A 57671-nucleotide genomic window follows, 5' to 3' on the forward strand; every position below is an offset into this window, starting at 1 on the left:
GTCTCTGAAAAGGAAGTTACGCTCGTAGGACTTTGGGTGGTCACATCATTCACTTTGATCACCAAATTCGAAGCTACCTGAGTCGTACCGGAAAAAGTATAGGTCGATGCGGCCGTGGCCAGGTCCACAGCCACTAACGTGTCCAATGGATCTGAATCCGCTAACAGTCCGATGCCCGGAGTAATATCCTGGTAGATGTCATTGCCGTCACTGGCACCATTGTCTTTGACCACCAGATCACCACTGGTGCTTCGGAAAACAAAGCCCAGTCGAAAAATGCTGTGACGTAACTGATCAAACGCCAAAACGGTGGACGCTTCCTCGGGATTGGCATTGCCATCATCGATGCTTTCGATATCTGTAAAATACGGATAGGGATTAAATGTCAATTCCCAAATATTGGACCCATTGGAGGTTTCGGTGAACTGACCTACCCCATCGCCAATGCCCCAATTTCCTTTGGTGACGTCCCAGGTCGTAGAAGCAGCTCCCTGCAGGACAGCTCCTATATGTGCATATACTTCTTCATCCGAAGGCAAAGTAGCCAGATCCGTCCCTTCTTCTGCAAATCGCAAAGTAATCTGATCTGAGGCTGTGGGTGAAACAGGTGTAAAACGATAAAAGCCCGGCGTATAGGAATAATTAGATCCTCCATTATTGTTGAGGTTGATGGTGTAGAGGTCTGCATCACCATGGGCAATGGTCAGGCCACTACCGGAGGTAAAGAGATAGTAACTCACTGCAGTCCCATAGGTATTGGAGGCCGCTGGAATGGTAGCCGTGTATGCTGTACCGGAACCAGTCATTTCCACAATGGTGCTGGTCGCATAGCTATCGGTCGTGTACCGGAGATATACTGATTGACCGGTAGACAGTGCCCCATCTAAATTGGCAGTGACCACTACATTGTCATCGGTGATCGGATTGACTATATCCTGTGTAACACTGGACACAGATCGCACATCTCCTTCTATCTTGAAAAAGACAAAATCACCAGTAGGATTGGAACTGGCATTTAATGTTTTGAAGACATAATTATGAGCTGTAGAAGTAACGTTCGTAAATAAAGCCCCACTGGTAGTACACGTACTACTTAAGGTGTATTTCGTTCCAGGTGTGACTTCTGTGTCTACACCTGGTGTAATTGTCCTTTGCGCAATCGTTCCACCCCAATCAATCGCGAACCGCCAATATTGGTTACCTGTCCCCCCGGCATTAAGGGGATTGGAGCCATAGGTTCCACCGGCATTAGCCGAGAAAAATGTAAAACTTGAGTTATCAGACCCGCATCCGCCATTCCATCCCGTTGAAAATCCCGCACCAACAAGAGCATTCTGAGCATGAATAGAAAAAAAATTAAAAAAAATACATGCTCCTACTGCGAAAAACCTAAAAACTACTCTTCCTGAATTCTTCCTCATTTTACCGCAAACGTTTTAACCAACTCTAATCGATCATTCTAATTTTTGAAAAGGCAATACCTTCTAAAATACAAAAAGTCAGCAAATAATTACGGCGCTTACACGGATGGTTTTGTATCAGTAAAATTCATATTGAATAGATTAAATGACCTCTTTTCAAGAAAAGAGGTCACCATCTTATATTTTATTACAAGGACGCTGAACCTTGAATTATGCAAGTACCGGATGACTCAATTTTTTTCGCATTACAAAACCTGAATATTGCAATCCTCCACCTGAATTCCTAAATTATTGGCTCAACGAGCTTGTCAGGAATTTGTGAAGTAGGCACATGAGAGTAAGACCAATAGATATCGTCCCTTCGTGGAGGGTTTGGATTTGTATATCCATGATTGGGCTGTTTTTGTCAGCTCCATGGAAATTGTGTGCTCAAAACGCTAAAATTGATAGCCTCAAATCGACATTAAATCAGGAACTTACCGATCAGGACCGTGTCGACACTTACAATGCATTGGCCTTCCAAACTTTTCGGATTTTGCCGGATACGGCCAAAAGCTATGCCGGTCGCGCAATGCAGCTTGCAAAAGTGGCTAGTTATACAAAGGGAACCGCAAATAGTCATAATAGCTTCGGGTTCATCGCTTTCTCACAAGGTGAATATGATAGTGCCCTATGGCATTATGAACAGTTCAGGCACATTAGTCAAATGATAGGCGACTCGGTAAGCATGTCGAGGGCTTTGAACAATCTTGGTGTCTTGTTCAGCAATCAAGGACAGCTTGAGGAAGCATTGCAATCCTACGAACAATCGTTAGCCATTCGAGCATCTCTAGGTTCTGAGACCGGCCTGGGAACCATTTATAATAACCTGGGTCTAATGCAAATGAAGTTGGGTAACTACCGCGAAGCACTGGATTATTATCTGAAAGCCATCGAAGCCAAGAGAAGACCAGACCGGGTAACCGGAAGGGCCATGGCCTATCTCAATCTGGCCAATCTAAAAGAATTACTGGAGGACTATGAAGGCTCAGAAGAGGCTTTTCAAAAAGCTTATGCGATCTATCAGGCAAACAATGATCAAAAAGGGATGGCCGTTTCATTTCACAATATGGCAGAAACGCACACCAAACAAGGAGACTTCCAAAAAGCCCTGGCTTTGTATCAACAATCTGTACGAATCAACCGCCAGCTAAAGAACCGGAAACAACTCGCCGAAAATTTAAATGCCATCGCTTCTTTGCATTACGACATGGCAGCATGGGATTCGAGTGCTTATTATTTGTCAGAAGCGCAGGCCATTGCTCAACAACTTCAAATTCCTTTTGTACATGCCAAAATTGCTCTGGGGTTTGGGCATTTGTATCATACCCGAAATCAACCAAATCTTGCTTTAAGTCATGCTGAAAAATCCTATGAGGAATTTTTGACCCTGGGTGTCAAGAAGGAAATCGCTGCAAGCGCGTACCTGATTAGCCAGGTTTATAAAACACTGGGAAATTCTTCCAAAGCATATGATTTCTTAACTACTTATTTGACTTATCAGGACAGCCTGATGAACGAAAACAAGGCGACCGAAATTGCGAAAATTGAATTCAACTATGACCTCTCAAAAGTCGAAAGTGAAAAACAACGTTTATTGGAAGCTCAAGAAGTCATGGGCACCACGTTGAGTGAGAATCAACGACGAATCGACGGTCAGCGTCAGACCATCATATGGGGTGGGGTCATTCTGTTTCTTGTGGTTATTTCCAGCATATTCATCGTACACTTCTATCAACAAGTAAGGAAAACGCGGAATTCACTCAGAGAAGCCAACAAGGAAATTTCTGAGTTCAATCAATCACTGGAACAAAAGATTCAAGACCGTACCCAAAAGATCGAAAAACAGAACAAACAATTGATGGATTATGCGTTTGCGATTTCTCATGAGATCCGTTCACCTCTGACCAACCTGATCGGATTTCTTGATCTCGATGACCAGCATGAAATCAACGAGTTCTCTGATGAGGAGAAACGTCAAATAAAAAGTTCAATGGCCAATTCTATCCAAAAGATTGACGAAGCGACACGTAAAGCGGCCCAAATTGGACATCCTAAAGACAAAAGGACTAAGGAAAACTAAACCAAAACCTAAATCGTCTGTTATTCTGGCAGATGGTGGCACAATTTTTCCTACTCATATCTCTGATCTTCATCAATCAACAATCGCCTTTCACTGACTATCGATGGGAACAACGCATCATAGTGATTGACGTGCAAATGGAACATGCTACCCAACAGCTTACGGCGTTACTTGAACAAGAAGAAGCTCTAAAGGAAAGGGATTTACTGGTTTTCTTGAAAAAAGGAAATGAATTGATCTGTAAGAATGCGAATAAGCCAACCGAAGTAGATATACGAGATCGCTATTCCGGAGTGGTTTTGATCGGTAAAGATGGTGGAATAAAGCTGAAAAGAGATCGAGTGGTAGCAACTCAGATCATTTTTGATTTGATCGATTCTATGCCGATGAGGCAATCAGAAATGCGAAGGAAATCAAATCCTTAAAAAAAGAAAAGGGAGCCCACCCTTTCCAAACCTAACCTGTACCTAACCTAAAAAATGAAAGGTGAGCCCCCAAGTCAACCAACTCAACTTGTCTTTTCGACAGACCCAGCGTGAACTTAAGTCACGCTCAGACCGCCGAAGTTTATTTCTTTGAACAACTAGGCCGCCTGGGCCTGAGATAAATTGCTCAATATTTTCTTTGCTGTACTCAATTCATGTTGTGTGAATTCGTACAGCTTTTCTATACTTGACTTCCCCGTGGCCCGGTTATTTTCGACCAATTCGTAGTTATGATGTTCGTAAGAGTAAATCAGCGCGTATTTCATGAGTGTAAGTGTAAGCGTGTGTAAATGTGTCTGCCCCTATTACGAACACTCAACGCCAAATGGTTGCCTGATGTGATTTTTTAATGAAAGAATTTCACTTTATTTAGATAACGAGTGGATTTTACCCGATTATTGGTACTTCTCTAGAAAAGCATAAGCCTCTTCCAACGAATCCACAACCTTTAGTGGTTTATCAATGTATGTCTTACGCAAATACTCAATTTGCATCCTGGTAATGGCACTTTCAGGACTAACCAAAACCGTGGCTTTAACAGGACGTTTGAGTACTTCAAGTCCAGCTTGAGCATGAATTCATCTCTTACTTTTTTTGAGGCTGATTTCATCTCAGAAAGGTCACAGATCACGAGAAAATCAGTTTCCAAATCATGGTCCAGCGCATATCGAATGGTAGGTAAGTAATCGGACACATCTAATGCCGAATTCCAAAATCCAATCGGTCGGATCATGATCAGATTTTTGATTTGATCAACTTGAATAAGATAGTTGCTTGTTTGGTATTCTTTCATACCCGCTAAAGATAATCCGAGCAATCGACCTACGCCAATTGCAACAACATAGCTGGGAGCTACACTGGTTTAATCAGTAAATCTCAAGGCAAAATCGACGGCACTTTCCGCATGGATTCTGGTCGTATCAAAAACTGGAATATTTACATCTTCCTGCTGAATGAGCAACGGAATCTCTGTACAACCAAGGATAGCTCCTTCTACCTGATCTACTTTAACGGCGTGATTAATGATGTCCACAAAGGCCGCTTTTGACCTGGCCTGAATGTCACCCAATACGAGTTCTTCATAGATAGTCCGATGAACCAAATCCCGTCCTTCATCATCCGGGATCACTACATTCACACCAAAATCCCGCTCAAGCGTACTCCGATAAAAGTCTTTTTCCATCGTAAAGCGGGTACCCAATAAGAGCACCTTCTTCAACCCTTGTTGTTTGATCTTTTGTCCGGTCGCAGTGGCAATGTGTAGAAAGGGTATATTAACCGCTTGTTGGATCGCATCACTGCACAAGTGCATCGTATTGGTACACAAAATGATCAATTCAGCCTTGGCCTGTTCCAGATTCACCGCTGATTGTGCCATCGCATCATTTAACGCGTCCCAATCATCACGATGCTGCAATACTTCAATATCCGCAAAATCAACGGAATCCATCACGCAAACTGCAGAATGAAGACCCCCAAGCCGCTTTTTGACTGCCCCATTGACGATCTCGTAATATACCTTCGAGGATTCCCAGCTCATTCCGCCAATCATTCCGATTTTTTTCATAGAGGTAATTTTAGAGCAATTAAGTAAAATCAAAAAGGACTAAAAAGTTCACCAAAATGTTGTGGAACGATTTTTCTGGAAATATAATTTTACCCCGACCCTAAAGGGTGTGAAAAGAACAATCTCTTTTGGGAACAAATGGTTACCCGAGTAGCTCTAGTAACCACTGAAAAATCTTTTAAAAAGTTGATAAAGATCACATCAATCCACCGGCAACATTTGCCTGAAGGTCAGATTGACTCTTGGTGTTAATACCTTTTTCGTGGGTGGCAGGCGATGTAGCCAATGACTCTGTGTAGTTCCTTTCATGACCATCAAGCTGCCATGTTCCAGCCACAGATCGATCCGCTCTTTGGTCTGTTTGTGTTTGAATGCAAATTTCCGCTCGGCCCCCAGGCTTACCGACCCGATGGCACCATTTTTCTTCAACTCCACTTCCCCATCACTGTGCCAGGCCATGCCTTCCTCACCTGAGTGATACAAATTGAGTAAACATGAGTTGTAGGTTTCTCCGGAAACTTCTTCAATTCGGCTTTTAATCTTTCTCAAAGTTGCTGACCATGGAAGGGCTGTTTTGGTCGTACCGGAATACCGATAGCTAAAAGGCTGCTCTACATACCAGGCTACTTTTCGTTTGGTCTGGATCGTCTTCCCAAAGATCACCGCCTGATCATGCTGCCAGGCTATTTCATTGAGTAGTGATTCATAATAACCATCCGCAGCCTCCGCCAGAAACACTTTCCCATAGTAAAAGACCTCCCCGTCTTGTGGTAAATGGTTCTTTTCTTGATTTACCGGACGATCAAACAACTCCATCTTTCCAATTTTTATACGCCTCTCTCATACAATGGCCACAGGGACGATACCCTTCCGCGATCGCTTCCTCCTCATTCATAAAGAAGATCCGGTTCATTTTGTTCATCCGTTTTCCAGATTTACAATGCAAGGTACCATAGATCATCAGTCGCTTGTTTCCGGCATAAACCAATTTACCTGTACGAATCATCCGAAAAAGTTGCATGGATGCTAATGCTGCGTGCTCAGTCATTTCAAATCAATGGATGTATCAGCTCTAAATTAGTTTGATTTAGCGATCACCTTATCTAAACTACTCCTGACACATACTGACATCAGTAGTTTACATATATATGTAACAGTTCATTATATACATATGTAACAATCCATTACATAATTATGTAACATACCTTAACATATATATGTAAAGCTTCTTCCTAGCCGCCTGACCAAATCCTATTAGCATAACAGTAGGATCGGCTTATTGTAAGGCATCGTGAAAAATGATACCCAGTGTATATCGATTGCCGGCAATTACTTCACTCACGCCATGACGGAGGTTTGCCCGAAAATAACCTCTTTGGCCTCTTACTGGCCTGAAGTTGGTCGAAAAAATCAAGGCATCTCCTTTGGATGGTTGAACCACCATAGCTTTGGATTGAGTACGTGGCACTTGTTCGGTCATTACGAACTCCCCACCCTGATAGTCCTGCCCATAGTCAGACAAGAAAAGCACGACCTGCAATGGAAAATAAACAGGCCCATACAGGTCCTGATGCAAGGTATTGAATCCTCCTTTTTCGTATTTCAAAATCAAAGGTGTGGCTTCCAATTGACCTTGCTCATGGCAAGTTTTTAGAAATGCCTCATGCTCCATTGGATAAACCTGCTCCATGTTCAAAAATCGCATCCAGCGATTGGCCATGGGCGCCAAAAATGGATAAAGTGCCTGCCTTATTTCGCTGACCGAATCCGGAAGCGGGTAATCAAAATATTTATACTCTCCTCGCCCGAAACGATGACGCTCCATGATCACCGTCTTTCGATATATTTCTTGCTGATTATAATGGCTTATCCATGTCGTACAAGTGTTTTCATCCACCAACCCAGGGATTAACGCATGGCCCTGCAGATCTAGCTGTGATTGCATGTCGGACCAGTTTAAAGATTGAAGTTGAGCTTGAATCATGAGGCAAGACTGGCATTCAATTGCGCGGCTTCCCAACCTAACATGGCCACTTTTCGATTGGTCCCCCAATGGTAACCTCCTATGGCACCCGATGCCTGGATCACCCGATGACAGGGAATTAAATAAGCCACCGGATTGTCACCAATGGCCGTACCGACCGCACGGGAAGCATTGGGATTTCCGATTTCTTTGGCCACTTTTCCGTAGCTGGCCACGGCTCCTTCCGGGATTTTGATCAGCGTTTCCCAAACTTTCAATTGAAAATCCGTGCCTTTGAGGTGTAATTTGATTTGTGGGATCTTGTTCCAGTCGTGCGTAAACAGGAATAACGCATTTTGCTGGATGACATCTACATGTTGCCTAAGGTTGGCATTAGGAAATTCCACTTTTAATTGTTGTAGCGCCTGTGCTTTATCCGATGAAAAAGCCAGGTGACAAATGCCTTTGGAAGTAGAAGCCACAATCACTTCTCCGAATGGGCTATCAGCGAAACTATAATTGATATGGAGGTTTTTTCCACCATGCTTGTATTCCGCAGGGGTCATTCCCTCAATATTTACAAAAAGGTCATGCAAACGGCTGGTCCCTGAAAGTCCGGTTCGATGGGTGGTTTCAGACAATGTAAACTGCTCTTCTTTCAACAATTGCTTGGCATAGGTGGTACTGAGGTATTGCAGGAACTTCTTCGGACTTACTCCTGCCCAGTCCGTGAACATTCGTTGAAAGTGATACGGACTCAGATGTACATGCTCCGCTACCTGCTCCAGATTAGGCTGCTCTCGAAAGTGCTCTTTCAGATATGTAATTGCCCTTGCAATTCGATCAAAATTCTGTGTCTGTTGCGCATCCATCTCTATTGAAAATTAGTAAACATGCAACAAATCTAGATTTAGACCAATCCGATAAACACCCGATTCTTGCTTAGTAATTGCGACTGTTAACGGATGGTACTCTAATTTAGACGCAAACAATATCTTATGGAAGTCCGTGTGACCTGGGACGACAGCAAAGCTGTCGCTATCGTCAACTATATTGATGCTAAAATCCATAGTGAAGTGCATTACAATGAATGGAAACAAAAACTCTTATCCAGATTTGATCAGGTACTGGATCAAGTCGGCCAAAAGTTTCCCTTGATCGTATGTATTGACCAACTCAGCTTCTCGTCGGAGTTTGAATCAAGGTACGGGAAGGAACTGGCGCCAATGGTAGCACAAAAATACGCCAGTGCAATTGCCCGATACGGGAAGAATGTACCGACCAAAATGGTCGTTTCTAATCAGGCAGTACAACGAATTTTGGAGCATGCATCACCAGAATCATTACGTAAAGAATACGGTGCCAACGTATTTCAAACACAGGATGATGCCCTGGTTTTTATTCCGGCGATTACCAATAACAACAGATAAATTAACTTCATCGATCTCCACTCCCGTGATCCAAACTTTCGCAGGGTTTGGCGTAAGCATTTTCAATGATGTAACATGTGGACATCAAGCGACACATGAAAACACCTCTTTAACCACAACCCATTCGCGACAACTGGCCGCCCATTCACGAAATCGGTCTTTTTCATCGGGTCTCAAGTATGAATTGATCGTTTGATTCACCGAAAAACTCGAATGCTTATGAAACGATCTACATTCATCAAGAAAGGATTACTGGCCGGTGGGGCCGTGTTTACCACAAGTCAGTTCCTTGCTCAGGAAGGGCGCCCACTATTCACCAAAGACGACATTTATAATTTCGTGGCAGCAGCCCACAATGACCTGGACAAGGTAATGGAACAGTACGAAAAGCAACCCCTGATCCTGAATTGTGCCAATCAAATAAGACGAGGAGATTTTGAAACGGCCATGGGTGGTGCTGCACACATGGGCAGGAAAGACATTGCTGATTTTCTTCTGTCCAAAGGAGCCCGCATGGATCTCTTCAGCTATGCCTTCTATGGCCACGCAGACTTTATCAAACAGCAAATCGAAGCGTTCCCACAATTATTGCATAGTCCTGGACCACACGGGTTCACATTGCTGCATCACGCCAAGGTAGGTGGACATGAAGACCTTATGGATTGGATCAAAGACAAAGGCCTTACTGAAACCTTTGTGAAAGGGGTATTTGGGTAAAACTTCAGCGAGAAAAATGTCATTCCAGAAAAATGCGCTTTAACTTGTTGAAGAAAGGGCATTTCATCAGGAATCTCAATGACGTATTTTCAGTATCAATTTCCGATAGCATTAATCAAAATATACGTTATCGACGTTTTTCTTTCCGTGATAAAGCTCAGTATTGCATTAATACCCATGGTAAAATAATGTCCGCTATTCCCCTACTCGACAACCAAAACCTGGACCAACGAAAACTATTTCGGTATTCCGTGGTATACCTGTTTCTGACCGCCATCATACTCATGATCCAGAATTACATACGGTATGGCGGACACAGCAGCTACGACCCAGGCATCGGAGGGACTTATTTAATGGTCTCTGTATTGGGATTTATTCCGGTCGTTCTATTGGTTCACAAAAGCCTCGATTGGTTCTCGAATTGGAAAGTCAATCATTACTGGACATTCGCTGCGATTTTGGGATTGCTCATCATAGTGGTCTTTTTCATCCTCTCCAATATCATCCTACATGTCTTCGGATATTTCGAGGGTTGGGTGGATATGAAATACGCCAGCTGGTACTTTGGAAAAGAAGCCCTGATCCATGGGTTGCTGCTTGCCGGGAATTTCTTCTTCCTCCAAGAACGCAAGGACGACCAACAAAAAGTGATCTCCGCCAACCATGGCCGGAAAGAAATCACCATCAAAGCCGACCTGATCGAATGGATCGAAGCTGATGACCATTACCTGAAAATCCACCTGGCCGATCAGTCCCTGATCAAGCGCACCACCCTGGAGAAAATGGCCGATGAACTACAACCCGATTTTGTCCGGATCCACCGCAAATACCTGGTCAACAAGCAGGAGATCATCGGTAAGGAAAAGTCCGGACGCGATGAATATGTGGTCATGAAAACCGGCACTAAGGTCAAAGTAGGCCGGTCATATCAGCCGTTGGAGGTGCTCAAAAACACCTGATTCAAGGTTGTTCTGCCAGGTCCTTGATCTTTTCCATCACCTTTGGTAACATCTCCCTGAATTTCGGACCAAAGGATTTGGCAAATAATCCCCCGGTCAATCCCTTGAACCAGACTTCATGTGTAAAAGTGGTTTTTCCTGTTTCTACAGCTAGTATTCGTTTGACGTACAAACCACCCAGCGGTAAGTTCGTTTTGAATGTATAAGATCTCCCGGGCTCGAAGGCAACTACCTGAAATTTGGACTTTCTTCCTTCCAAAGAAAGGATCATTCCTTTCGCATTCAACTCGAAAGGCCCTTCTATCGAAGCATCCTGAAGGCCGGAATCCCAGCTTTTCCATTGGTCGACATCCGTCCAGATCTCCCAGATGGCTTCACCAGAAGCGGATGTAGTTACCGAGTGCCAGAAGTGTTTATTGGAAGCTTTCTGTGCGTGTATTGTTTGATTCATAAGGAACAGTATTAAACAGATCAGTATTGACTTTTTCATGTTGCATTCATTTTGAAGCAAAAGTCAAACTGACGGAAGCGCTTATACTGAACCTATGTTAACTTCGGTTTTGGAGGTAATAATTCTTTCGAATTCTGCTTAGTGATTGCGGGGCAATACCCAAATAACTGGCCACATGCTTGAGGGGAGATTTTTGGATGATTACGTCTTGCACTTCCAACATATGAAAATACCGTTCTTCCGCGGTGTAGTTTTGAAGGTCCTGTAAGATCTCTTCCGTGAAATACTGCACCTCTTGTACCAGTTTTCTGACAAATTCGTTCCAGAATGGTAATTCTAATAGTTCAAAAGCATCGGACTTTTTCATCTCCCAAACTACTGCATCTTCCAGCATCTCAATATTGTCCCTGGTGATCAGGTTATTGGCAAAGCTTTGCTGAGAAGTAAAACAATAGGGAGCCTTTGTAAAGAATTTGGTTGCATCTTCTCCGTTGGACTTGTAAATAAAGTAACGCAGAAAGCCCTCTTCAAGAAAGTACAATTTTCTACAAACCTGCCCTTGTTCCAGGATCATCTCGCCACGTTTGTATTCAACTTTCTCCAATTTCGACGCTATGACTTGCCAGTCAGCGTTGGAAATAGAAACGTAATTAGAGATAAAGGAATGGAAGGGATGCAAGATTCAAACTATTTCTTTGAATAACTATAGCCAATGACTGATTGTTTAGTGGCGATTGAGGAGTGATGTGAAGTAGAAGACAATGTTTAGGGTAATTCTCGCCTCTGTGCGGGAATCTTCCAGAATGAAGTTGTAGTAAACATATTTCTGTCATTCCGGCGATTACAGTCCAAATCAATGTGTTTTGTAATAACTATATTAATCTGCCGGATTCTCAAGATTACTAGTACGTACTACCACACTTGAGATTCCGCAGGGCCGCCTGGCGGTATTGATCCACTTCGCTCCTCAAACCGGAATGACGGTAATGAAGGACTGACGGGGGAAATTTAGGGATGAGGGCAAAAATTCAGAATGACGATCGGTTTGTATGCATCTCTTTACATCACTCCTGCCGTAACTGCTTCGCGGGGTTGACCAAACTGGCTCGAATCGCTTCGAAGCTTACAGTAAGGATGGCAATCGCACTGGCGATGATTGCACCGGTAGCAAATAGGGTCCATTCTAAGGTGATTCGATTGGCCATCCACTCGATCATGAATTCGGTAAAGTACCAGGCTACAGGGATCGCAATGAAGATCGCCAACAAGACCAACTTGAAGAAGTCACCTACCAGAATGAGCAGTAATCTCGACAGACTGGCTCCCAATACTTTTCGGACACTGATCTCCTTGGTCTTCTTCCCAATCAGGTAGAGGGATAAGGCAAACAAGCCAGAACAGGCAATGACCAATGAAAGGACGGTGAATACCAGGAACAGGCTTTTGGCACGTTCAATGTCTTTGTACCACAAGGCAAACTGCTGGTCCATGAAACGGTGGCGCATGGTCTGATTCGGATTGAACTGGTCCCAAACCGCTGCAATGTCCATTAACGTGGCGTCCATGTTTTGAGGCGCTACTTTAACCGAAAGCGTGGCAGATGGAGCACCTGTAGACAAGGCCAGTGGGCGAATGATCCCGGTAATGGGTTCAAAGTAGAAATCACTGACCACCCCAATGATGTCGTAGCGGTTCTCAAACATGTCAGTCAGTCGCTGCCCAACGGGTTCATCCAGGTTCAAGATAGTGGCCATTCGTTCATTGATGATGATGGACTGTCCTGGTTCGTTTTTGCGAAAATCACGTCCGACTTTTATTTCCATTGCCAATGTCGAAATATAATCTTCGTCCACAAACCACATGGCCGCCTCATAGCGGTCTTTGTTCCCGCCTTTTGATGTCATCCAGAAGTCACGATTATGAATAGAACTCCCTTCCACAGGCAAGAAATCACTCAAAGACGCATTTTTCACGGCTGGCAAACGTAGCAGTTCCGACTTCAGTGTTTGCTTCTTTTCCTCCTCCATCGTGTCCAGGCCAAGCAGGTTGATCACCTGCTCTTTTTCGTATCCGAGGGATTTGTTCATCATGAAGTCAAACTGCTTGTGTAACGCCAGGGCCGTGATGATCAGAAACACCGTCACAGCAAATTGAAAGACAACCATGCCACTTTGAAGGAACGACTTCCCTCCTGTACTGGCTTTCCCTTTTAATGCCTCGACGGTACTGAATCCTGACAGGATCAGCGCTGGATAAATCCCTGAAAGCACTCCTAAGGTCAAAGAAACCACGAAAAGTCCCGGAACAAACCACCAGGCATTCCATGGCAAGCTAAGTTGCAGATCTGTTAATTCATTGAAGACAGGCATGGCGAGCGTCGCCAAACCCATACCAGCCGCCACCGCAAACAAACTGTACAAACAAGACTCTGAAAGGTATTGCACCATTAATCCGGACCGAAACGATCCTACTGCTTTTCTCAGACCTACTTCACGGGCCCGACTCATGGAACTTGCCGTAGACAGATTGATGAAGTTGATGCACGCCAACAACAGGATGACCACTGCGATGATCCCAAAGATCCATACCAGGTCCTCTGAACCATGACTCAGGAAATCGCCCACTTCTTCAGGATTCAAATAGATGTTGGTGACTGGTTGGAAATAATAGGATTGATACATGGCCTGTTCTTCCAGATGAATCTGACCATCTTCTTTCAACAGATCAATGACCAGACTCTTGCGGACTTCTCCGGTCTTTTGCTCGACCAGCTCTTTGTTTGCACCTTCCGAAAGCCTGGTGTACATCGTATAGTTCGTACAGCACCAGCCGCTGGTTCCCGGACCGTCTTTTCGCTCAAACATCGTGAGGATGAAATCGCCTTTCAGGTGCATGTTTTCAGGTAGGTCCTCCATTACACCGGCTATGGTGAACGTGCTCTCATGGTTATTATTTAGCACAATCCGCTTGCCCACAGGGTTCTCATTGGGGAAATAGATCGATGCTTTGCGTTGGGAAAGGACCATTGTATTGGGAGCAAAAAGGGCTGTATGATCTCCGTAAACCATCTCCATTTCAAGGATTTCCAGCAATTCAGGATCTGCATAGAAAAAACCTTCTTCGTAATGACTTTGGATACCGCCATCTACCTGTATGTGATTGTCTCCGGCATCTCCCCAGGACCAATCTACAGTTCTCGCGATCAATTCCATCTCAGGAATGTTCTCTTCAAGGATACCTTTTAGCGGACCGTGTACATTGGTCCAGTAACCTACTTCTCCGGATTGGGACCATTGATTCACGACACGAAAAATACGGTCTCCGTACTTGTAATGCTGATCATAGCTGATCTGATGACGGACGTACAGTGAAATGAGCAGGCAGGCTGCAATGCCCAGGGCAAATCCTCCAATTTTGACTGTACTGAATACTTTTTGTTTGTTCATTTGCCGGATGGCAACTTTTAAATGATTGGTGATCATACCGAAATGATTTAATTGATGATCCCCGCCCAGTCCTTTCAGTAGTTTAGGCCTGAGCAGTTTTAATGTGTCGAAATAGTATAGCCTTTTGGCTTTGTTATACCCCAAAAAGTCGCAATTATCATGGAATCGCTCCTCCATGTCGCCCTCTATCTCTTCCATAAAGCGCGACTTGATCACCGCCTTCAGTATCTTCAAAGGCCAACGAGGTGGTAACTGCTGACTGGACAAGTCGGACATCAGGAAGGGTTGGTACCGAAGTTGGGCATGGCAGACCACAATTGCGATCGGATGTCCTTCATTTCCTGAAGGGTTTGATAAGCCTCTGGAGTGGCTGCATAAATGCGTTTCCGTTTCCCTCCTCTTCGTTGACTGGCTTCCCCCCAACTAGAAGTCAGAAATCCTTTTTCCTCCATTCTTTTCAAAGCCGTTTGTATCGCTCCCATGCTCAGGCGTTCATTGAGACGTTCCTCCAGGTCTCGCTGGATCTCATTACCATAGGCCTGGTCCTGTAATACAATTACGGTCATCAGGATCAACTCCTGAAATTCACCGAGTCGCGTCTTCTTCATCGTATTTTATACTAATTGAAGTAAATATAAATACGATATTATTCTAAATGAAGTTTTATTGATTTAAAATTAATTTCAACTGCCTTAAATACTACAGCTATTTCAATGATTTGCAATCACATTCATCGTTTCATGATTGGCCTGGTGTATATCTGGCTATTGACCTGGATCTGTAAGATCAATAATCCCCTGGGCAAAGTACTTGTGTCTAACAAGATGCTCTTACCCTTTTCAAAAGATTGGTGATAGATGCGACCTGATGCATCTCTTAGCGTAATCCGGGACCGAACATTGCTGTACTGTTCTGGCAAATCAATGTTCAATTGATCAACAGGTGGATTCGGATAAACCTGAACGTCTTCCAAAACAACTGGGGTGCTCAAAGCCACATCAATCGTCAGGACACCATTGATCAATTCGATGGCATAATTACGGTCTTCACCTCCATTCAAGGTGATGTTATATTCACCCACTTCACTGGCTGCAGTAGCATCCGTTGAAATGGTTGGCAGCACTTCAATATGTTCCACGGATTCTTCATTGACCAAACCCTCGAACTCCATGGTCAATGTCGGTAGTTGTTGTCTCAGGTGTATGAATTGATCACTGGCTTTGATGACCAGGGGAGCCTTTTCCACCGTTAATTCCCTCGATAGTGCTGTGTATTTAAAATTTTGGTCACCTTGCTGGATTGCGGTGATCGTAGAGGCCCCTGCCCCTACAATTTCAACCTTGCCGTCGTTGATCACCGCTACCTGCTCATCGGAACTTTGGAAAGTCACCGATAAACCCGAGTTCGCCTCCGCCAACAGGCTGAACTCAACATCACCATATGTCCGATTGTTTAATGTCTCAAATTGAATTTGCTGGTCAGACTGTTCAATCAATAATGTGGCCTCCTCATATTCAAATGCATATTTATCAGAAACTCCACCTGAAGCTGAAATCACGTAAGACCCGACATCACTTGTTGTTGTGGCCATGGTTGATGCAACCGGAATACTTTCTAAAACACTTTCATCATCATCATGTAAGAACCCTTCATAGGTAAAGATGAATTCCGGATTCTCTGTCCCATAAACCTTTTTGCCATCGTCCAGCCGAACGGTTAGCGTGGCTTTATTGACGACCAATTCCATGGTCACCTCCTCCGCAGATCTGTATTGTTCGTTTCCGGCCTGACTGGCGGTAATGCTTGCTTCACCTGCGGCAAGTATTTTAAGTGATCCTCCGACTAAAGACGCAACTTCCGGATTGGAAGAACTGTATGCCACTTCAAGACCGGAACTGGCAATGGCGTCGAGTTGAATGTCCGATGTTCCATAGGTCAAGTCAGCTATTTCCTCAAAGGTGATGGACTGAGATTTAGGCTCCAAAATGGTCAGGTCAAGTTGTGCGAGGCTATCACATCCAAACGCATTGATCCCTTGGTATTCATAAAGTCCGGATTCGAAGTAGGTTTCACCATTCCATTCATAAGCATCATATACTTCAGCATAAGTAAGACTGGAAGTGGATTCCCGGATCGTCAGGTTAAGTACCGATGTGCTATCACAACCGGCATTATTTTCTAAAAGTACCTGGTAGATTCCTGATGAGGTATAGGTCAATCCATTCCAATCATAGCTATCGCAGGATTCAATCACCATCTCACTAGATGTAGCTTCCAATATGGTGAGATCAAGTACTGCTGTGCTATCATGACCCGCCTCATTTTTCAAGCGCACTTCGTAAACCCCAGTTGAGGTATAGGTTGCACCATTCCATTCGTAGTTTTCACACGCTTCCACTACAGTTTCACTTGAAGGTGTTTCAAAAATGGTAAGATCGACTATTGCGGTACTATCACAGCCCGCTACATTCTCCAGTAATGTTTCGTAGATGCCTGTGGACGTGTAAATCACACCATTCCACTCATAGCTCTCACATGCTTCCACGATGGTTTCACTTGAAGTCGATTCAAGGATCGTGAGGTCTAATACGGCGGTACTGTCACAACCGGCAGCATTCTCCAAAAGCACTTCGTAAATACCTGTCGTTGTATAGGTAACTTCATTCCAGTCGTAGCTTTCACAAGTCGCTACCACCGTTTTGCTGGAACTGGATTCCAGAATGGCCAGATCCAATACAGCTGTACTGTCACAACCGGCAACATTCTCCAAGAGCACCTCGTAAATTCCTGTTGTTGTATAGGTAACCTCATTCCAGTCGTAGCTTTCACAAGCCGCTACCACCGTTTCACTGGCCCTGGATTCCAGGATGGTCAGGTCCAATACGGCGGTACTGTCACAACCGACAGTATTCTCTAAAAGCACTTCGTAAATTCCAGTCGTTGTATACGTGACATCATTCCAGTCATAGATTTCACAAGCGGCTACCACTGTTTCGCTGAAACTGGATTCCAGGATGGTCAGGTCCAATACGGCGGTACTGTCACAACCGGCAGTATTCTCCAAAAGAACTTCGTAAATTCCAGTCGTCATATATGTGACATCATTCCAGTCGTAGCTTTCACAAGCCGCTACCACTGTTTCGCTGAAACTGGATTCCAGGATCGTGAGGTCTAATACAGCTGTGCTGTCACAACCGGCAGTATTCTCCAAAAGCACCTCATAAATTCCAGTCGTTGAATACGTGACATCATTCCAGTCGTAGCTTTCACAAGCGGCTACCACCGTTTCGCTGGCGCTGGATTCAAGGATGGTCAAACTCAAGTTGACCAAGCTATCACATCCTGCCTGATTCGTAAACGTGGCTCCATACAAACCGGAAACTGTCAGCAATTCTTCATTGAACTCATACGCATGACAAGATTCCACATGAGCAGTAACTACGTCACCACAGGGCTCCTCCCGACGTATTTTGAAATTTCCGGCACCGCCATATTCATCTAAGAATACCAAATAGACCTCTTCACCTGCTTCCATTTCTTTCTCATAATAAAAGTCATTGTATTTCGTATAGATGGGATCGCTAAAACACTGATCGTAAAGACTGATCAACGTAGAGGGATTATCGTCCACAGAGAAAATATAGTTACCCGCTTCCGATGCCGTGAACTTATACTTTTGATCGCCATCCGTAGCATTGATCTCCTGTATACCTTCAGTGAGTTCCGCTTCAAAGTGACATAGGTCATCATAATCGGCACCATCAAAAAAGGCCAGTTCAAAATCGCGGTTCCCAATACTGTAGAAGTAAATTCCTGCAACTTCTTTTACACGCAATAGCACTTCTTCACCTGCCACTCCTGCATACATAAAATTGGTTTCGGTAGGCTCATCATCCGACCAATTCCTGATGACAAACTCCGATTGATTAGGCAATTCCAGGTTCAAACCATTGTCCCCATATAACATCTGATAGGATGGAATCACTCTTTCTTCTTGTTCATTTAAGTTAACCGCTACCAGCACACCATTTGAAGGAAACGTGTACTTGAACCAATGCTGACTCTTGTAATTGAGATAAGCCCGATGAACACCAACATCGATGGATTCCGGATCTGCTTCCGTGGCATGAGCAAAAAAGTCATTCACAGGGAATATTTCGAATTGGTATTGGTGCGCATTGACAAACTGATCCTCCCATTGGATCAGGTATTCCGAACCGGCGATCACCTCCAGTGCGGCATAGGACTGACCAAAACTGAGAAGACCAGAATCATCATTCTGAACCATTAATGTTCCTCCGCAAGCATCGTAAACTTTGAATTTGGTATCCTGACCATTAGCAAGTTTTACATCACCCCAACCATCCGCATTAGAGCCAGTTGTGATTGCAATTTCTGTGGTTTCAGGAGCTGTAAATCGGAACCACTGATCTCCATTGACATTGTCCACCTCATAAACGCCATGACCTGCAATTGAAAAAGCTGTTTCACAAGAAAGACCGTCTTCCATCACTTCTGGCACAAATTGTACTTCAAAGTCATAATCAAAATCCTGGATGTTCCAATCGGGCGCATTGTGGTCATCCCACTTAACTACGACTTCATCTCCTGCATCAAGCGATATAATCAATTCGGCACCTCCATCGCAATTGCCATCGGCTACTCCTAATAACGTACCTCCACAAACATCGAAGGCTGTTACTTTGGTGATGGCTTCGGTTTGCTCACAATTGGTAATGGTCAACTCTCCTGCCTCGTCGGTCTTAAAGCTGTACCAAAAATCCTCCTGGTATGGCGCTCCGTCAGGAGTATGATCCAGGGCATAAGTATTTCCCGTTTCTACGTCAATGGCATTGCTGCAAGTCGCCCCCGCTACTTCGAGTGTAAGTTCAATGTCGGCATTACCTTCTTTAAAATCCCCTGCATCGTAAACACGGATCAATACCGTTTCTCCTGCCACACCACCGTAATCAAACTCAATTTTTTCCAGGTCATCGTAGTATGTCTCAATCTCCGTTTCCTCCTTATAAGGAAGTTCCAAACCTAAAGTGCCGTTGTTTCTAGCCTTTAAAGTTCCCGTTTGACTGAACGTGTAGGAAAACCAATGATTATCCGCATAATTGACTTGGGCGCGATAGGTGCCTTCCGTGACCGCCTGAGCATCCGCTTCCAGGGCATGTCTCGTCGCATCCTCTGTATAAAACACTTCGGACTGGTAGGATCCGGAAGTAAAACGGTCATCATAATGGATGACATATTCGAATCCCACCATGGCTTCAAACACGACATGAGAACCTCCAAACCATCCGGAAATATCATCGCTTCGAGCTATGAGCGATCCATTACAATTGTCATATACCCGGATATAGGTATCTTGTCCCAATGACATGAGTGTATTTCCTTCCCGGTAAGAAGTATAGCCCGTTGTAATTTCCAATGGACCTGTTTTGGTAGCCGTGAAAGTGAACCATTGATCCCCCTCACTGTTATCTACATGAAAAATCGTCGGTTCTGCAAGGTCGAGCTCAATATCACAGATTACATCAGGAATGAAACTGACTTCCAATTCATATCCTTCATACCAATAAGTTACAGGCGTAGTTTCCAATACTAGCGATTTCGAAAGGTTGGTGACTTGATATTCAATGATGGACTGGGTAAGATCTCCATCAGGATCATTACTACACCACACATTCCCTTGTAACAAATTGTCCAGCAGACCATTTTGATATAACTTCAATTGTGTACCATCCACCTGGCTTCTATCCTGGCAAGTTTTAATTGTCAACAAGCCTGTCTGAGTAGTTTCGTACTTGAAGTATTGTTTCCCTAAGTATCTGGTAACTTGATTGGAACCTTCAACCAAAGAAATCGCATCTTCAGGATGTTCTCCTTCTACTTGTTCCTGAAAATGAATTGTTGCATCGAATATTTCCTTTCCCGCCACATTATTCCTTCGATCACATTCCAGAACAATGGTCTCTCCGTCCTCCAACTCAATGTTGTAAACATCATAGGAATGCCATAATAGTTTTTCATCGATGATCGTACATTGATCATCATAAATGACCAAATATGTAACACCATTATAGCCTTGATCAAATTGCAATGTTCCAGCACTCGGCGCAGTGAAAGAAAGAAACTGATCATTTGTCCTGGTATCTAAGGTAATCCCATAACCAAAGGGATCATTAGGAGTCACCTGATCAGAAACATCTCCAGCATTGGCGCAATCTTCCCCTGGTAGTGCATACGAGTAGTTGACAATGAGGTGAAATAACAGATTTAAAATCAATAATTTGGACGGTGGATACATAGCAAATTGAAATTCGTGACGTCTTGGAAAAATTCAATACTGTCTGGGATTTGCAACAAAAATATCTTCTGAAACAGGTGAATTACGGTGAAAACCGGTTGTCATCTGGTTGGCAGGTGGAGGTGTCATTTGGTTGGCACCTAAAAAAGATAGTCCTTTGAAATCATGAATCATTCGCCAAAAACGCAATTTTTAGTTTAATGAAGGGGTGGACATTAATTTGGATCCTGTGTCTACTTTGTGGTCGTTTTTCGAATGGACAGGGGACAACTACACTTTCCGCGCAATTGCATGAAATCAATCAATTGATCAATGATAAGGACACCATGGCCCTACATCGTCTTGAACAGCTCCGTGAATCAGCCATGGTCGCACCAGATTCCATCACCATACGATACCATCAACTCAAAGGAAATTATTACTTAAGCGCAGATCAATTCCAATTGGCTGTTGAAGGTTATCAACCCTTGTTAAATTTCAACCACTTGGATCAGTCCAGATCTTCTTCCAGCAATTTAGCGAGAGGCATTAACGACATGGGAATTGCGCTGATGCGCATTGGCGCTTTCGACCGGGCAAAAAAAGCCCATCACCAAAGTTTGGATATCTACGATTATTTGAATGATCCTCAAGGGGCCGCTTTTAATTACAACAACCTGGCAGTCCTTTTTCAGAGCCTGAAACAAAAAGATTCCGCACTACATCACTTCTCCAAAAGCCTGGAATATGCGGTAATCGCCAAGGATTCCATGGGAATTGCCTTCAACAACCAAAACCTGGGTATCCTACATGGCAACATGAATGATCCAGTCAATGCGATCAAACACTTTCAGGAGGCGCTACTCGCTTTCGGAAAAATGAACCAAACAGCCAGCGTCATGTATTGCATCAAGGGCATTGGATCTGAATACAATAAAATCGGCGACCTGGATTCGGCAAGGAAATACTTTACCATCAATTATAGGTATCATCAGAAAAATGGCTCTCCCCGACGCAAAGCGGGAGCTAACTCCTCAATGGGTGAGTTGATGGGAAAATTAAGAAAATATGATAGTGCGGGTTACTATTATCGCTCCGCTTTGAAGCAATATGAAGCCATCAATTATGCCTATGGAATGGCTAAGTCACATAGTCTCATTGGTATACTATTGTCAGAAATGCAAGTTTATGATTCAGCCTTATTTCATTTGAATCGGTCTCTAGAATTTTCATCAAATTTCAAAGGCCTATCAGAGGCAAGCTACACCCAATTGGGCAATGTTTACTTTACGAAAAGCAATTACGAGAAGGCCATCGAAAACGCACAACAAGCTTTAGCCGTTTCAAATGGTAATGCAACTACAGGTCATCTGCTTCTCATTTATGAAACCCTACATAAAAGCTATGACCGGATCGGTGATCTTCAAAACGCGCATGAATACCTCAAGCGTTACACTGATGCCAAAGAAGAAATCCTGGGTAAGGAACGGGCACTTGATCTCGCTCGGATTGAAACCAAAATGGCCCATGAAAAGGCGCTCAATCAAGAACGGGAAGAGAATCTGAAACGGGAATTTATACTGGAAAAGCGTGTGTTACTGGAAAGAGGACTGGGCATGTCCGCGGCCTTGTTTCTAAGTTTTCTGCTTTTTTGGGTCATCCGAGATTATCGTGTCAAAGGACGAAGGAACCTCAAACTCCATGAACAAAACCAAATCATCGAAAGTCAGAAACTGCAATTGGAGCGGGCTGCTAACAAAGAGAGAAAATTACTCGGTGAGCAATTACAAGCGAAGGACCGGGAATTGGCAATTCTCGCCATGCAATCCAACGAGAAGAATGAGATCCTGAAAAAGCTGAAGGAAAAACTCGAATTGAAGAGAGGTGAGCAGAATACAAAAGAGATCAAAAAACTGATAGAATCTAATTTGGCACTGGACAATTCCTGGGACAGCTTTCTTACAAAGTTTGAAGATGTGTATCCGCAATTCTTTTCGAAAATGAAAGTCGAATACGAGGCATTGTCCGTGAACCAGCTCAAATTATGTGCTTATATCAAGGTCGGCATGGATAACAATGAAATTTCTAAAGTGACCAATACGGAAATGTCGTCGGTTAAGAAAAACCTGAACCGACTAAAAAAGAAACTGAACCTGGGTCCTCAAGACAGCATCCGAACTTTTGTCATGAACTATGCCTAATTACTAATTCACAAAGTCACAACGAACAGTGGTACCTGAACAACCAACAATAGTATGGCACCAAAACGAATAAACATTGACTTTGTACGTCTCCTTATCGAATTCCATGTCGTGTATGGGTTGCTTTGTTCGTTCAAATGTTCCTCACCACGTGCAACTTAATACACCTCTGGAATAAATTCCTGATAATCCATGGGTGGCCGAACATATGACACGTCTTCTTTAAGTGGCGGCAATTCAATATCATCGTATTGGAGTGGTTCATATGGCACCTTCGACAACAGATGATGAATACAATTCAGGCGTGCTTTCTTTTTATCATCAGCATTCACGACATACCAGGGGGATTGTTTCGTATCAGTGTGTGCAAACATCTCGTCTTTCGCTTTTGAATATTCCACCCACTTCGCACGAGATTGGAGATCCATGGGGCTAAATTTCCATCGCTTCATCGGATCACTGACACGTGCCTGGAAGCGTTTCTCTTGTACTTCATCGCTTACGGAGAACCAATATTTCAGTAAGATGACCCCCGATCGGATCAGCATCCGCTCAAATTCGGGACAAGACCTTAGGAATTCCTGATGCTCTTCTTCAGTGCAGAATCCCATTACTCGCTCAACCCCTGCGCGATTGTACCAACTGCGATCTAACAACACCATTTCACCTTTTGCTGGAAGATGCGTTACATATCGCTGGAAATACCATTGCCCTTTTTCCCGTTCCGTGGGGACACCCAATGCAACTACCTTTACGACTCTGGGATTGAGTTTTTCAGTGATCCGCTTGATCACACCCCCTTTCCCTGAAGCATCTCGTCCTTCGAAAATGACCACTACTTTCAGGCCTTCCTTTTTCACCCATTCCTGTAAAGCAATCAATTTGACCTGAAGAGCAGCAAGTGATTCGTTGTATGTTTTTCGGTCCATATTCAAATCTAATGATTTGAGCAGACGATTTTTCTAATCAAGGATTGGTTTGTTCCTGAGCTTTCTCAGCTACTTCCTTGATCGGCACGCCATCGATCAGCACGTCTTTGAGTACGAACTTTCCGTCTAAAATACTCACAAGGGCGTAGGTGACTGAAGTGGTATCACGCGCAGAGGCATTGTAGGACAGCTCTGCCTGATAAGCTTTGGATTCCTCCATGTAGAAACGCTGAAAAGGAAAACTGATCTGCACTTCGTTTTCACCGTAATCGGGCACGTAATTGATCGTCAGTTTTAGATAGTTTACGCCAGGTTTGGGTTGTTCTTTTAACAATGAACTGACAAAGGTGAAACCCGCCGAATCGACATTCAATAATCCAAAAACTTCTTGGCCATTCTCCCACGCCTTTTTATCCGCAACTGGTACCATATTTTCCAGGATATAGAGGTCGATGTATTTTCCTCGGAACACATCCACCGGATCAACAGGAGCAGTGATAAACCGATGATTGATGCCTTTGACCCATACCCGTTCATTGTCCCAGATCATCTTACCAGGAACATACAATTGTGCCATGATCATCAAGGCAAAGGCTATAAGGAGAATTGTTTTCCTTGTCATGCGTTAGTCCTCCTTTTTAATAACCGATAATTGGCAAGAAAACAGCCTGCACCTACTGCAATGAAGATCAAACCACGCAAGACAAAACTGAGGTCCATATCAAAAAACCGACAAATGATGAGTGCGATAATGATCAACAATCCAAAATTGGTGACCCCCAGGTGATTTCGTAAGTTGCCTTCCCGGATCTTGTAAATGCCCAAGGCAAAAAGGAGGAAGTTGACCAGTATTAGGGGCACTTTAGTAAACAATCCAACCAGAAACAAGACTGCAAAAACCGCATATATCCAGGCCATGTAGTCTCGTTGAGCTTGTTTCACTACGTCCTTATATAGAAGAATACTTGCTGCAGCAGTAAGCACTACTGCTGTCCAAAATTCTGGTGCAAGAATCAATTCACTGATCACCGGAGAGGAGTTCATCATTGCATCCCAGAATGAATCGAAACTGTACATCAGTAACAAAACCATCATACCAATGACTCCCGTCACTTTGAATCCGTTCCTGCCCGTGACCAGGCCTTGAAATGGCTTAGTACTGCCTATCAGATAAAATAACCCAAACATACTCATGTATGCCAGAGACATCCAGACACCATGATTATCTGCCAATGTACCCAGGATCAGAACGAAGGAAAGCGGCACCAACCAATGATGGAAGAAAGTGGCATTGCTGGAAGGCCGGGACCTCAACAAACCGAGATAATGAGGCAATACAAAGCCCATCAAAGCCCAGTATGGATAGGAAGTATTTTGAGGATAATGCCAATAGCTTGTTTCACATGCATACCAGGTGATCCCTACAATACACAATAGCGAAGTAATGGACGCTTGCATCAGGTAGATCAATGGCAGGCTCAACAGCATCCAAACCAGCAGAAACTCACCCAAATTACCCGGAATGTTATAGATCTGACTGACCAGTGAAATACAAGCCGCCACAGTCAGACACAAAAAAGCCGATGCACTTTCCTTCCAAACAGCACTGTCTTTTTTGATGAACTTCGCGTATACGCAAAGCAATTGACCAATGATAAGTGGCACAAAAGCGAAAATGGTTTTCACTGTCCTCGATAGATCATCCCAATTATGAGCGATGATCAAAATGATCCCCAGGCCAACCAAAATAGCGCCCAAGACACCAAAGATCATGAACAGTCGATTGGTTGAAAGCTCCTGCTTATGGTGGTAATAGTCCTTAATATCCCTGGCGGTCTCTTCCGAGATCACACCGGCAGCTTTTAATTCGTCGATATCTTTTGAAAGGCCCATGTTGTTCTGAGTGGGTCGAATTGTTTCTTAACAAAACGAACAACACTCAATCATGTTGCCTTAAAGATAAAGGCTTAAGCCTTAATTCATTGTTTTACATACCATTTGGCCCCGGCTTTTCGAATCCCATGCCCTACAATTTCACCAGTTGAGGTATTACTCATCATCGAGTCGTGATTGCCATTCGTACCTGTAATCTGTACCCACTCCAAATTCTCTTTCAAAGTGATCGTATAGTTTTCAAATTCTGGAGTCTGCCCATAAATAGGACGAATCTGAGCCATAACCACCGAGTCCATCATGATTGTAAGAAATGCTGCGTCTGCCACATGATAGACACGAGAAACCCCTTCCTCGTTTTTACGACTCCACCAGGCCACGCGTACCTCTTTGCCATCATACACCGCCTGAATGAGCTCCTCGATATTACCTTCAAGGGCATTTCCTTCCGCATCATTGTGATAGACCAGTTTCCAATCTTGTGCAGATACAGATGATAAAGCAATAAAGAAAGTCGGGAGAAATAGTAAGTGCTTCATGAATACTTATGATCAGTCCAGAGATGATACGTAGCGAGAAACGCACTGTTCCCATTCCGGCCCGAATTAACAAGCCATTAACATCAATTTACTTCCACTGTTTCCAACCCTCATGATATAGCTTACTGAGGATGGGACGATCGATGGTATTCACTTCGGACTTTGCGTTTTTATGGTCGGTAGAAAAAGTGAACAAGGAGGCAAATTGCCCCTTATCCAAAAACTTCAAATCAGATATGAGGTCTGGGTTGGCAATATCCAACTGACGATCGGAGGCCATGACAAATCCCCAATCTCCAAATGAGGGAACATAGGCATGAAGCGGGTAGGTATGGACAAACTTCGTGGCTCTCAACGTTTGCTCGATGGACCAGAATGCGCTGGAAGAAAACAACGGACTACTGGCCTGTGTCACAAAAATACCTCCTGATTTGAGGGAACTGTGCACCCAATTGTAAAACTCCTTGCTGTACATCCTGGAGAGACTAACATTATTGGGGTCTGGTAAGTCAGCGATAATCAAATCATACATTTCCGGTCTACTTCTCATGAATTGAAATGCATCTTCGTTCATCACATTAACCCTTGAATCCTCCAGACTACCTTCATTAATACTTCTGATGTGAGGATTTTCATTTGCTATTTTCTGCACCTCAGGATCCAGATCCACGATGGTAACGCGCTGCACAGATTTGTATTTTAATAATTCCCGAGCTGCAAGCCCATCACCACCTCCCAGAATAAGTACATTCCCAACAGGGCCCGAAAGTGACATGGGACCATGCACCAATACCTCGTGATATCGGTATTCATCCAGGGACGAAAACTGAAGATTGCCTTCCAGGTACAATCGGACATCATTTTTTCGTTTTGTCAAAACGATCCGTTGATAGGGAGTTTGTCTGACATCAATGATCCTGTCAGTATAAAGGCCTTGCTCCCATTTGGCTAACAGCGCATTGGAGAAGAGTAGGATCAGCGCAATGAATACCCCAGTGAGCCACAACCCCATTCGGAGCAACCTGCGGTACTGACTTTGAATACGATCTTTCAGAAATCGGATATTGATAACCCCAATTCCTAAATTGATCAATCCGAAGATGAGACTGGTCTTAAACAATCCAACAAAAGGCAATATGAGAAAAGGAAAGCACAGGGTGGCGATCAATGCCCCAATGTAATCCAGTGAAAGTACGTTAGATAAATTTTCACGCAAGGCTACCTCATCACTGAGGATGCGAGACAACAAAGGAATTTCGAAACCTGTGAGTACACCAATGATAAAAATGCAGAAGATCATTCCTGCCATGTATCCCACATCCCAGGAAAACAATAAATACAGTACTGGCACACTCACACCACCACAAAAAGCCAATATGATCTCTACCAATATAAAATTGGCGACCAGATGTTGCTTCATGAACCGCGACAGGTAGGAACCAAGCCCCATTGCCGCCATGTAAATACCCACGGTAATGGAGAAGTGTTTGACGCTATCACCCAGAAAATAGGTGGACGTGGTACCGATCAATAACTCATAGATGATCGAACAAAGACCCGCAACGAATATTGAGAGGAGGAGTACTTTCCGCTCGAATTGTGCGCTGCCTGCAGTAAGTCTACTTTCCTTCTTTGGGGCCTCCACCTTCTCTTCTGTATCCTTTCGTATTTTCTGCCGGATAGTAGTCGGCATTGTTGAAGTAGAAGAATGATCTGGACTGGTAATTTCCGTTTGCTCCCGGATATCCATACCCTCCCATACTGGTCCAAAGGGTCACGATATAGATCAATGACAGAACCAAAAGGGTGATCTTCACGATATTTTTCTTATAATCAAACATGGTCTAATCTGAATTTTCTTCTATCCAAGTAATAATTGTTCTCCTGTTTACCTCATTAATAACAATTCCCACTCCTAGCGATATAAAGCATAACCACCAAAAAGCGACCGAACTACCTCTGAGTCGCTTGTATCGTACCACGACCTTTCTTGCAGCCTTAAAATTAGAAGCTTCTGTCACCACCTTGAAGAAGTAGGTTCCTGGTTCGTCAAAAGTGATTTTCATGTCAAATTCCAGGTGAGATTCCGACCAGTTACCGTCACTGTCACGTCCGGTTTCTGACCAAAACTCATCGCCAAAAGCATGCAAGAATTTTTTGTCTTTATCCAGTACCTCAACCGTCACATAGGTCCAATTATTAACCTTCATTCCTTGTGTGACTTCAAATAAGAAAACTGCGTTCTTTTTAGGCACTTCAACTGGTCCAACCATTCCGCCTTTTGCGGGAATTCCAAACCGTTTGGATTCTACAGCGCTACCCATGAATAATGCGGAACCCAGGCACAATGCTGAAAACACGAAGAAAATTAAGGTCAAGTTGTTCAGTACCGCCCTTCTTTGATCATCTAGTTCTTTTGTCATATCGCTCAAAGTAGGAATAGAATTAGTAAAGCAAAACTGATGTAGAAGACCATCTCCAAAAACGCAACACCCATATTTCTATCTTCCTTGATCTCATGTATGATTCTCGATTCAGGGATGATCACCTTATCCAAAAAGAATTGAATCAACGGTTGTACCATCAAAGCAATAAGGATGCATAAGAGAAAAAACTGAATGTGGGCCCACCAACTGGTAAAGACAGTCATGGCCCCTTTCAATAAAATAATTCCTGAACCGATCAGCTTTCCCGCAAAGGAAATCCCTGCTGATAAATTGAGATTCTCCAATTGCTTATGAATGGAATACGGGGTGATTGCATTGAAGCAAAGACTAAGACCTATCAGGCTTATTTGTCCCAACAGAAATAAGATCAAGGTAAACCAAAGGTCTTTACCTTCTCCCACAATACTCCCTGCAATAATCAATGCAGATGCCAGATAAGAGGCGAATTGGACAACCCCCACACCAACATTTTGCTTTTCAACAATTTCATGTGTATTTGAAAACTTGTGCAATAGGAATTTATCGTTCAGTATTACCGAGATATTCAACAGGATCACGCCCATTACAGCAAAACCAAATACGATTCCCAGGTCCGTGAGTAAGTCACTTTCAGGTCCTACAAGTGCTCCAATAAATACGATGGATACTGAAAGCATGTAACCTGCATAGCTGACATTGAAAGCGGGATTATCGTTGATGACCAGTTCTTTCACCGTATCAAATTTGGAAATGAGTTCCTTGACCCATTTTGCAATTAATATAATGATCACAAATACCAGGATGTAACTAATAATTGTGATCACGTCCTGTAGGTAAACAGGCAAATCTTCCATACTCAATAGTTTAGGTGTTCAATGGACAGTTTTAATGAAAGGAATATTTCCAGATCTCCATCTTCCCAGTGCTCCACAGTGATGTGTTCCCGTTCATTTCTGTAATCATAGTATTCAAACAGTTCAGCTATCTTATCTTCACCTTCGAAGAATTTAGCCTTTCCTTTTTCGACCATGGGGAAAGTTTTACCTCCATATGCTAATTGATTTGGGGGTTTAAACCAAAACGACCTAAGTCCTACTTCCCTGGGTTTTATCTGCTTAAGTGAGAAATAAAAACAATCTTCTTCCACCTCCAGAAACAATTCCTTTTCCCCGAAAAGAAATTCATATTCATACCAGATCTCGCCTTCCGAATAGTAGTGATTCCTGGCAATAATTTTAAATTCTCTATCAAATTGGGGATAGTCAGGGTGTTTAACCCGGAAAAATGACCCCACAGGTAATACAGTCATTTCTTCTATTGATCATTCGTTGTTTTCGCAGGTAAGATAATTCAACTTAGGTAATTCGCAGGGCAAAAGGATTGAACTGAAGTTGGCCTGACTTTTGTAATCGCTTTGTTCAGAAACAAAATTTGTATCAAGCAGAGCAACCATTATGATGTTTCTGCATCTATAACCCAAAGGTCAATACTCAAAATGAAAAAAATACTCGTACTGCTCCTGCTTTGGGGGCCATGCTATTCTTACGCGCAAAGCACAGCCGAAGCCAAAAAACTCTACCAGGCCAATAAACTCGAAGAAGCAAAGGAAGTCCTTCTTGCTCTGGATGATTCTGATAAGGACGTACCCTATTTCCTTGGCAGAATTGCGTTCGATCAACGTGAATTCAAAAAATCAGTAAGCTATTTTGAAGACCTGAGTGACGACTATCCGAATGTAGCGGACTATCACTACTGGTACGGCAATGCACTTGGCAGACAGGCGCAGGAGTCCAGTGTTTTTCGTCAAGGCTTGCTCGCTCCAAAAATCAAAAATGCCTATGAGAAGGCGGTAGCGCTGGACCCGAAAAACATTGATGCTCACCTTAGTCTAATCGAATTTTATACCCTGGCCCCAGGTATCATGGGCGGTAGCTGGGAAAAGGCGGAAGAAACCGCAGAAGTCATCAAATCCATCGATCCGGCGCAGGGACATACCGCCATGGCAACTGTTTGGATCAGACAAGAGGAATATGACAAAGCGGAGAAGGAATACCAGCAAGCCATGCAACTTAACAGCCAATACGCTTTTACTTTGGGGTACTTCTATCAGGGCCGAAAGTCATTTGACAAGGCGTTTGACCTGTTCCAAAAAGTTTATGCAGAAGACACTACTAAAATTGGTGCCTTGTATCAAATTGGCAGAACCAGTGCTTTTTCCGGGACCAATAGCGAGCTAGGTATAGCCAGCCTGGAAAATTATCTAAGCAAAGAATTACCTCCTAATTTCCCCTCACCATCTGCTGCCTGGATGCGTATGGCCATGATCTATGAGAAAAAAGGCGACGACCAAAAGGCGGTGGAATTGTACACCAAATCATTGGCGCTGGACGAAAACATGGAGGAATCCAAGAAGGGGTTGGAGCGGTTGAGGTGATTGGCAGGATTTTCACTCTTCTGATTTAGAGATAAATCCCCCGGTCTTCCACCACCCCCTTTGAAAAGGGGGATTTTTCTAATGTCGGATCAACACACACACCTTCAAATACTGTTTCATCTGGCGAAAAGCACTGAGTACCGCCATTGGATCACGGGTCAGTTTTCCGATCATGATGGATCCTTCTAAAACTGAAGCCATGAATAAGGCCACTTCACTCGGTTCAATGTTTTGCTGAAAGGCTCCTGTGCTTTTACCCTGTTCTAGCGTGGAAATAATTACATTGATGATTTTGCTGAAATTGGCCTTAACCAATTCCCGGAATTCCCTATCTGTATCATCCACTTCTATGGACATATTGAGGATCGGACAGCCTCCTTTCACCTTAGGCATCTTGACCATGGATTCGTAAGCCCCAACAATGTGCATAAGCTTTTCTCTTGGGTCCGTAGCCTCTTCAAGAAGATCCAGATTCTGCTGGATCAGTACATCATAACTATATTGAAATACCTCCTTGGCCAGCGCCTTCTTGGTTTCGAAATGCCGGTAGATCCCTCCCATTTGGAAACCTGTCGCCTCCACCAACATTTGCATAGAAGTACCCGCAAGACCATGCACATTGAAAACCGGAGCAGCCTTTTCAATGATCTCTTGTCTGGTACGAGTAGCGTTTCTGGTGGTGCGCTTCATAGAGCAATTCTAAAAATCTTTCATGAAATTAAGAAAGTGTTTGCTCTCTTAATTTTATTCATCTATCTTTTCCCTAAGAAAAATCCATCCAGTGAAGCTAAGACTTACGCACAACAGCATTCGAATCAGGGTTCAACGTTCCGAACTGGCACAATTGCAAACTGAAGGTCGCATCAAAGAAGCGGTTACTTTTCCTACTTCTGCTGCCTTTCAATATGAAATTGCCGTGCATGACGGGACAGAAATTGAAGCCTCTCACAACGAATCGATGATTTCCATCAAACTACCATCCGATGTTGCGCAACCTTGGTTCGACTCTTCTCAAGTCGGTATTGAGACCAATCTATCCCTAGCAGGAAATGGGCAATTGCACGTGCTCATCGAAAAAGATTTTCCTTGCGCCGACCGCCCCAATGAAGATAAGTCTGAGACTTTTTGGGAATTGGTCGATAAACCCGATGCCGCCTGCTAACCTAAAACCAAAAAACATGACCCAGGAAACCACCCACAAAACCGCTTGTATTCTTTGCAACCAGAATTGCGGCATTGAAATACAAAAAGATGAAGCCGGAAATTTCGTTTCGGTCATCGGCGACAAAGATCACCCCGTTTCTGAGGGTTACTTGTGTCAGAAAGCTACCCGACTGAATTATTACCAAAAGCAAGAACGGCTGACCAGTCCTATGCGTAAAAATGCTTCTGGTGATTTTGAAGCGATAAGCTGGGATGTAGCCATCCAGGAGATCGCCGAAAAACTGGTTCAAATTCGTGATACACACGGAGGTAAATCCATTGCATATGCAGGGGGTGGTGGACAGGGCAACCACCTGGGTGGTGTGTATGGCGCGACCTTACGAGCTGCTTGTGACACACCCTATATCTATGCGGCATTGGCACAGGAAAAAACTGGTAATTTCTGGGTAAACGGACATTTGTTCGGGAGACAAAACACCAATTATTGTGAAGCGGTGGGCGAAGCGGATTATGTACTGATCATCGGCGCCAATCCGCTGCAATCGCATGGTATTCCAAAAGCTCGCCCTACCATCAATGAAGTTGCTCGGAATCCAGAGAAAACACTGGTGGTGATTGATCCGCGAAAAACGGAAACTGCCAGGAAAGCAGACTTGTTCTTACAAGTCCTTCCCGGAAAAGATGCTTATCTGATGTCCGCGCTGGTGGGCTACATCATCCAAAATAGATTGGAAGACAAAGCATTTATTGAAAATCATACGGTTGGATTTGAAGCAATCAAGCCTCACTTTGAAGCCATTCCTGTAACCGAATATGCGCAAATAAGCGGTGTAGATGAAGCGCTGATCATACAGGTAGCAAAAGGCATTACGAGTGCAAAAACCTTTGCCATGCGCTCTGACCTGGGCATTGAACAAAGTCACAACAGCACCTTGAATGCTTATTTGGCACGATTGATCTTTCTGGTTACCGGGCATTTTGGTAGAGAAGGCACCAATTGTCTGCACAACTTTCTGTTCCCACTCATCGGGCATTCGAAAGAACCGGAAGCCGGCGGCGTAACCACGCAGGTTACTGGCATGAAAGGCATTGGCAAACTGTTCCCTCCCAATATCCTTCCTCAAGAGATTTTAACAGACGATCCAAAGCGCCTGCGGGCATTGATCGTAGATTCCGCTAACCCGGTGGCCACATACGCCGACACGCATGCGCAACGTAAAGCCATCGAAAGTCTCGAATTATCCGTCGTGATCGACGTAGCGATGACCGAAACGGCACAGGCCGCTCAATATGTGCTTCCTGCTCAAAATCAATTTGAGAAAATGGAAGCCACTTTCTTCAATTTAGAGTTTCCTAATAATTTCTTCCACCTAAGACATCCCATTGAAAAGCCATTAGAAGGCACCCTGGATGAACCCGAAATCTACCGAAGACTGGTAGTGGCGATGGGTGAAGTCCCGAATTCCTTTCCTCTGCTTGGAGCGATTGCCAAACTTGATCGTAAGGTTCCGGCTTTGAAACTTTTCCCAGTTGCATTAGCCATGAGCATGGCCCTGAATCCTAAATGGAGACAGCAACAATTATTGGTATTAACAGAAACGCTAGGCAAGGCCTTGCCTTTCAAATATGCTAAATCCGCAGCCTTCATCTGGTTTGCTTCGCACCTATTCGCTAAGAAATATACGAGACAGGTGCAACGTGCCGGATTTAAAGGAAATGGACCTGCGCTAGGTGAAGCCTTGTTCAATCGCATTTTGAACAGCAAATCAGGAACCATCATCAGTAAACACACCTATGAAGAAAGCTGGGAGTTGGTTCGTCATAAAGACAAGAAAATCCACCTGGAGATCCCGGAAATGCTGAATTGGATGGCTGAGCTACCCAGGCAAGCTGAAATCAAAGATGATTTCACATTCAATCTACTGGCAGGAGAACGACGCGCCTACAACGCCAATGCATTATTTCGTAACCCGGACTGGAGAAAGAAGGATACAGAAGGTGCGTTAAAAATCCATCCGGAAGATGCCGCGGAGCAGGGGATCGAAGATGGTGACTGGGTACGGTGCTACTCGAAAACCGGGGAAGTGGTGATCAAAACATGGGTAACGGATGAAATGCCGAGAAAGATGCTTTCCATGCCACATGGATATGGGTTCTCTTATCCGGGACATGATGTAAAAACTACAGGCGCTTTAGTGAACAATCTCACTTCGATGGAGGATTGTGATCCACTGGCCAAGACACCTTACCACAAGAATGTGCGTGTGAACCTGGAGAAAGTAGCGATTGAAGAATTGGCGGCAATCGCCTGAATTAGTATTGATTGTCCAATTCAATATTCTCCTGATAGATCAGTTCCCTATTGGTGAAATCGAAAGCACATAAATACCCGAGTCCATGTTCTTTTTGTGCCGATAAAAAGGCACCCGAATCAATGTTCATAACCTGAAGTTGGTCAAAGGACTGGAATTGTGTTGCGATCTCAGATTTGGTCCTGGGTGTATGACCATGAACGATCGAACGCCCTGCAAGCCAATCCTTGTTAATCGTGTGATACCAATCCCTGATCCACATCAGATCATGGTCATCCGCTAAAGGGTTTTCATGTCGGAATGACAATCCTGCGTGAACGGCGATCAAATCCTCACTTTGATAGTAAAAGGGCAATGAACAACACCAGTCAATATAGTGGTCATCTATACTTTTGAGGTCCTTGATTTGAAAACTCTCCAATAATTCAGGATCGGCCATGGTGAACCAACCTCTTTGCTTCTCAGCGAAGTAGTTACTGATCAGCATTTGCTCATGATTCCCACGTAAGGCAATTACCTCGTACGGTGCATTTTGCAAGGCCATGACCTCATCTAAGACCTCTTTAGAATACAAACCCCGATCCACATAATCTCCTAATAAGATCAGTTGATCGGACAGCTCCAGGTCTAATCTGCGCAACAACTCGAGAAATGTCCGTACACAACCGTGAATATCTCCGATGAGGATCTTTCGATTCATGAAAAGAATTAAGAAATTTTACAGTGATGGATGTTCGAAATTATTTTTCCGGATCAAAGAGCAAGTTTACAAATAAGCGTAAAACTTCGACAAGCGCACTCTACCCTATTCAAGCGCTTAGGTTAAGGTCACTCCATTGGGAGTCTTTATTCAAAACTTTTACCAACCGTCCAATTATCAAAGATTCCCAAATGGCAATGACTTAAAAGAAATAAATGATAGCCTTAACCTAAGAGATTAACTCCTTCTTCAATTGGGGAATTACTGATGAAGCTATAATAATGTCATGAGCGCGGTAGCTCCTGCAACAAATACCAGAAATACGATCATAATTACAAACCAGAATTGAGGCCAAAACCAAAAGAAATCTACCAACTCGGCCTTTTCCGGATGATTTGCATCATACAGCACTTGCACACGATCTCCAATGGCATACTTTTTATTGGAACTAAAGTCATGCTTCAAGACTACTGCTTCTCCTTGTTCCGTCTTAAAACGGACCTTCGGTTTGTACATCATCGTAGTACTTTCCGTACTCCTGTTTTCAAAATCAGACTTCAACACCCCTGCATTACTTTGGCCAGGCATCGTAGATTTTTCTAATCTAGCGTCTACATTAACTACTTCACCCACAACCTCCCGAAATGATGCGGCTTCCAAAAATCGAACCCGTGCCATGTACTTGATCATACATATGATAAAAGAAAGCAGAAATAACAACCCGGAAATCAAGGATACAACTACCATGGCATCATTTCCGCTCCGCTCATTGATGAATTCTACTGAAAAGTGGTCAACTACCCAATTTTCCAATTCGTCCTTTTCCAAATAAACCCAAACCCTTCGGTGACCATCTGATCCTTGTTCACTAAATACCTTGATCCAGTATTCGGCTCCATTCTCGGTAACATCATGACTGGGCATCCAACCTATACGGCTAATATTCCCAGACACCACGGCGAGTTCTTCCGACAGATCTATGGCCCTGAGCGCCACCTGAAACGCAGGATGCTGCCAGACCTGAAACCAATAAGCGCCAACACCTAAGAGCATGAGGACAGCAATCAAGATCACTAATCTGATATTTCTTTTGATCGACTGATGGGTTTTCTTGGCAGAATTCATGCATTGAAGATAAGGAAATTCTTATACCACGAATTCAAAAATTAGCCACCAAAATATAGTGTTATTCAATTAAATTTATCGCACAACCCTCCTATCATGAATAAACGGCCCCTGATCCTCCTGTTCTTTTTCCTCACCATCGTACTTTTCTATCAATGGCTTGCCAAGCCTTCATTGATGATTGTCACAGGATATGCAGCCAAAAACCTGTGTTCTTGTGTGTTTGTATCCGGCACCCCGGAGGAAATTGCCAAAGAAGTGGACCTGGGATTTTCTTTTGTGGGCATGACCAGTAAAAAACTCTACTGGAAAAATAAATATGCCACTGCAAGCCTCTTCGGCCTGGCCAAGCGCAAAGCCATCTATCGAGGAACAACGCTGGGTTGTGTGCTGGTAAATGACCTGAATGAATACACCCTGAAAAAACAGCAGTATAACTACTCCTCGGAATACGATGATCGAATGGCCACCTGGTTTGAATGGACCGATACGGTAGATATCCTTGGCCCGGAACAGGAAAAACAAGTGCAAGCCAGTATTGACAAGTTCTTTGCAGAAAATGACCCAGAAAAGCCTAAAAACACCAGAGGGATTGTTGTCTTGTACAAAGGCCAGTTGATCGGCGAAAAATACGCGGAACATGTGGATGTCATGACCCCATTACTGGGTTGGAGCATGACCAAAAGCATCACCAGCACCATGGCTGGATTAATGATCCGGGATGGATATTTCGAACTCAATGATCGCGTACCTGTACCGGAGTGGAAGGGTACCAATAAAGAAAAGATCACTTATAAAAACCTACTACAAATGAGCAGTGGCCTGGAGTTCGAGGAAAATTACGGAGGTTATTCCGATGCTAACCGGATGCTCTGGTTGAGTGACACTTTGGGTAGGGTGACAATTTCAGTTCCTGTAGAAGCCGATCCGGGCGAAAAATGGTATTATTCTTCCGGAACCACTAACCTGCTCATGCACCTGATGCGCGGCTATTTTGAAAGTGATCAGGATTACTATGACTACCTCCGCTTACAACTCTTCTCCAAGATCGGTGCTCCCACTTTTATCATTGAGCCCGATGGGGCAGGTACACTTGTAGGTTCATCGTTTGGTTGGGCTAGTGCTAGAGACTGGGCGCGTGTAGGTCAACTTTATTTGAACAATGGCTACTGGGACGGAGAAAGCGTGATCCCTGAGTCCTGGGTGCAGTTCGTACAAGAAGACGCCAAGAATGCTAAAGACGTGTATGGTGGCCAATTCTGGCTCAACAGCCCCCACCCCGAACTACCAGAAGACACCTATTATATGGGTGGCTTCCACGGCCAAAGAGTGATCATCATTCCCTCTGAGGAATTGGTGGTCGTAAGACTAGGAACCACTTATGATGCCTCTATCCTGGATTTCGATGGGTTTGTGAATGAGGTGATTGCTACGATAAAAAACTGAATAATCTTCAGAAATTATTGGCAGCAGCGATGGTGGTAAACGAACTTCCCTTCCAATGAGTCAAAACTCGCTCATGATCTCAAATGGCTGTTCCTCTGGATTCACTGCTGCTCGACTTCTTGCTGATTCATTGATACATACTCCCAAACTGCCTGTCCTGACGTAATCAAGGGCCGCACTGAACAGTTGCTCTGTTCCTCCAAAATCACTTGAAAGATCATCACTACTGTAAAAATCCAGAAATTGATCCTTCCGTTTGTACCGGTATTCATTGTTTCATACAAGTACTGTTGCACATCTGCTGTTTCGGATAATCCAGTCACCTCTCCTTTCAAATAAGCATGAAATAACGACCAATAACATCCATTCTCCACACTTAAAAAAATGAATACCTATAATCAATTTTATCAATGAATAGTTATGGTCAAACCCCTGCTACCGCTCATTACATGCGCCTTAATCACTGATTATGAGTTATTTAAGCAATTCACTTAAGTGTTGCAAAACCGAAAATTATATTTTACATTTAACTTAATTAGTTATTTATATTAATACTAAAAAATCAATCTTATGAAAAAGTTAGTTTATTCTTCACTCCTTGTTGTAGGTGTCACGGTTGTAGGGTTTGCAGCCACTGTCGGCGGAGGAACTTGTTGGAATACCGTATCTGACGGTGACCAGTATGGCGACGTATGCAGAAGCCAGGAATGCACCTACATGAAAACGATCGACACTTCCGTAGGTGAATGGACCAATTGTGGTATTGCCGTAGTTGGAATAGAGTAATTGAAGGCATCCGGTTACAATCAATTGTAATCTGTGCTGAAAGGAGAGTGATTTGCAAAAAAAATGTAAGTCACTTTCTTGTATAAAAACCAGCCTTAATCGCGTAATAAATCAACCTAATAAACATATGCATCTGTTTGCCTCTCCAATTGATTAAAGTCAGGACATACTTTTCTGCTTAGACCCTTTTGAGTGTCTAAACCTACTGAAAACGTGTTGTTTCAGTATTTGGTCACAGGAATACGGATCAGTACATAATCACCCGTGAAATCGCAGTATTGCCCTGACTGAAGTGTCAAAAGATGAAAGACTTTCTTACCTCAGAAGGCTTCTACTTCTGTACGATAAAACCCTAACCATTAGATGAAATCAGCAATTTTATTTACCGTAGCAACGTCACTTCTTTTCTATGGTTGTAGCCTGAAAAAATTTGACAATAGCATTCCTGGTTATAATTCCGTATTCATGAAAGAAAAGCCCAATATCACTTTGGAGGGCATACCTATCGGACCCAGTGATTATTTCAGAGATCCCGATGGAATAGCGGTCATTCAGGATACTATTCTCCTGGTCACGGATGGCAAGACTGAAGATGCCATTCATTTTGTGAATATCCGCACCCAGGAATTGATCAAAACTTACGGTAAAATCGGAGAAGGCCCCGGAGAATTGGCCACCCATGTCGTCCCCATGTATCTGGAGTCGCAAAGCAATGTTATTGAATTGCTGGAACCTGCAAAAAAAAGACTGGCAACCTATTCTATCGATAGCCTATTAAATGGTTCTGATAGTTACTTTCCAAGTTTTGCGGTAGGTCCACCGGAAATAGGATCGCCTTTGGGCATGACCAGGATCGATGAGGAAAATTTTGTCATCAATGCCAATTTTCCATGTTCACGGCTCTTAAAGTGGAATTCGAGTTCCGACCAACTGGATTGTTCCCCTGGTGTTATTCCTCTGGATGACATTGATCTTGGTCAAAAAAGTAATTTGACCTATGAAGTCATGGCCGTTCGACCTGATCAAAAACTGATTGCCACGGCCATGTACAAATACAACCGAATTGACATCTATAACCTGGAACTCCAACATCAATTTGCCATCGTTGGTGACCAAAACTCAAACCCGTTTGACTATTGTAAAATCATCAATGGTAAAACCAACTGTGAGTATCAAAAAATGGAGAAGTTTTCCAGCGCTGCGATATATGCTTCTCAAGACCATATTTATGTATCCAGGCTGGTGCCGCTCAGTAGAAATCCACAAAATATTTATGATCACGAGGTGGTGTTACTTGTCTTCGACTGGGAAGGAAATTCCGTAGGACGTATGTCACTGGGCAGATTCGTTTTCTCATTCACCGTAGACGAAAAAAACAAGAAGTTATACGCCATTGATGATCAATTGACAAAGCAAATGATCATTGAATATAACCTACCAGATTTCAAAGCATGATCAAAAAAAGTTACCTGTTTTTCCTGACCGGGTTATTAACCCTCGCCTATGCTTGCGAGGCACCCAATGCATCTGTGGCCAAGCCAGAGAAGGAAATCAATATTGATGAATACAAGGCCTCTTTAATAGGCAAAAAGATGATTTTGGTAGATAGTCTGACCCAGATCAATCGCCATGAATTCGTCGTACGAGAGAAGCCTCTGACGCTGGTGGCCTTGTATGTCGCGAGCTGTAATCCATGCCTGATCAAGATGAAAAAATGGAAAAAGTTACTGGTACAATCCGAAGACCTGAACAAAGCTAATATCGTTATATACGCGAAAAATTCCCTGAACTGGTATTTCGATCATCAGGTGAATGAGGTAAATGAATTCCCTTTTCCGGTTTATCATGATCCCGCTGATATATTCGCCAGGACCAATGACGCACCCGAACTCACCTACATCAGATCCGTCCTGCTCGACGAGACAGGAACCGTGATATTCGCTGGTAATCCCATGGATGAGCAAGAAGATTTTAATAAGTTATTTGAAATCCTTAAATCCTATTGAAGCGCTTGAAAACGGCTTATCCATTTGGAGTATTTAGTGCATTGATCCTTTTACTTGCATGCCAACCAACAACAGGTAATCTGGATTATTATCCGGAACTAAAAAACCGGTTTATCCAATTTTCATCGAACGACCTGACTCCTATCAACACCGAAAAGGATCCAGATTATTTCAGGGGAAACCAATCGCCAATTGTCCTGATCGTTCTGAAAGGAAAATGCGAAAACTGTCATCTGGAACTCAACCAATGGCAAGCGATAATCACTGAAAACCAATGGGAAGATCAGGCCAATTTCATGGTCATCATCGAAGAGGAAATCAGCTATCTATTAGAACACGAAATCAAATCCGGAGCGAAATTCTCTGTCCCTATTTATCACGATGTTGATGGAAGCTTCATTGCCAACAACTTTCTCAAACCTTTAGTCTATGAGCGTGCAGCAATCCTTAATTCCAATCGTACGGTTCGGTTCGTGGGTTCTCCACTGCTCAAACCTCATTTGAAAGACCAGTTTTTGAAGAGCGCAGGATTGAAACAATCATATTTCTGAACATGCATTTATCCAAATCAATTTCAGTGTTGTTCCTGATCATTTTTCTGGGCTGCAATCAGCAATCACAGCAATATGATGCCACGACCATTGAGGTATCCTCACCTGTTGATATCGGCGATGTTCCACTCGGTATTGCTCACAGATTCACCATCTCTATCGTGAATACGGGGCAAAACCCCATGCAAATCGGAGATGTAATGGTCCCCTGCACGTGCACAGTACCTACCTGGGAAAAAGCAGCCATTGATCCTAATGAAAACACTGAAATATCTATTGAATTTACTCCGGGTGATCTTGGCTTTTTTCAGGAAGAAATCATGGTTACCGGAAACTTTGAATCCACTTATGTGAAATTGACGGGAAATGTGTTGCTTCAAAATTACTAACCTCTTTTCGTGGCTTATGTTATCTCTTTTACTCGCTTGCGATGTGGAGACGAGATATGAAGCTTCATCGACCTCAAGCCCAGCACAATACAATGAACCCTATGATGTGCAAATTGCTCCGGTGAAGTCTGGCAATTTTGAAATCACACTGAGTTTTCGTGGAAAACTTACCTCGTCGCGTTCGACCATCATGCAATTTCCTTCTTCAGGAGTCATCGAACAGTTGAAGGTCAACAATGGAGATTTGGTCCGTAAAGGGCAACTGTTGGCAAAACTCAACGATGAGAAAGAAAGCATCAACCTGAAGAAGGCTCGTAACAACCTTCGAAACGCGAATCTATCCAAAGAATATACCAAGATTGGATATGCGCCATCCGGAGAAAATATATCCGAAAAGGCAATGGAAGCCATCAACTTGCAGTCGGGATATGAAGCGGCACTTCTGGCCATTGAGGAAGCTGAATTAAACCTGAAAAACCGAGAGATTTATGCCCCTTTCGACGGGAAGATTGTTGATTTGAAGGCCCGGCAATTCGAAAATTCGAATGACCATGAATTCTTTTGTCGCATTATTGACCCCAACAAACTTGTTGCCAGCTTTTCCATCGTAGAAGAAGAGATCCGAGCCATTCGGTCCAGTGAAAAAATTTCAGTCAGTTCACACATTGATCCTTCCAACATATATCATACCACTTCATTCTCCATCAACCCAGTCGTGAATGAAAATGGATTCTCAGAAGTAAGTGCGGAGTTTGAAGTTGACCCTGACCAGATCTGGGATGGAATGAGCGTAAATATCAATGCAATCAAGACGTTTAAAAACACGCTGTTTATCCCTAAAAGTGCGGTCGTAAGACGGAATGACCAAAACGTGGTGTTTACCCTGACCAAGGGTCTTGCAAAATGGAATTATGTTGAATTAGATGAACAGAACCAACATTTTTGGTCCATTTCATCTGGGCTGACTCCTGGAGACACTGTCATTATTTCTGGCAATCTCAACCTGGCTGATGGTGTCCCTGTGAATATCACCGATCCAAGACTATAACCATCAAGGTCCCGAGTCATGAGTCAGTCTACACCTTACTTATCCTCATTTCGAGCAAAACTCATTTTCATATTTATTTCTGTAGCAGGGGCATTCAGTATTTTTTTCCTCCCAATCAGTTACCTACCCAGTGACCACAATTCCACAATATCGATCCGTTTTTCATGGTCAAAAAACAATGCGATTGAGTTGGAGCGAGAGATCACCTCCCGAATTGAGGCCAGGTTGTCTTCCGTAAGGGATATCAACAAGATCAGATCTTACTCATTACCCAATTTCGGATTGATCAATGTCACCATCAACAACCATATTGACATCAATCATAAGCACCACGAGATCATCAAGCTCTTACGGTCTTTCCATTCGGAATTACCTGATGACACCAAAATCGAAACACCCGTCATTGTTAAATCCGACCAGAATAACTTCATTCTGGCAATCTCTTCTTCTTTGAGCTCTGAACAGTATTGGGAAGTTCTAGACTCCTTGCTGTATGACTTTAAAACCATAAATGCGCGACTTATCCATCCGATAGTGCAACATACCCCTCACCTTCGTTTAACACCCAATACACCCATCTTTAATCTCAGTTTAGGACCAGAACAAGTTCAAAACGCATTTTCATTCCGAAAAGGAGAAACGCTGCTTGGACATCTGGCTGATTCAAAACCAGTCGTACTTAAGAGTCAAAGGGAATATTCAAGCCTTGATGAAATACAGGTTCACAATGATCTTGGAAAAGAATTTCCTTTATGGCGACTTTTTTCATGGAGCCAGGTCCGACCAAAGGCGCGCACTATCCACAAAATAGACGGATTACCTACGAGATACCTTCAATTTACCTATCCCAAAACCGAAAACCCAATTGTCTTTAACAACATACTGAAGAGGATTCTGAAAAAATATCAGCATGACAGAAAGCGAGCAGGTGTCCATCTCGACCTGGTCAATAATCCTGTTCAAAATTTCGAGGATGAACTCAAATCAATTGCAATCAGGGTGATCATCTCTCTTTTTATGCTGGTACTAGCTACCTATTTCTTCTACAAAAACCTAACCTATGGACTCATTGTCCTGACTTCTTTGCTGATCACTGTACTGAGTTCCACCGGAATTATTTACCTGCTGGGGATAGAAATCAATTTGTATACGTTGGCAGGAATTGCACTGTCTTTCGGATTGATCGTCGATAACATGCTTGTAACCCTGCATCACATCGTCTCTGGTCAAGCCATTAATTACAGGTTCGCAATCACGGCAGCAACCATCAGCTCCATCGGTACCGCATTTACTATATTTCTATTACCCGACGAACAAGCTTTATTGATGGAAGGCTTCGTCTATATAGTGACCATTAGTCTGTCTTTTTCTTTGCTGGTAAGTATCTTACTCATTCCCCATCTGGTTCAACCACCTTCAACTGTACAAAAGAAACCGGAATCAGCTAGAAAAATAGGTTCCATGATAGAAAAGCCCTACTTGTGGGTTTCTACCAAAGTTTTAACCGGCAGAAGGTTGATATTTCCCGTATTAGTGCTGGTATTTGGTCTTCCAGTTTATTTGATCCCTTCTGAAATCAATACTGGAACAGCATTGGACCAACCCTATAATGAACTAGCTTCTTCGGATTATTTCAATACTCAACTCAGACCCTTTCTTAGCAATTATTTAGGGGGATTCAGTACAAGGTTCAAGCAACATATTGAGAAAACGGAAGGCATCTCTTTCACGCCGGAACCTCCTCAAACACTCAGGATGTCTTATCAATCCCCCGACCGGATTGAAACGGATCATGTGATCCAGATTCATAATGAATTTGAAACCTACTTGAAATCATTTGAGCAGGTAAAGTCATTTGTAAGTACGATTGAAGAGCAATCGTTCAATATAGAGGTATTTTTCAGTGAAAAGAATGCTGACACGTTCCCAAGAGTCTTGGCGGGCTTGCTTCAACAAAAAGCCTCGCAACATTCCGGAGCACTGTTCAAAATCGCCATCAAGGATTTGTACCTCAATTCAGGCTGGTTTGAAGTGAATAGTTCGGGACTCAGGATAAAAGGCTACAATTACGATCAGATTTTAGAGCTATGTGCTGACATTGAACGTCAGCTTTCCAACAATGCTCGCATCGAAAACATCAGTCTTACCAGTGATGGGAAATCGGATTTGACGTACATCTTGCAGTTGGCTTCTGATGACTTATTATCTTTTGACCAACATTTCTCACAACACGCCCTATCAAATGTTTTGTCCGTACACTCCACCGGAGAAACCAATGTTTTCAGTGGAAAGCTTGGAGAAAATCAAGTAACGATCAACATGGAACACGGTTCCAGAGACTTTTGGTCATTACAGCGGTACCCCATAGCGGTCAATAGCACGAACATCCGACTCGAACGAAATATCGACATGGTCCCCAACAAGCGTGAGCCCTACATCGAACGCCTTAATCAACAATACATCGTTGACCTGACGTTTGATTACCTGGGACCAAACATCCAGGCATCCCGGTTTCTGGATGGTCTGCTTCTTGATATTAATGCCACTTTTCCTGTGGGATTTAAAGCCGAAAAAATACCCTATGGAAGTGGGAAATTCTCAATAGCTAATCAAAGATTAACCATCATTTTCGCTATCCTGATCGTATTTGTGATCAGTGCAATTCTCCTGGAATCCATAAGAACAGCACTGAACCTGGTATTTTATCTATTGCTCTCACTTGTTGGTGTTTTTATCGGTTTTTTAATAACGGGATCAACCTTTGACCTGGGGGCTGTAACGGCAGTTATTTTTCTATGTGGGCTCATTGTAAACAATGCATTTTATGTTCTAACAGAAATCCAGGTTCGGGTCAAATGGAAAAGGGTAAGTAACTCTAAAGAAAAAGCAGCGATCTGGGTGGAGGTCTTGAAGCTAAAGAGCCCTTCTATCCTGATGACCTCCGTGACGTCAATCATTGGACTGCTGCCCTTTCTATTTCACAATTCAATTAATCTTTTTTGGTATCAGTTTTCCTTATGCACCGTGAGTGGGCTATCCTTTTCATTGTTGATATTGTATTTATTGCTACCCTGCATTTTTGGTTCCTCCATCTTTACACAAAATAACTAGCCCTTGCTCTCCTTCTTAATCAAACGACCCGTTGCTGTTGGCATGACCATTTTTACGCTATCGTTGCTGGGAATGGTCTCTTTTCTGAAAACTCCGATATCCATTTTACCCGAAATAGAGATCCCAAGGATATCCATCGTTCTGGAGTTCGAAAATTCTGACCATTCGGACATGGCTAATGTTTTGGTGGAACCTATGATCTCGAAGCTGTCACAAGCGAATGGCCTGGAGGATATTACAGCTATGCTCGATGATCAAAAAGTAAAATTTGATCTCACTTTTGCATTCGGGACAGACATGGATTACGCATACCTCGAGGTGACAGATTTGTCGGATGTTATCCTGAAAGACAATCCCTATCGATATAATCGCCCTGCGATTTTCAGGCACAATTTATCGGACCTTCCGATCCTTTTCATACATCTGTCATCCCAACAATCCTCCAACTCCATTGAATTCTCAAAACTTTCCGATTTCGCTTACAATAGCCTGAAAAGACGACTGGAGCAATTGCCAGAAGTTGCTTTTGTAGATATCGCCGGAGGACAATTCGAAGAAATCACAATTACCCCAAAGATGGAAACCCTGGCCTCTCTCAAAGTCGGTGAAAGTGCCATTTATGACGCCCTGGATAGACAAAACCTTGATTTCAAAACCTACTCAATCAAAAACGGCAATTACTTTAGAACCTTACGGGTAAACAGTAAAATAACCAGTCTCGAAGATCTTCAAAATATTGCCATACAGATCGGTTCGAGGATATTTAAACTTCGTGAACTCGCAGAAGTATCGGTAAGACTTAAAAGCAATAACGGACAAATTTACTCGAACGGAAATCGAGCAGTTACCCTGGCGATCATCAAATCGGGATCATCAAGAATTGATGAGCTAAAAGCGCAGATCGATCAAGTGATCGGCGATACACAATCACAATTTCCAAACCTGCAGTTTCATCTCACCAGAGATCAATCTCAATTGCTGAATAATGCACTAGGCAGTCTGAAGATGAGTCTGATACTGGGGATATTATTTGCGGGTCTGGTTGTCTACTTTTTGAACCGCAACACATACCACACATTGATCATCCTCTTGAATGTTCCGGTAGCACTGGCCATCACTTTTTTATTCTTTGAACTTTTTGGGCTGACAATCAACATCATCACCCTCTCTGGCCTGACTATTTGCGTTGGATTGATGATTGACAATACAATCATCGTACTGGACAATATTGTTCGAAAACAAAGCCATCAGGACCTGTTACTGGCCACAGAAACCGGAACACTAGATGTGGTCAGGCCATTGTTGACCTCTCTTCTTACCACTTGTTCTCTTTTCTTTCCCTTGATTTTCCTGAGCGGCCTCGCAGGTGCTCTATTTTATGATCAGGCAATGACCATTTCTGTTGGACTTATGGTTTCCTTTCTGATCGCCATCACTTTTCTTCCCACAACCTATGTCTTCTTACGAAATAGGCATTCGACCTACTCGAAAGGAAGGGACTATCTGCTAGCCAAATATCACCAAACCCTATCGTTCACCTATCAAAATTCCAGAATCACTCTATTGGGATTTTTGGCATTTTTGATGGTTTCGGTCCTCTTCTTTTGGGATTTGCCAATAAAGAAGTTTCCGAAAATCTCGGAAGACTACACGGTAATGGCGCTTCAATGGGAGGAATTTTATTCCACCGAACAGATCCAGGGACAGATCCAGAAATTTCATGAAGCATTTCAGGAACAACTGGTCACTTTTCATGCATATATCGGACCAAATGATTTTCTATTAGACGAATCAAAAGACCTCAAAACCAACGAATCCAAAATTATTTTCAAGCCAATTACTGAAACTCCTTACCAAGAATTGAAGGAACAAATGCAGGCCTACCTCTCCCATTATCACCCATATACAACATATGATATTCATCAATCGAAAACTTCCATATCCTACGTGTTTTCAACAGACGAAGAATCGGATATCATCCTATACCAACGGCAAGCCATTGGTGATCAGTCAGCCAGTGAAAAAATCATTGCGGCCATTGAAGAGATCAATTCTGAAATAGAAGCTCAACGCACCGTATCCAGGGAAAAGATGTTTATCAACTATGATGATCAAAAGTTAATTCAATACAACGTGGACCCAACATCCTTGTCTAACAGGATCAGACTCTTGCTGGATCAACTTCGGCCAAAATCCATCAACTCAGGCGATCTCCAAGAATCGGTCAGGATTATATCCGGGTCTGATGAACTTGAGCAGCTCCTGGGAACTGCTCAAATCATTAACCAGGATTCAGTCTTTATACCATTGAGAAACCTGATCTCCGTAAAATTCAGACGTGTACCCAACAAACGTTTTTTTGATCAAAAAGGAGAATTTGAAACGCTCGAATTGAAGAACATGAAGGAAGATCAGGCAAATGAGCTTAAAAAGCGCTTCAACCGCGAATTCCGAAATGAATGGTTGGCATATGATCGACAATCATCTCGTCTATTTGACTTCCTGAATGAACTTATTCTGGTTTTTGCCATGTCGATTGCGTTACTCTACTTTATCCTGGCCATTCAATTCGAATCATTAATACAACCGCTGATTGTCCTATCAGAAATACCTATTGGCCTTTCAGGAGGTCTCTGGCTACTCTTACTGGCGGGTGGTACACTGAACGTCATGGCCGGAATCGGACTGATCTTTTTAGCCGGGATCATGATCAACGATTCCATTTTAAAAATCGAGCAAATCAACAGGTTGAAGGTAAGCTTTTCTCTCGACGAGTCCATCAAAACAGCGGGCAAATTCCGCTTTAATGCCATTGTTTCAACCAGCTTCACCACCATAGCGTCATTGATTCCAATCATCGTGCTGGGTAGTCAAGGATCAGAGCTTCAGCGTCCTCTGGCACTGGTACTGGTCGGTGGCATGATTACTTCCACGATCGCCAGTCTTTATCTTATTCCTACCATCTACAAATTGATCTACAACAGAAAACCTCACAACCTTTAACAGGGGTCAGGTCTCGTCATTTTTATCGACAGGTCCGGGCCTTTGAGAGCCTTCTGATCATTTCATGCAGGTATTGAAAAGAAACGAGCAAAGGGCACTCCCTCTGGGAGCACCCTCATACCTACCTGAAAAAACTAGGAGACTAGCAGCTCCTAACTATTATCCTCGTCTGCGTCGACCTCTTACCGACAACTCAATTTCTTCACTTACACCATCCTGAGTTTTCGTAGCAAGATTGTCACACTCACCATCGCCATAATCGATCGTAGCTGTGCTCTCTCCTACGGTGAACATTTTCACACCTGATACGGGTACAAATACTCCCGCTCTCCAGCAAGCTCTCTGGAAAACAATATCTTCAGTGATAGCCATACTGTAGCTCACTCCTTCGCGATTAACTCCGGAAGCTGATCCACTGACAGTGGTCACATGATCTCCTGACGCATCAAAAGACCAAACACGTGTTTTCTGTGCCTCTCTAGTGGCTGATGTTCCGTCACCAAAAGTTAGTTTACCTCCTGTTAGAGTGATATCTACGGTAATGCTCAGGTTTTCTGCATCAACGGCTGTCACCGTTTTGGTACGTGTTCCTTCTACTTGCGTACTGTCTACAAAGAAGTTGTCAAAAGTGACGCTACGGAATGACCCTTCGGTTCTTCGGTTCCCATCGTAAGTCACGATGATCTTACCGGACCGAACACGTCCTCTTTTTCCCTCACATCCGTCACCAAAATCAATGGTAATGATCTGATTGACGGTATCTCGCTCTACGGTGGCGCAATCTAAGATCTCATCTCTGGCACCCATTTCGGTCCTTCCAAAACTCAATTCGAACAATTCGTCTGCGGCATCTGTGATGGTCGTCACATCCTCCTCGGCGGACTCCATGGTCACCTCCGTGGCAAAATCCAAGTCAATAACTTCCGACTCGGAGATCGCTGAATCTTCACAAGATACCAGCGCAAAAGCAATAACTGCGGTCAATAAAAAGGCTACTCGTTTCATACTATTATATGGTTTTAAAAACTGTATTTCTTAATCTGTTTTCGCTAGCTTAGAGTGACCTGCCTGTGAAAGGTTTAATCGGGTTTAAAAAAAAATTCAACTTTTTTCTGCAAACTGGGTTCTTTCGGCTTCAATTCAAGCGACTAAAATGAAATTTCAAAAACCAATTTTCTCAAAACATACCTCTCACCCCTTTCAAAAGGGGATTTTAGGCTTTTTTGCAAATTCAATTTTGGACGAGACTCTTTTTCACATCAGGCGCGAGAAGTCATGAAATTTTATCCATAAGCTATTACTTTTGAATCAACCTGATGGTCAAAATCCCGGTATAGTTAAACTGAATGAAACCAGTTGCCTTTTTTAAACCTCTCCTATGTAGCCTGTCGCTATTGATCCTTTTCAACAGTCATGCACAGTATGACTTACTGGAAAATGCCGTTGAAACGTTCGAACAGGGAGACTTTGCAGGCGCTTATGAGCAGTTTTCATCAGTCGGAGCTACCTTCAAAGATCTTGGTGAAAATCAACTCTACTCCCTGTGCCAATTGCGCATGGCATCCTGTCAGATATCGCTAGGCAATTTTCAGGAAAGTAAATCACTGGCGGAAAACGCCCTAAACTTCATCAATACCAACCTGTCGAATCAAGCCTTGCTCCAGGCTGAGTCTTACTCGCTGATCGGGGAATCAGAACTTAACCTGGGTCGGAATGACGTGGCCTTGGAAAACTTATTAGAAGCAGAACGACTTTTCCCAAAAGAACCAAGCGCCTTTCTGGCAGAGTGTTATGAAGACCTGGGACTGACCTACTGGAATAATCAAAACTATGATCTGGCCATCCAGTACCACGAGAAAGCATTGGACATGCGGCAAACGCTGTTTGGCAAGCGATCACTAGCCGCCGGAGATTCCTACAATAATCTGGGCATTACCTACATCGAAGAAAATCCATTTCAGGCTTCCTTATATCTTACCCGCACTCGCCAGATCTACGAACAAGAATTAGGGACTGATCATCCTAAGGTTGCTTATTGTTTACTCAATTTGGCACGCGCCAATGAAGAGCTCAACAACTTCGCCGAAGCTTTGCAATTGGTGGAGTCCGTTCAAGAAATTTGGAATGAACAATACGGCGAGGAAGACCATCCGAATAAAGCCTTCACTTTAAGCGCATTAGGACGGACCAATCTGGAATCAGGTGCTTTTGATGAAGCAGAGAATGCCTTGCAAGCTTCTCTTCAAATGTACATTCGGATTTACGGTGACAAACACCCGGATGTGAGCAATGCCTATGCCTTGTTAGGCCAGTTTTTCTACGACCAGGGAAAATGGAAACAGGCGATTAGATATTATGATCAATCCATTTATGCCAACCTGTCTGATCAAGCACCCGGAAGCAAGAGACAACTACCTAAATTACAAGGTTATTTCAACGTAGATGCTTTATTACAATCATTGATTGCGAAAGCGCGTGCCTATGAGAATTTTCACATAGACAAGAGCATGCAACCGGCACATTTGCAAATTGCCCTGAACACCTTTGCTCAGTGCGATACCCTGATTGGACAAATTCGTCAGTTGCGTCAAAATGACAATGATAAGCTCCGGTTGGCCAAAGATGCCAAGGATGTGTATGACAATGCCATTCGCATATCACTGATGCTGGCCAATCAGCCTTTTCAGGAAAAGAAATACCATGAAATCGCATTCAACTTCAGTGAACGTAGTAAGTCTGCCGTTTTGCTGGAAGCCATTTCCGAGACCAAAGCCAAAGGGTTCGCAGGGATTCCTGATCAGCTGATCGAGCAGGAAGATAGTCTTAAAAATGAGATCTCTTATCTCAATCAGAAACTGGCTGCTAGTTCGAAAGAGGAAGAACAAAATGCGTTAAAAGGCCAATTATTCACCTATCAGGCCGCCTACAGAGAATTCATCGATCAATTGGAAGAGGATTATCCGAAGTACTTCGACCTGAAATACAACACGCAAATGGCGACGGTGGCTGACCTTCAAAAAGCACTTCCCGAAGGGCATGCGATCCTCTCTTATTTTGAAGGGGAATCCCGACTATACACCTTCATGATCACGGCAAATGGACTGGAAATTTTCAACAAACCGAAAGGTGACGATTATCAAAAACAGCCTACTGGACTAAGAAATGCCATCAAATACAACATTCAATCCGCTTTTGAAAAATCAGCTAAAGCACTGTATGAATTGTTGATCCCTGATTTACCGAAGGACATCAACCAGCTCGTTATCATCCCGGATGGTGTTTTGGGTACCATCCCATTTGAAGCATTGGTCAACCCCACATCAAGTGGTGATCAATATAAGGACCTGACGTATTTACTAGTTGAATACGACGTGAGTTATGACTATTCCGCCACCCTCTTTGCGGAAAGAATGCGTCCTGCAGAAGAACGGCCAACTTCACAGGACATCTTACTCATGGCTCCGGTAGAATTTGATCGTTCTACAGGAATGGCTACACTTAAAGGCACAGAGAAAGAATTACAATCCATTCAGTACCTCTTCCAGGGAAACGACCTCCAGGTAGAATCCCGCTTGATGGCCAATGCTTCTGAAAACTTTGTCAAGGGCCCCACGCTGGATCAGTATAAATATCTGCACTTCGCCACGCATGGTCTGGTGCATGAGTCCGAACCAGAATTGTCTAGGATATTTCTCTCTCCTTCCGATGGAGAAGATGGTTCGCTATACTCAGGTGAGATCTACAATTTGAAAATAAACGCGGAACTCGTGACCCTTTCTGCTTGTGAAACTGGTCTTGGTAAAGTGGCTAAGGGGGAAGGAATCGTTGGGCTATCTCGTGCCTTGCTCTACGCTGGTGCAAAAAACCTAATTGTATCCCTGTGGCCAGTGGCGGATGAATCAACTTCAGAATTGATGATCGAGTTTTATCGACAGCACTTGTTTTCGGCCTACAGCATGCACTTTGCCGGCGCATTGAGAGAATCCAAACTGACCATGATGCGCAGTGAGGAGTTTCAACGCCCCTACTATTGGGCGCCGTTTATTTTGGTGGGGATGTAAGGAAGTAAAACACTCTTTTCCCCTTATGGAGTTATCCCGGAATGGAGTAAGAAGAAGTACTTTCGATTTTGTAGGTAATAACATTTGCAAAGGCGAACAACTCAAAACTTAAGATAGCAAACAAAAAATCCCCCGCTAGTGCTAACGGAGGACCTTCTCTTACTTGTTGACGGCTAATGTCTTAATTATTGTGCACGTGCACATCCATTTGTGGAAAAGGGATGTTGAGCCCTTCTTGCCCGAAAGTCTTGTACACGTTTTCATTCATATCGAAGAATACACCCCAATAATCACCGGATTCTACCCATACACGAACGGCAAAGTTGACAGAGCTGTCTGCCAATTCTGAAACGGCGATAAAGGGTTCAGGGTCCTGCAAAATGCGGCTGTCTGCATCGATCAGCTTTCTGATCACTTCTTTGGCCTTATATACGTCATCACCATAACCAATACCAATGGTCCAATCAACTCGTCGGCGAGGCTCCGTTGAATAATTCGTCATAGAGGAGTTAGCCAATTGCCCATTTGGAACGATGATGGTTTTGTTATCCGGGGTTTTCATGATGGTATTGAAAATCTGGATCTCATTAACGGAACCGATGTATCCGGCAGCATCAACTACATCTCCAACTTTGAAAGGTTTGAATAACAAGATCATGACGCCCCCAGCGAAATTCTGAAGTGTTCCCTGCAACGCCAGGCCTACTGCCAGGCCAGCCGCTCCAAGAATGGCCACAAAACTGGTCACTTCTACACCGAGAATACCAATGACCGTCAAAATCAAAGCGACCTTGAGAATGATTGATAAAATCGACTTAAGAAAGGGAGTCAATGAAGCATCAACACCACGACGTTCCATCGTTCTATTGACGAAATTGACGATAATCCCGATGACAATGAACCCAATGATCAACGTAATGATCGCGCCGATCACTTTTGGTCCGTATTTCATTACGAAGGCCAAGATTACTTCCGGCGAAATTGAAAAGTCTTCCATAATATTTTAGGTAGTGAATTTTCAGGCAATATAATCGCACGTCGTTGAGAACCGCACCAAATTCTCGATTATCCATCCTGAAGGCTCGACAGATAAGCGAATTTGACGATGAGTTAAATGGTCGGTAAAACAAGCTGCTTCACAAGAAATCCATATCTCATATTACCTCGCTATCTTTGCACCATGAGCAAACGAGTGGCTTTTTACACGTTGGGGTGTAAGCTCAATTTTTCTGAGACTTCTACGATTTCGAGGATGTTTCAGGACCGTGGATTCGAGAAGGTGGACTTCACGGAGGCGCCTGACATCTTTGTGATCAACACGTGTTCTGTGACTGAAAACGCCGATAAAAAATGCCGCAAGATTGTGAAAGAAGCCAAGAAGATCTCTCCTGAATCCTATGTGACAATTGTCGGTTGCTATGCCCAGCTAAAGCCTAAGGAGATCAGTGAGATCCCTGGTGTAGATGCTGTACTCGGTGCTGCAGAGAAATTTCGAATGTTCGAGTTTCTGGACGAGTTCATTGCTACTAATAAACCACAAGTTTTTGCTTCTCACATCAAAGAAGCCAACACATTTACCTCCTCCTATTCTTATGGAGATCGTACGCGAACGTTCCTGAAAGTTCAGGACGGCTGTAATTATGGCTGTGCTTTTTGTACCATTCCTTTGGCTCGTGGAAAAAGCAGAAGTGATACCATCGAAAACATCGTCAGGCAAGCGCAGGAAATTGGCAAAACTGATGTTAAAGAAGTCGTATTGACAGGTGTCAACATTGGAGACTTTGGTATTCAGAATGGTCGCAGAAAAGAGACGTTCTTGCAATTGGTGCAGGCATTGGATCAAGTAGAAGGTATTAACCGCATTCGCATTTCATCCATCGAACCTAATCTCCTTTCTTCGGACATCATTCAATTCGTAACGAATTCTAACAAGTTTGTGCCGCACTTTCATATTCCTCTACAATCTGGTAGCGACGACATCCTGAAGAAGATGAATCGACGTTACCTGACCGGTCTTTACAGAGATCGTGTAGAACAAATCAAAGCTTTGATGCCGCATTGCTGCATTGGCGTGGATGTGATCACCGGCTTCCCCGGAGAAACGGAAGAAGAGTTTTTGACGACTTATAAGTTCCTCAACGAACTGGACATTTCTTACTTACATGTCTTCACCTATTCCGAACGTGCCAATACAAAGGCCATCGGTATGGAAGGTGTGGTTCCTCAGAAAGTACGGAATGAACGATCTACAATGCTCAGAACACTCTCCGAAAAGAAAAGGCGATACTTCTACGAGCAACACCTGGGTGGTGAATTCAATGTGCTGTTTGAATCACAAGAAGAGAATGGACAGATTGAAGGTTTTACTGAAAACTACATTCGGGTTACGGCCAAATACGACCCTCTACTGGTAAACGAAATCAAGACCGTCCAATTGACGCAAATCAATGAAATCGGCCAGGTAGAAGTGACGGAGCCTGCTGAGGTTTTGGTGCATTAGGAACACTGTTATGGCGCGTCTTAGACGCGTGAATTTATGGGTACGTCCAAGACGCGCACCAGCTTTAAGTTTCTTGGATCTTAGCCAAAATTCAAAGAACGCAGTAATTTCACGATTCCATTAATAGACGAGAATCATCTCTTTATGAAAATCATTTGTATAGGCCGTAATTACACAGAACACATTGAAGAGTTGGGCAACGAGAAACCCGATGAGCCGGTCATTTTCATGAAGCCGGATTCTGCCTTGTTGCGTAATAATGATGCGTTCTATCTACCTGACTTTTCGAACGATATTCATCATGAAGTGGAAGTGGTCGTTCGCATCAATCGTGTGGGTAAATCAATTGAGCAGAAGTTTGCAGGGAAGTACTATGATGAGATTGGTCTGGGAATTGATTTCACGGCACGTGATCTTCAGTCGAAACTTAAATCCAAAGGTCTGCCCTGGGAAAGAGCAAAGGGATTCAATATGTCTGCTCCTATTTCTCCGTTCATTTCCAAAGAAGGCATTGACTTGACCAATCTCGATTTCCATCTGGACATCAATGGTGAAACCGTTCAAAAAGGCAATACCTCCTTCATGTTGTTCCCAATCGATGAAATCATCGCTTACGTTTCACAGTACTTCACTTTGAAGAAAGGCGACCTGATCTATACGGGCACACCAAAAGGCGTTGGACCTGTCAAATTGGGCGATCGTCTAAAGGGATATCTAAAGGGTGAATTGATGTTTGATTTTGAAGTGAAGTAATGCTTCAACAGGCTCAACTCACTTCTAGTCTTGGCGTTCGTCTAAAACTAGTGACATTAATAATAGGCGTTTGAAACAGGGCCGTAGACGCACCGGCTCCAGACTTAAGCGAGTTAGACTTTGATCAAAAAAAGAAGGTACGCATCCTTAAACGCGTACCCGTCTTAACCAACTCAACGAATGATTTTCTATATCTCGTACTTGAGCGAAAGAGTAAAGTACCTGGGCAAAATAAAATAGGCGTAATCGCTGACCAGGCTACTACTAAATCCATTCCTTCGGATCGCTTCCGTTCCCGTTAAATTTGTACCGCTCAAAATCCATTGCCATGGGCTGTCTTCTTTCTGAAAAGACAAACTTGCTTCCAACAATTCATAGGTATTCACCACGTCCAATTCCCGATCCTTGTATCGGTTGATGTTGTAGTCAATATCCAATACTAAAGTTGGCAGGATCTTTATTCCCAATTCGATATTGGGATTTGCATTCACGAAGGAGTTTTCCGTAAAGTCACTTTTGTATTGACTCAATTCATGGGTGTACCCTACATCTAAAGTCAGCACTTTGAACAGCCGCGTCTCCACCGACCCTTCATATCGTTGGGTCCAGGTGGCATTGCGGTTTTGCAAACCATCAATCACATTCCCAGTTGAATTATAGGTCTGATTCGTTCTTCCAATCACACGCCATTTCTCAAATGTTTTGGTCACACTCGCCATCATGTTGAGGAACTCATTGGCACCAGTAAGATTGATCGGCGTACTGATGCGCTGCAAGCCCTCATAGACCAGTTCCTGGCTCAAATCCTTAATGCGCCGCTGATAATTCACAAATGCAAACACATTGAGGTGGCTGAACATGCTGAAATTGGTATAACTCAAATCCAGACTATGATTCAGACTATTTTCCAAACCGGTAGCTCCTCTAAACAGGTTGTTATAATTGGAAACCCTGAGCCCTTGCGCCACTTGCTGTACATCGAAGTAGTTTACCTGCTGACGATATTGCAATCGAATGGTCTGTGCGCTGTTCAGGTCGTAGCTTGCTGTGAATCGTGGCAAAGCCGTCCAAAGTAAACTGGATTCTTCCAGCAAATTTTGACGTTGATCTACCTCAAATCGATGGAAGTTGATACCAGGCTCCAAGACAAAATCACCCAATTTGGAACGGAAGCTGATTCCCGCATAGGTATCGAGCAAATTAAAGCGGACATCATTGTTAAAATCATCCACTTCCAAAGCGTCATTTCCTTCCTGATCCAAAGTCGTTTTTAAACGCTGATCTACGTAGCTATTGCCTACTGAAAAGTTGATGTGATTGGTTTTATTCAGGATAAAGTACCAATTCAATAAGGCTTCCTGTTGGTGACTTTTGGTCCGCCTTTGCTGATTAAAAGTGAGGGGTTCTACCGCATTGAATGGAATCAAGCGATCAAACA

General features: G+C 43.4%; 50 protein-coding genes (2 of these 50 cut by a window edge). 21 read left to right on the plus strand and 29 right to left on the minus strand.

Going from position 1 to position 57671, the window contains the following annotated elements; translation table 11 throughout:
* A protein-coding gene (locus R8G66_18190) for an alpha-amylase family glycosyl hydrolase (GenBank protein MDW3194311.1) crosses the window boundary here: on the minus strand, positions 1-1421 show its 5' end (the start). Its footprint begins 4774 nt before the window's first position; the window shows 1421 of its 6195 coding nt (coding positions 1-1421); it begins with the start codon at positions 1419-1421; the stop codon falls past the left edge of the window.
* 388 nt (positions 1422-1809) lie between these two features.
* Here R8G66_18190 and R8G66_18195 point away from each other — a divergent pair, with 388 nt between their 5' ends.
* Both R8G66_18195 and R8G66_18200 read left to right on the plus strand, forming a co-directional pair.
* The gene (locus R8G66_18195) at positions 1810-3543 is read left to right on the plus strand and encodes a tetratricopeptide repeat protein (protein MDW3194312.1); all 1734 of its coding nucleotides are present in this window, start codon (positions 1810-1812) and stop codon (positions 3541-3543) included.
* Between the two features lie 32 nt (positions 3544-3575).
* Entirely contained in the window at positions 3576-3968 is a 393-nt protein-coding gene (locus R8G66_18200) for a DUF4174 domain-containing protein (protein ID MDW3194313.1), read from the plus strand.
* Between the two features lie 158 nt (positions 3969-4126).
* Here the strand turns inward: R8G66_18200 and R8G66_18205 are convergent, their stop codons facing one another.
* From R8G66_18205 to R8G66_18235, 7 genes are all read right to left on the minus strand, one after another.
* Positions 4127-4294 (minus strand): hypothetical protein, encoded by a 168-nt coding sequence (locus tag R8G66_18205; protein ID MDW3194314.1) that lies wholly within the window; start codon positions 4292-4294, stop codon positions 4127-4129.
* Positions 4295-4476: 182 nt separating this feature from the next.
* Positions 4477-4821, minus strand: coding sequence for a hypothetical protein (locus tag R8G66_18210; protein MDW3194315.1), 345 nt, complete (start codon positions 4819-4821; stop codon positions 4477-4479).
* Positions 4822-4890: 69 nt separating this feature from the next.
* Positions 4891-5595 carry an aspartate/glutamate racemase family protein gene (locus R8G66_18215; GenBank protein MDW3194316.1) on the minus strand — a complete coding sequence of 235 codons (705 nt, stop codon included), beginning with the start codon at positions 5593-5595 and terminating at the stop codon, positions 4891-4893.
* A 201-nt stretch (positions 5596-5796) separates the two neighbouring features.
* On the minus strand, positions 5797-6411 hold the full coding sequence (locus tag R8G66_18220; GenBank protein MDW3194317.1) for an alpha-ketoglutarate-dependent dioxygenase AlkB: 615 nt from the start codon (positions 6409-6411) through the stop codon (positions 5797-5799).
* Positions 6398-6643: an Ada metal-binding domain-containing protein gene (locus R8G66_18225; GenBank protein ID MDW3194318.1), complete on the minus strand. Its 246-nt coding sequence runs from the start codon at positions 6641-6643 to the stop codon at positions 6398-6400. The genes R8G66_18220 and R8G66_18225 overlap by 14 nt, the downstream gene beginning before the upstream one ends.
* A 228-nt stretch (positions 6644-6871) precedes the next feature.
* Positions 6872-7540, minus strand: a complete 669-nt coding sequence (locus R8G66_18230; protein MDW3194319.1) for a 2OG-Fe(II) oxygenase — start codon at positions 7538-7540, stop codon at positions 6872-6874.
* A 35-nt stretch (positions 7541-7575) separates the two neighbouring features.
* A complete protein-coding gene (locus tag R8G66_18235; GenBank protein ID MDW3194320.1) occupies positions 7576-8430 on the minus strand; it encodes a methylated-DNA--[protein]-cysteine S-methyltransferase in 855 nt (284 codons plus the stop codon).
* A 126-nt stretch (positions 8431-8556) separates the two neighbouring features.
* On the opposite strand from R8G66_18235, the gene R8G66_18240 reads away from it, so the two are divergent.
* From R8G66_18240 to R8G66_18250, 3 genes are all read left to right on the plus strand, one after another.
* Positions 8557-8988 (plus strand): hypothetical protein, encoded by a 432-nt coding sequence (locus R8G66_18240; GenBank protein MDW3194321.1) that lies wholly within the window; start codon positions 8557-8559, stop codon positions 8986-8988.
* A gap of 219 nt (positions 8989-9207) precedes the next feature.
* Positions 9208-9705: an ankyrin repeat domain-containing protein gene (locus R8G66_18245; protein MDW3194322.1), complete on the plus strand. Its 498-nt coding sequence runs from the start codon at positions 9208-9210 to the stop codon at positions 9703-9705.
* Positions 9706-9893: 188 nt separating this feature from the next.
* Positions 9894-10664, plus strand: coding sequence for a LytTR family DNA-binding domain-containing protein (locus R8G66_18250; GenBank protein ID MDW3194323.1), 771 nt, complete (start codon positions 9894-9896; stop codon positions 10662-10664).
* 1 nt (position 10665) lies between these two features.
* Here the strand turns inward: R8G66_18250 and R8G66_18255 are convergent, their stop codons facing one another.
* From R8G66_18255 to R8G66_18275, 5 genes are all read right to left on the minus strand, one after another.
* On the minus strand, positions 10666-11115 hold the full coding sequence (locus R8G66_18255) for an SRPBCC family protein (GenBank protein ID MDW3194324.1): 450 nt from the start codon (positions 11113-11115) through the stop codon (positions 10666-10668).
* Between the two features lie 97 nt (positions 11116-11212).
* Positions 11213-11794: a Crp/Fnr family transcriptional regulator gene (locus R8G66_18260; GenBank protein ID MDW3194325.1), complete on the minus strand. Its 582-nt coding sequence runs from the start codon at positions 11792-11794 to the stop codon at positions 11213-11215.
* A 385-nt stretch (positions 11795-12179) separates the two neighbouring features.
* Complete coding sequence (locus tag R8G66_18265; GenBank protein MDW3194326.1) at positions 12180-14837, minus strand: FtsX-like permease family protein; 2658 nt, start codon at positions 14835-14837, stop codon at positions 12180-12182.
* A complete protein-coding gene (locus R8G66_18270) occupies positions 14837-15169 on the minus strand; it encodes a PadR family transcriptional regulator (GenBank protein MDW3194327.1) in 333 nt (110 codons plus the stop codon). The genes R8G66_18265 and R8G66_18270 overlap by 1 nt, the downstream gene beginning before the upstream one ends.
* Positions 15170-15291: 122 nt before the next feature.
* Positions 15292-20877 (minus strand): MBG domain-containing protein, encoded by a 5586-nt coding sequence (locus tag R8G66_18275; protein ID MDW3194328.1) that lies wholly within the window; start codon positions 20875-20877, stop codon positions 15292-15294.
* 200 nt (positions 20878-21077) lie between these two features.
* Here R8G66_18275 and R8G66_18280 point away from each other — a divergent pair, with 200 nt between their 5' ends.
* Positions 21078-23057, plus strand: coding sequence for a tetratricopeptide repeat protein (locus R8G66_18280; GenBank protein ID MDW3194329.1), 1980 nt, complete (start codon positions 21078-21080; stop codon positions 23055-23057).
* Positions 23058-23215: 158 nt separating this feature from the next.
* Here the strand turns inward: R8G66_18280 and ppk2 are convergent, their stop codons facing one another.
* The 9 genes from ppk2 to R8G66_18325 form a co-directional block, all read right to left on the minus strand.
* A complete protein-coding gene (gene ppk2, locus R8G66_18285) occupies positions 23216-23986 on the minus strand; it encodes a polyphosphate kinase 2 (protein ID MDW3194330.1) in 771 nt (256 codons plus the stop codon).
* Between the two features lie 37 nt (positions 23987-24023).
* Positions 24024-24608: a GDYXXLXY domain-containing protein gene (locus R8G66_18290; protein ID MDW3194331.1), complete on the minus strand. Its 585-nt coding sequence runs from the start codon at positions 24606-24608 to the stop codon at positions 24024-24026.
* Positions 24605-25879, minus strand: a complete 1275-nt coding sequence (locus R8G66_18295; GenBank protein ID MDW3194332.1) for a DUF2157 domain-containing protein — start codon at positions 25877-25879, stop codon at positions 24605-24607. Before R8G66_18295 ends, R8G66_18290 begins: the two co-directional genes overlap by 4 nt.
* Before the next feature lie 86 nt (positions 25880-25965).
* The gene (locus tag R8G66_18300; GenBank protein ID MDW3194333.1) at positions 25966-26418 is read right to left on the minus strand and encodes a hypothetical protein; all 453 of its coding nucleotides are present in this window, start codon (positions 26416-26418) and stop codon (positions 25966-25968) included.
* An 88-nt stretch (positions 26419-26506) separates the two neighbouring features.
* On the minus strand, positions 26507-28063 hold the full coding sequence (locus R8G66_18305) for a polyamine aminopropyltransferase (protein ID MDW3194334.1): 1557 nt from the start codon (positions 28061-28063) through the stop codon (positions 26507-26509).
* Positions 28038-28259 carry a hypothetical protein gene (locus R8G66_18310; protein MDW3194335.1) on the minus strand — a complete coding sequence of 74 codons (222 nt, stop codon included), beginning with the start codon at positions 28257-28259 and terminating at the stop codon, positions 28038-28040. The genes R8G66_18305 and R8G66_18310 overlap by 26 nt, the downstream gene beginning before the upstream one ends.
* A gap of 3 nt (positions 28260-28262) precedes the next feature.
* Positions 28263-28841, minus strand: a complete 579-nt coding sequence (locus tag R8G66_18315) for a hypothetical protein (GenBank protein MDW3194336.1) — start codon at positions 28839-28841, stop codon at positions 28263-28265.
* A gap of 5 nt (positions 28842-28846) precedes the next feature.
* A complete protein-coding gene (locus R8G66_18320; GenBank protein MDW3194337.1) occupies positions 28847-29698 on the minus strand; it encodes a DUF350 domain-containing protein in 852 nt (283 codons plus the stop codon).
* A 2-nt stretch (positions 29699-29700) separates the two neighbouring features.
* Positions 29701-30153 (minus strand): DUF4178 domain-containing protein, encoded by a 453-nt coding sequence (locus R8G66_18325; protein MDW3194338.1) that lies wholly within the window; start codon positions 30151-30153, stop codon positions 29701-29703.
* A gap of 186 nt (positions 30154-30339) precedes the next feature.
* Here R8G66_18325 and R8G66_18330 point away from each other — a divergent pair, with 186 nt between their 5' ends.
* Positions 30340-31278 (plus strand): tetratricopeptide repeat protein, encoded by a 939-nt coding sequence (locus R8G66_18330; protein MDW3194339.1) that lies wholly within the window; start codon positions 30340-30342, stop codon positions 31276-31278.
* 78 nt (positions 31279-31356) lie between these two features.
* Here R8G66_18330 and R8G66_18335 read toward each other — a convergent pair whose 3' ends face one another.
* Complete coding sequence (locus R8G66_18335; GenBank protein MDW3194340.1) at positions 31357-31968, minus strand: TetR/AcrR family transcriptional regulator; 612 nt, start codon at positions 31966-31968, stop codon at positions 31357-31359.
* A 91-nt stretch (positions 31969-32059) separates the two neighbouring features.
* On the opposite strand from R8G66_18335, the gene R8G66_18340 reads away from it, so the two are divergent.
* Both R8G66_18340 and R8G66_18345 read left to right on the plus strand, forming a co-directional pair.
* Positions 32060-32440, plus strand: a complete 381-nt coding sequence (locus R8G66_18340) for a hypothetical protein (protein ID MDW3194341.1) — start codon at positions 32060-32062, stop codon at positions 32438-32440.
* 16 nt (positions 32441-32456) lie between these two features.
* Positions 32457-34754: a molybdopterin-dependent oxidoreductase gene (locus R8G66_18345; protein ID MDW3194342.1), complete on the plus strand. Its 2298-nt coding sequence runs from the start codon at positions 32457-32459 to the stop codon at positions 34752-34754.
* Position 34755: 1 nt separating this feature from the next.
* On the opposite strand, the gene R8G66_18350 is transcribed toward R8G66_18345, so the two are convergent.
* Together R8G66_18350 and R8G66_18355 are read right to left on the minus strand one after the other, a co-directional pair.
* On the minus strand, positions 34756-35454 hold the full coding sequence (locus R8G66_18350; protein MDW3194343.1) for a metallophosphoesterase family protein: 699 nt from the start codon (positions 35452-35454) through the stop codon (positions 34756-34758).
* Positions 35455-35727: 273 nt separating this feature from the next.
* Positions 35728-36579, minus strand: a complete 852-nt coding sequence (locus R8G66_18355) for a DUF3592 domain-containing protein (protein MDW3194344.1) — start codon at positions 36577-36579, stop codon at positions 35728-35730.
* A gap of 96 nt (positions 36580-36675) precedes the next feature.
* On the opposite strand from R8G66_18355, the gene R8G66_18360 reads away from it, so the two are divergent.
* Positions 36676-38025, plus strand: coding sequence for a serine hydrolase (locus R8G66_18360; GenBank protein MDW3194345.1), 1350 nt, complete (start codon positions 36676-36678; stop codon positions 38023-38025).
* Between the two features lie 101 nt (positions 38026-38126).
* On the opposite strand, the gene R8G66_18365 is transcribed toward R8G66_18360, so the two are convergent.
* Positions 38127-38399, minus strand: coding sequence for a hypothetical protein (locus tag R8G66_18365; GenBank protein MDW3194346.1), 273 nt, complete (start codon positions 38397-38399; stop codon positions 38127-38129).
* 196 nt (positions 38400-38595) lie between these two features.
* On the opposite strand from R8G66_18365, the gene R8G66_18370 reads away from it, so the two are divergent.
* From R8G66_18370 to R8G66_18405, 8 genes are all read left to right on the plus strand, one after another.
* Positions 38596-38811, plus strand: a complete 216-nt coding sequence (locus R8G66_18370) for a hypothetical protein (protein MDW3194347.1) — start codon at positions 38596-38598, stop codon at positions 38809-38811.
* Positions 38812-39174: 363 nt separating this feature from the next.
* Positions 39175-40266: a BF3164 family lipoprotein gene (locus tag R8G66_18375; protein MDW3194348.1), complete on the plus strand. Its 1092-nt coding sequence runs from the start codon at positions 39175-39177 to the stop codon at positions 40264-40266.
* On the plus strand, positions 40263-40817 hold the full coding sequence (locus tag R8G66_18380) for a hypothetical protein (protein MDW3194349.1): 555 nt from the start codon (positions 40263-40265) through the stop codon (positions 40815-40817). The genes R8G66_18375 and R8G66_18380 overlap by 4 nt, the downstream gene beginning before the upstream one ends.
* Positions 40814-41368, plus strand: a complete 555-nt coding sequence (locus R8G66_18385; protein ID MDW3194350.1) for a hypothetical protein — start codon at positions 40814-40816, stop codon at positions 41366-41368. The genes R8G66_18380 and R8G66_18385 overlap by 4 nt, the downstream gene beginning before the upstream one ends.
* A 2-nt stretch (positions 41369-41370) precedes the next feature.
* On the plus strand, positions 41371-41757 hold the full coding sequence (locus R8G66_18390) for a DUF1573 domain-containing protein (GenBank protein ID MDW3194351.1): 387 nt from the start codon (positions 41371-41373) through the stop codon (positions 41755-41757).
* A 16-nt stretch (positions 41758-41773) separates the two neighbouring features.
* Positions 41774-42805, plus strand: coding sequence for an efflux RND transporter periplasmic adaptor subunit (locus R8G66_18395; protein ID MDW3194352.1), 1032 nt, complete (start codon positions 41774-41776; stop codon positions 42803-42805).
* 18 nt (positions 42806-42823) lie between these two features.
* Positions 42824-45916: an efflux RND transporter permease subunit gene (locus R8G66_18400; GenBank protein ID MDW3194353.1), complete on the plus strand. Its 3093-nt coding sequence runs from the start codon at positions 42824-42826 to the stop codon at positions 45914-45916.
* 3 nt (positions 45917-45919) lie between these two features.
* Entirely contained in the window at positions 45920-48919 is a 3000-nt protein-coding gene (locus R8G66_18405) for an efflux RND transporter permease subunit (protein ID MDW3194354.1), read from the plus strand.
* Between the two features lie 159 nt (positions 48920-49078).
* On the opposite strand, the gene R8G66_18410 is transcribed toward R8G66_18405, so the two are convergent.
* A complete protein-coding gene (locus R8G66_18410) occupies positions 49079-49924 on the minus strand; it encodes a hypothetical protein (protein MDW3194355.1) in 846 nt (281 codons plus the stop codon).
* A 341-nt stretch (positions 49925-50265) separates the two neighbouring features.
* Between R8G66_18410 and R8G66_18415 the strand changes: the two genes are divergently transcribed.
* Positions 50266-52980, plus strand: coding sequence for a CHAT domain-containing tetratricopeptide repeat protein (locus R8G66_18415; protein MDW3194356.1), 2715 nt, complete (start codon positions 50266-50268; stop codon positions 52978-52980).
* Positions 52981-53161: 181 nt separating this feature from the next.
* On the opposite strand, the gene R8G66_18420 is transcribed toward R8G66_18415, so the two are convergent.
* Positions 53162-53932 (minus strand): mechanosensitive ion channel, encoded by a 771-nt coding sequence (locus R8G66_18420; GenBank protein MDW3194357.1) that lies wholly within the window; start codon positions 53930-53932, stop codon positions 53162-53164.
* 228 nt (positions 53933-54160) lie between these two features.
* On the opposite strand from R8G66_18420, the gene mtaB reads away from it, so the two are divergent.
* Entirely contained in the window at positions 54161-55480 is a 1320-nt protein-coding gene (gene mtaB / locus R8G66_18425) for a tRNA (N(6)-L-threonylcarbamoyladenosine(37)-C(2))-methylthiotransferase MtaB (protein MDW3194358.1), read from the plus strand.
* A 144-nt stretch (positions 55481-55624) separates the two neighbouring features.
* Positions 55625-56233 (plus strand): fumarylacetoacetate hydrolase family protein, encoded by a 609-nt coding sequence (locus R8G66_18430; protein MDW3194359.1) that lies wholly within the window; start codon positions 55625-55627, stop codon positions 56231-56233.
* Between the two features lie 188 nt (positions 56234-56421).
* On the opposite strand, the gene R8G66_18435 is transcribed toward R8G66_18430, so the two are convergent.
* A protein-coding gene (locus R8G66_18435) for a TonB-dependent receptor (GenBank protein MDW3194360.1) crosses the window boundary here: on the minus strand, positions 56422-57671 show its end. It continues 1438 nt past the right edge of the window; 1250 of the gene's 2688 nt are visible here — the last part of the coding sequence; its start codon lies beyond the right edge, outside the window; it ends in the stop codon at positions 56422-56424.

The sequence above is a fragment of the Cytophagales bacterium genome, assembly GCA_033344775.1.
GTDB lineage: Bacteria > Bacteroidota > Bacteroidia > Cytophagales > Cyclobacteriaceae > JAWPMT01.

Excerpts from the sequence above, each read along its gene's own strand:
- R8G66_18375 (MDW3194348.1), top strand. The coding sequence starts at position 39,175 with ATGAAATCAGCAATTTTATTTACCGTAGCAACGTCACTTCTTTTCTAT.
- R8G66_18280 (MDW3194329.1), top strand. The coding sequence starts at position 21,078 with ATGAAGGGGTGGACATTAATTTGGATCCTGTGTCTACTTTGTGGTCGT.
- R8G66_18315 (MDW3194336.1), bottom strand. The coding sequence starts at position 28,841 with ATGACAAAAGAACTAGATGATCAAAGAAGGGCGGTACTGAACAACTTG.
- R8G66_18255 (MDW3194324.1), bottom strand. The coding sequence starts at position 11,115 with ATGAATCAAACAATACACGCACAGAAAGCTTCCAATAAACACTTCTGG.
- R8G66_18205 (MDW3194314.1), bottom strand. The coding sequence starts at position 4,294 with ATGAAATACGCGCTGATTTACTCTTACGAACATCATAACTACGAATTG.
- R8G66_18360 (MDW3194345.1), top strand. The coding sequence starts at position 36,676 with ATGAATAAACGGCCCCTGATCCTCCTGTTCTTTTTCCTCACCATCGTA.
- R8G66_18325 (MDW3194338.1), bottom strand. The coding sequence starts at position 30,153 with ATGACTGTATTACCTGTGGGGTCATTTTTCCGGGTTAAACACCCTGAC.
- R8G66_18350 (MDW3194343.1), bottom strand. The coding sequence starts at position 35,454 with ATGAATCGAAAGATCCTCATCGGAGATATTCACGGTTGTGTACGGACA.
- R8G66_18250 (MDW3194323.1), top strand. The coding sequence starts at position 9,894 with ATGTCCGCTATTCCCCTACTCGACAACCAAAACCTGGACCAACGAAAA.
- R8G66_18220 (MDW3194317.1), bottom strand. The coding sequence starts at position 6,411 with ATGGAGTTGTTTGATCGTCCGGTAAATCAAGAAAAGAACCATTTACCA.
- R8G66_18415 (MDW3194356.1), top strand. The coding sequence starts at position 50,266 with ATGAAACCAGTTGCCTTTTTTAAACCTCTCCTATGTAGCCTGTCGCTA.
- R8G66_18270 (MDW3194327.1), bottom strand. The coding sequence starts at position 15,169 with ATGAAGAAGACGCGACTCGGTGAATTTCAGGAGTTGATCCTGATGACC.
- R8G66_18230 (MDW3194319.1), bottom strand. The coding sequence starts at position 7,540 with ATGCAATCACAGCTAGATCTGCAGGGCCATGCGTTAATCCCTGGGTTG.
- R8G66_18410 (MDW3194355.1), bottom strand. The coding sequence starts at position 49,924 with ATGAAACGAGTAGCCTTTTTATTGACCGCAGTTATTGCTTTTGCGCTG.
- R8G66_18275 (MDW3194328.1), bottom strand. The coding sequence starts at position 20,877 with ATGTATCCACCGTCCAAATTATTGATTTTAAATCTGTTATTTCACCTC.
- R8G66_18420 (MDW3194357.1), bottom strand. The coding sequence starts at position 53,932 with ATGAAATACGGACCAAAAGTGATCGGCGCGATCATTACGTTGATCATT.
- R8G66_18355 (MDW3194344.1), bottom strand. The coding sequence starts at position 36,579 with ATGAATTCTGCCAAGAAAACCCATCAGTCGATCAAAAGAAATATCAGA.
- ppk2 (MDW3194330.1), bottom strand. The coding sequence starts at position 23,986 with ATGGACCGAAAAACATACAACGAATCACTTGCTGCTCTTCAGGTCAAA.
- R8G66_18295 (MDW3194332.1), bottom strand. The coding sequence starts at position 25,879 with ATGGGCCTTTCAAAAGATATCGACGAATTAAAAGCTGCCGGTGTGATC.
- R8G66_18225 (MDW3194318.1), bottom strand. The coding sequence starts at position 6,643 with ATGACTGAGCACGCAGCATTAGCATCCATGCAACTTTTTCGGATGATT.
- R8G66_18215 (MDW3194316.1), bottom strand. The coding sequence starts at position 5,595 with ATGAAAAAAATCGGAATGATTGGCGGAATGAGCTGGGAATCCTCGAAG.
- R8G66_18320 (MDW3194337.1), bottom strand. The coding sequence starts at position 29,698 with ATGGAAGATTTGCCTGTTTACCTACAGGACGTGATCACAATTATTAGT.
- R8G66_18390 (MDW3194351.1), top strand. The coding sequence starts at position 41,371 with ATGCATTTATCCAAATCAATTTCAGTGTTGTTCCTGATCATTTTTCTG.
- R8G66_18290 (MDW3194331.1), bottom strand. The coding sequence starts at position 24,608 with ATGACAAGGAAAACAATTCTCCTTATAGCCTTTGCCTTGATGATCATG.
- R8G66_18335 (MDW3194340.1), bottom strand. The coding sequence starts at position 31,968 with ATGAAGCGCACCACCAGAAACGCTACTCGTACCAGACAAGAGATCATT.
- R8G66_18210 (MDW3194315.1), bottom strand. The coding sequence starts at position 4,821 with ATGAAAGAATACCAAACAAGCAACTATCTTATTCAAGTTGATCAAATC.
- R8G66_18380 (MDW3194349.1), top strand. The coding sequence starts at position 40,263 with ATGATCAAAAAAAGTTACCTGTTTTTCCTGACCGGGTTATTAACCCTC.
- R8G66_18395 (MDW3194352.1), top strand. The coding sequence starts at position 41,774 with ATGTTATCTCTTTTACTCGCTTGCGATGTGGAGACGAGATATGAAGCT.
- R8G66_18330 (MDW3194339.1), top strand. The coding sequence starts at position 30,340 with ATGAAAAAAATACTCGTACTGCTCCTGCTTTGGGGGCCATGCTATTCT.
- R8G66_18265 (MDW3194326.1), bottom strand. The coding sequence starts at position 14,837 with ATGTCCGACTTGTCCAGTCAGCAGTTACCACCTCGTTGGCCTTTGAAG.
- R8G66_18200 (MDW3194313.1), top strand. The coding sequence starts at position 3,576 with ATGGTGGCACAATTTTTCCTACTCATATCTCTGATCTTCATCAATCAA.
- R8G66_18370 (MDW3194347.1), top strand. The coding sequence starts at position 38,596 with ATGAAAAAGTTAGTTTATTCTTCACTCCTTGTTGTAGGTGTCACGGTT.
- R8G66_18345 (MDW3194342.1), top strand. The coding sequence starts at position 32,457 with ATGACCCAGGAAACCACCCACAAAACCGCTTGTATTCTTTGCAACCAG.
- R8G66_18300 (MDW3194333.1), bottom strand. The coding sequence starts at position 26,418 with ATGAAGCACTTACTATTTCTCCCGACTTTCTTTATTGCTTTATCATCT.
- mtaB (MDW3194358.1), top strand. The coding sequence starts at position 54,161 with ATGAGCAAACGAGTGGCTTTTTACACGTTGGGGTGTAAGCTCAATTTT.
- R8G66_18195 (MDW3194312.1), top strand. The coding sequence starts at position 1,810 with ATGATTGGGCTGTTTTTGTCAGCTCCATGGAAATTGTGTGCTCAAAAC.
- R8G66_18400 (MDW3194353.1), top strand. The coding sequence starts at position 42,824 with ATGAGTCAGTCTACACCTTACTTATCCTCATTTCGAGCAAAACTCATT.
- R8G66_18430 (MDW3194359.1), top strand. The coding sequence starts at position 55,625 with ATGAAAATCATTTGTATAGGCCGTAATTACACAGAACACATTGAAGAG.
- R8G66_18245 (MDW3194322.1), top strand. The coding sequence starts at position 9,208 with ATGAAACGATCTACATTCATCAAGAAAGGATTACTGGCCGGTGGGGCC.
- R8G66_18240 (MDW3194321.1), top strand. The coding sequence starts at position 8,557 with ATGGAAGTCCGTGTGACCTGGGACGACAGCAAAGCTGTCGCTATCGTC.
- R8G66_18310 (MDW3194335.1), bottom strand. The coding sequence starts at position 28,259 with ATGTTTGATTATAAGAAAAATATCGTGAAGATCACCCTTTTGGTTCTG.
- R8G66_18235 (MDW3194320.1), bottom strand. The coding sequence starts at position 8,430 with ATGGATGCGCAACAGACACAGAATTTTGATCGAATTGCAAGGGCAATT.